This window comes from Sporolactobacillus shoreicorticis (genome assembly GCF_024125445.1).
Lineage (GTDB): Bacteria > Bacillota > Bacilli > Bacillales > Sporolactobacillaceae > Sporolactobacillus > Sporolactobacillus shoreicorticis.
In genome coordinates this window covers 173,014-230,684 of the sequence record NZ_JAMXWM010000003.1, presented here as the reverse complement: position 1 = coordinate 230,684, position 57,671 = coordinate 173,014, and the positions used below count along the sequence as shown (strand labels likewise).

Here is a 57,671-nt window from a genome sequence, read left to right as displayed (position 1 = left end):
CAGGCTCCGGCCATTGTGACATTTTTTGTGTGAATTATTTCAATATTTCATTACCTGAGCTATTTATATTTTATATTAAATATAATGACTTGATAAAAGGAGGAACTACATTGAAACTGAAGAAACCAATTACTGCATTTCTTTTATTATCCTTAGTTTCTATGGTATCAGTTAATGTCGTTGAGGCGGAAAAAAACAATAATGAACCTTATAAGTTAAAAATGACTCAAGAACAAGGAAAACAATTCAATCTAAGTCCAGAAGAGGTGAAAAAGTTTAATAAAGATGGATATGTAATTCGACTATCTAAAAAAGCAAAAGAAAATGGAGTAACGGCAGAAGTTCAGTACATTACCCATCCTGAAAATCAGTGATACTTAACCTGAAAATTAGTTCATTCTATGAATAGAGCGAAAGTGCCGTCTAAACTCAAATTTAGATCGTTTTAGTTGCCTACTATATAAAAGTACTCATTCAATTAAGAGTCGGTCATGATGGACGTCTGCTTGAGTTGAAAAGAACTTTGGAAACCTGTTTTATAGGGCTGGATGTTTTTATTCGCGCTCTTTTCCGCAAGTCTTCCCAATCGTTCCAAGGACAAAAAACAGGATTGGAACAAAGAATTTGAAATGAATTGATGTATTATTTATATCAATCCCCCCTTTTTTTAATTATGAAAATATTTACAAATATCTTTTTTTAGTTTATTATACTTGTACGTACTCTACTTCAGAAAGAACTTCTTAAAACTATTATTCGTCTGTTTTGATTACCTCCTTAGAGAACCATTTTACGTAAATTCCAAAAAATATGACAACTTAATAACGTTTATAAGATGTTTATAACTGAAAAGAGTTACAAAAAATACGGGGGGAAATCATTTTGAAAATTTTAAAAAACATAGTTATTGTATTGGTTTTACTCAGCATTATTGGGTATAATATTCCACAGGTTCACGCCGAGTCTGAGAAACAGCCTGAGAAACCTTTTGCTATTACTAAAAGTGCTTCTGGAGTAACAGCTAGCGTTGAACGAATTAATAAAGGATTGATCCAACCTTTTGCTGGAAATGGAGAGTGGAATTACGTTACCACTGCTAAGGTAACCTATGATGCCTTTACGGGTTGGAAGAAGCAATTCGCTCCGGGCTACGTAAACAGTAATGGGGGAGACTTTTTAATTACCGTTCCTCAACATAGTATTAATTATTACAACATTCCAGGTCTTATTCCGACATTAAATGTAAAGCTCTATGAATATGATGCTAATAATGCAGATGAATTCGTTGCTAGCTGGTCAACTAATTCACAGGCTAGTGGAGGACTTAACCTTATTGCACGACATCTAAATTCATTTGTTGATGGTTCTAATAAAAAAGCAGAGTTTTACGTATATGTTTCAACAAATTACAACCTAGTTGGTACCTCAATAGGCAATTTAGCTTTTTACGATTAATTCCTGTATTTTTCCTACTTAACAAGATTAAACCACCCTTATTTAAAGGGTGGTTTAATCTTGTTAAAAAAGACGAATCTCTCTTTTTTAACACATTGTTTTTTTTCGGTGGCAGTCCATCATCGGACCCAAAATTTCTAATGAAATCAATATTATCCACTTTCCAAGTTCCATTGTCCATAGTAATAACATCTGTTTTTATACCATTTTCAAATTATTGGACTTACCATCATAGGTTGTAGTTATGGTAAATTCGTTCATAAATTCCGCTCAATTTTTATTTGCCTGTGACGTATAAACAGTCAGTTTAAATAACTCACTGGATACTTCCGAGTTTTTCTTTGAAACGTTGCTACTACTTGGATAAGTCGCTTAATAACCACGGGTAGTCATCAGCGATTTAATGTTTTTGTAACGATCACCGTACTTTTATAGACCTTGAATTGTCAAACTAAATGCAACATCTGGCCATAAAAAGCCTCAAAAGGAGTCTTCCAGCCCAAACATTTACGAGGTCTGCGATTGAGTTCATCGACGACATGCATGACTTCTGTATCAGTAAACTGCTTTAAATCTTGACCTTTAAGAAAATATTCTCGCAACAGTCCATTTGTGTTTTCATTGCTTCCACGCTGCCACAGCGCACGCGGGTCAGGGAAGTAAAAGGGAATTCTACTTTCTAAGTAACTTCCGCATGTCAGGCAAACTCCTTACCTCGATCAAGTGTAATCGTGAGCCGTTGATAAGTAGGCAATTGGGCTAAGTGTTCCACCAATTCTGCTTCGACGTATTTTGCCGATTTCTTAACCGTTTTGGCAGCCATTAAAAATCGTGTCTTTCGATCAACGATTGTGACGAGACAGTCAGATCCTGTTTTTTCTGCGACCGTGTCTGCTTCACAGTGACCGATTGCCCCGGCGTTCATTCGCCTCGGATGAGCGCTCGTAAATAGAATGACTGATTTGAATTTTACCCCGTCGTTCTACTTAGTCTTGACGATGACGTGCAAGGCCCCGTTGATCTCGCTGATAGCCATCTTCATCCAAAAGATGTTGCCCAATTCCATGATAAATGGTCGCATAGCTGATCTACCACCGGCTATGATCCACTTTTAAACGCGCATCAATTTGTTCAGGCGACCACTGGTGATTCAGAATCAAACCCTGAACCAATTCGCGAACTGCCGGACGGGCTAATAATCGCTGACGGTGAACACTGTTTTCGACGCTTGTGATACGCTGCTTCAGCCCTTGCAGGCGAGTACTCTCCGGTCCCATTGATTGCGCTTAATTCTCGACTGACAGCAGCTGGAGTTCTTCCCATTTGGACTACAGTAGCTCGAATAGATTTGCCTAAACCTTGATTTTGAGTATGATTTCACGTTCATATTAAGATGATGGTAGTGGCTCATTTGGCTTCTCCTGTCTTCAATAGTTTCTCGCAAATCCTATTGTACAGGGAGAACTCAGCTATGGGTCCTTTTATTTATTAGGCGTTGCACTTGTAAATTTAAGACATAAATAAGAAACAGACAAAACTCTGATTATTTTTGAAGCAATCAAGATCTCTAATGTTTGCCAGATGAACGAATAAACGGCTGTATAAGTCTGCTGCACAATCCATACGAATAGGTAGAGTAATTATTTAGTTTCTGCGGCTAACCCTGACATTGACATTACTGACCTGACCTGCATAGGGTATTGAAAAGGCTGACTGAGCCGTTTCTTTTGTAGCTTCAACTTCAGGATTCCTGCATCATTTTTCATCATTTAGGTCATCACCTTCTTTTTTAATCAACTCCTTTTATTTATTGGACTTTTATCTGCTCGTTCAAAGGATTTACTAGACTTTTACCTGATGAAATCCGTCCAAAAACAGTCATTTGGACAAAAATGTGCATAATGCCCCTGTCAACTATCCATACAAAGCAAGTGCGGATTAATAGGATATAGTATCAAAACAAAAGGAGTGATTGAAGTGAGTTACGATTTTTTTGATAATCGAGATAGAGGATCGAGATATTCGGATCCATGCAGCGACTATGATCCATGCGCAAGAAAACGGGGATGTCGGTCGAGCAAATGCGGCAAAAAAGACAAAAAAAGAAATTTACTGCTGTCTGACTTTAATTTCAGCCAAGATCCTCCGGTTCCGGTAACGCCTACGGTACCATTCTCTTTGGCCAATGTTATTGCGGATACATCCATCTGTGCAGATGGGTGTGATGACCTCGTTGCCTTAGCTGCGACGGTTGAGTGGACGGTAACGGTTGCTGATGATCTGGCTGCACTTACGATTATACAGCCCACCATTCAGATCTGGCGGAGAGGATCAAATGGTGGAAGGGTATTGATCACTGAAAAAACAGATAGCATTGTACTGCCTATCGGTACCCCGGCGGGAACCTATACGGTTACGACAAGTCTGATTGCTATTGATCCGGATCCACAATGTGGTGAAAATGAATATGATTTGACGTTCACCGCACCAACACCTCTTCCGGCGCTTATCACATCGGTTACGGCTACTGAGCATACATTTACAGCTGCAGTAATCGATTATGACGACTGAGCGATCTTGGAGGTAAGTTTAGTAAGATCATGATTTCCATGTGATCTTAATATAAAAAACGAGATGAGTGTGTTTTCATCTCGTTTTTTTGCTTTATAAAAACAGGTAAACTTCAGTGAAAAATAGCTGAACGAAAATTGTGTGGATCACTTCCGCTATCGGTCCATACAATCAAGACTAAAAAATAATAGACTATAAGAGAACTAGGAAACAGATAGGAAGTGACAGATGTGCGAAATGATTCAAACAATAAGGGGGCAGGCCTGAACTCGGACAACGATGGTGATAAAAAAAGAAGGCAGCACAGCAATACGGAATCGGCTCCGTTCTGTGAAGATCATGTAATCAGTGAACTGAAGGTAAGCGGACCGATCGGTGAAGCAGGTATTTGGCTTGATGCGGCAGTTGAGTGGCGACCTGCCGGTATACTGCCATTTAACAGAATAAGCTTGTCCACTTCAATCTCCATGCGTGTACCGGCGCTTATACAGATTTGGCGAAGAGACAAGACGGGACATACGTTCATTACTGAGAAAGCAGAGACCAGCCCGGCTATTGTGGTGTTGACCGGAGACCATGGTGGTTTCATTTTCTTTAATCGTGTGACGACCACAATTTTTGCCGTAGATCACACGTTTTCCGATGGAGGCAGCGATTACGTCATGACTTTTACCGCAGATCCAAAATTGCCGGAAGGAATCAGCCTCAATCAGTCAAAAGTGACCGGTTGTCATTTATTAGCAACCCTGTTCGAAGATGAGTAATTATTTTGTGAGAGTTGACAGCGTTGAATGAACTTATATGACTCAGCGCAAAAAAAGAACACGAGTCGGATAAATAACTCCGATTCGTGTTCTCGTCTTGCCCGGTGTTACTGCTGAGTCGTTGGTGTCGATGTTGATGTTGTTGTCGAATTGAAAAGATCCTTGAAGGACTTGTCTTTCACTTTGACGTCAGCATCCTTAATCAAGTTCTTGATTACCGTATCCTGAGACTTTTCCTTACTTGCCAGATAAGCTTCTTTAACGGAGGCTTTCAGATCATTGTACGAATCTTTTTTACCTTCAAGCTTAATAATATGATAGCCGCCGTCGGTGCTCGAGTAAACAAGTGGACTAATTTGACCGGTTTTTAATTTCATCGCTGCGTTGCTGAATTCGGGAACCATAGTCGATTGTTTGAACCAGCCAAGCTCGCCGCCCTTATCTTTAGAACCTGTGTCCGTTGAATATTGCTTGGCCAATTTAGCAAAATCGGCTCCGTCTTTTAATTTCTTTTGAATGGATTGTGCGGTCTTCTTTGACTTAACAAGAATGTGACTCGCCTTCAATTCAGTCAACTGCACTTTGTTCTTGTTGTAATAATCCTTAAGCGCTTTGTCTGTGACCTTGATACCGTCTTGCTGCGCTTTCGTCATCATCAGAGAGTCTTTAATCTGCCGTCTGAACTTAGTTTCGTTCAAATTGTTCTGCGTCAGCGCCTGCTTAAATTGATCTTCGGATGAGAAAGTTTTGCGAACTTGGTTATACTTCGCGTCAACTGCCTTCTTAGACACATTATATTTCTTTTCCAACAGCTTTTCGTAAACCATATTTTGAAGAACGGCTTCTCCATTGGTTTTTTTCAATTCATTATAAAAGTCTTCTTTTGTAATATTACCGCTTTTCGTTGTAACAACTGCGGCGTTATCTCCGCCGTTCCCGCAAGCCGTAAGACTTGCAAGAACAATAACGGCGGCCAGAATCGTCATTAATTTCTTCACTACGTCCACTCCTATTTTATATTGTCCACATTACAACAGTATTTCGTAGTTGCGCGCGGTTATCCGTCGCAAACAGTGCGTTTTTATCAGGCATCTGCACCGACTGTCTACGACACTGTTCATTCTAACTGAAACGTGCCCTTATTGTCGAGTTATTGACGATTTATGCATTATGTATTCCCGACTTGCAGTTTTTTTAGAAATCACAGGTTTGCTTTTGACATGTTTCGCATAAGCTACAAATTGCGTTATAATAAATAAACTATGGGCATGTCTCACTATGTAAAAAATCTCGGCGTGCTTGCATCTGTATAGAGCGGAGTGTAAAGGAGAGGGCAAAGAAACGTGAAAGCCGCAACTTATCCCAAGAAAAAGAAAAATTTATGGAAACTTGCTTTATTATCAATACTTGTGATTGAATTAGCCACAGTAGTTGTTGTGTTTGCCATGCTGACCAACGGTTTCTCTGCGGCGGATCATCCGATACCGCGAACCGATCGCACGAAAGGAAAAGCGATTTTTTCCGTGCAAGCGAACAAGCAGCAGTTGGAAAATATGATTAATGATCAAATTGATTCTAATGGAAACAACAGGCTCACCTATCATATCGATATTGACGATCACCTTGTTTTGAACGGTAAGTATAAACTCTTATTTACTGCAATTCCGTTTTCTTTGACCTTCACGCCCTCGGTATCTAATGGCGATATTGTGCTGAAAGAAACCGATGTCAAACTGGGCAGTATTCCTTTGCCAGACAAACAGGTACTCAGTTTTTTGAAAAGCGGATCAAAATTTCCTAAATGGGTGGCTATTCAGCCGAACAAGCGGCAAATTTACATTAATTTGACTGATGTTCAAGTGCAAAAGGGGCTTTACCTGCGTGCACAAACGATTAATTTAGCTAAAAATGATGTCACGTTCAGTGTCCATCAGATGAAATAAGAAAAGTTTTCTCTAATTATTGGTAACGTTTGCATTTATAGCTGTACCGAGTGTTAAAATAGATTTGGTAAATAAAAGTTGTTCATGCAAATTAAAGACGGGGGGCACTCATTTGAAAACTTTTGCTCAAAAACTCGAAAAATATGCGGAACTGGCCGTAAAGGTAGGCGCGAATGTTCAGAAAGGACAGGAAGTGCTGATCAAGGCGCCGATTGATGCGGGCGAACTTGTACGCATTGTAACGGAAAAAGCGTATGAGGCCGGTGCGAAACGCGTGTTCTTTAACTGGACGGATGATAAGCTCGATCATCTGCGTCTTAAGCACGCGTCTGATGCAGTAATCGGCGACTATCCGGTTTGGAAAGCCAATAAACTTGAGGATTTGGTCAAGAGGGGAGCCGCTTGTATTGATATCCGGACAACCGGAATTGGAATGATGGATGGTATTGATCCGAAAAAGGCGGCACTTGACCAAGAGACGATGTGGCGCGCATTGAACACTTATTATGATTATCGCATGTCCGACCGTGTGAGCTGGACCATTTTAATCTATCCGACCGTTGATTGGGCGAAGAAATTGTTTCCCGGAAAAATCAGAGAGCTTGCGCTTGCTGATTTATGGGACGTTATATTTAAAATGACACGAGTGGATTGTGACGATCCGGTACAAGCATGGGAAGACCACAAGAAAACACTTGCCGATAAGGTTTCGTTTCTTAATAAGAAAAAATATAAAAGGCTGCACTATAAAGCTCCGGGCACAGATCTAGAGATTGAATTTGATCCGGCATACCATTGGGACGGCGGATCCGCGGTGAACAGCTCAGGAACGACATTTGTTCCAAATATTCCCACTGAAGAAGTCTATACTTTGCCTGTAAAAAATGGAGTCAACGGAACGGTCATGGCGACTCGTCCACTCGTTTACGGCGGTAAATTAATTGAAAAGTTATCGGTTACTTTTGAGAACGGACGCATTACACACGTGAATGCCAAGGAAGGCGAAGAACTGGTCAATCATTTAATTGAAACGGATGAAGGATCGCACTTTTTAGGAGAAGTCGCGCTTGTACCCAATGATTCGCCGATTTCGAAATCAGGTCTCGTGTTCTTTACGACGCTTTATGACGAAAACGCGTCCTGTCATTTGGCAATTGGTAAAGCATATCCGACATGCCTCGACGGCGGTACGGAGATGTCGGTGGAGGAATTGAAAAAACATGGAGTGAACGATAGTCTGATTCATGTTGATTTTATGGTAGGCTCCGATCAATTAGATATTGACGGTGAGAATGCGGAAGGTGAATGGGAGCCTGTTTTCCGCAACGGTGTCTGGGCTTTTGATTAACAAAAGAAAAAATGGCTGGTTGCTGTTGATCTATTCATTGCAGATCATTAGAAAACTTGACTTTGCCAAGCCTTAGTTGCTTTATACTTATTTGTATAAAAAGACTGATGCACAATGCACCAGTCTTTTTAGTGTTAATTCGGCTGAATAATTTGTTGTTAAAGTGATGGCGGTGTCTCTTCTTCACCCGGCTTTTTCTCCGGTGAATGCTCCGTCAGTTTGTTTGTCAGCTTTTCTTTTGCCGCTTCCAGTTGAACGACATTGTTCTTGATTTTCGTCAGATAGGGCTGGACATCTTCTTTCCACTCTTGCAGCAGATTGCCGATATCCGAGACTGCCGATTTGAGAACCGGTACGCTGTCATCTTTAAGTGCAATGACACGATCCTTAACCAAGCTTAAATTATTTGCCGCATCCTTTAATGGCTGCTGAATGGAAACCGCTTTTTCCTTAATGTCGCTTCGAATTTCCTCACCTTTCTTAGGGGTTGTCAAGAGAACGATCGTGCCGCCAACTACCCCACCGACAATGGCTCCGATTGTGTACGAGAAAAATTTTCCCATTTCATTCACCTCTTCAATTAAAGTATACGTTCGTGATTACTTCTATTATACCCTAGCCGACGCTGCTTATCACTTAAAAACAAAACGCAAATTGCAGTAAAAAAGCTCTGCCTCTAAAAAGAAGCAGAGCTTTATGCTTAGTAATCAATGAAGTGTCGGTTTCGGTGCGGTCCGGAAGAACCCGCTTCGTTCACCAATCTTGACGATAATTGGATAAAGGATAGCGAAAAGTACCAAGTTAGCAAGTGCAGTTGGGAGCACCATGGTGACAAACAAGAAACCGAATGATGACGAATTCATACCTGCAACAAGAATAGCCACAGTCAAGAACATCGTCCCGCTGAGCACAGTACCCAGACCTGCTAAAACAACTCCGAAGACATACTTAATTCTTGGCTGCAGGTGCCTGACGATTAAGTAGAAAACAAAGAAAACAACGGTAGACGTAATCAACTTGTCTACAACATTCGGAATAAATCCTCCCGGAAGTGTCGTTGTTAATCCTGCCAAAATCCCGTCGGCAAGCCCGATAATTAGAAAGCTCTTTGGTGTAGCGAAAAGGAGTAGGGATATAAAAAGCATCACAAGTCCAAAATCGGATTTCATAGGGAATCCCGGAACTAACGCATGCAATATAGTACCAATGGCAAGTAATAGAGCAACAATAATCAAATTCTTAAGTTTCACGCTGATCTCTCCTCAACTGAGCTGATGTTTCCTTCAACAGTGCCCCAACGGCCTGCTGCAAGGTGTATTCAATACTATACACGTGTTATATGAAAAATTCAATTCAAATTCAGAAATTTTTACATAAATTAATGAATCTCTTTTGCAATCGCCTGAGCGATCTCGGCGCGAGCTTCATCTGAGTATTCATCCATGTGCGACTGGAAACGGAATGAGAATGTGTCGTCTTTCCCATAGCGAGGGATCAGGTGCAGATGGTAATGAAACACGCTCTGACCGGCGAGTTCGCTGTTATTATTCAACAAATTCATACCGACCGGATGGAAGGCTTTTTGAATTGCTTTTGCGATGACCGGCACTTTACTGAATAATTTCTCAGCAATTTCAGGTTCCAAATGAAAAATATCTTTCCGATGTACCTTAGGAATGATCAGCGTATGTCCCTTAGTTACTTGTCCCAAATCGAGAAATGCAAAGATGTTGTCATCCTCGTATACTTTTGCGCTTGGAATTTCTCCATTAATGATCTTGCAGAAAATGCAGTTCGATGCCTCGCACATAAAAATCATCCTCGTCTATGTTTTTTTCTTATTTTAGCACATTTTTTACCGGTTTCATAAAGGGATTGGGCAGGATCATGATGAATATAAAATTCAGATCTGGCGTCTGATCCTTGAAGTACGTTACAATATAATTAAAAGACGTCGGCGCATGATCGGCCGACCGTTACAGACCAGAGACGGGGGACCTTATGATTTACTTATTCAGTTTACTTGCATTAACCTTAAACCCATTTGTGTGGAAGAAAAAAATGAGGAGCAAACTCTTTTTAGCGATTCAGGCGGCTCGAGTCATTGCGGGCCTGATCATCTTGTTTATTCTGTCATACTTTGGACTGGTCGATCATACATGGCAGGCATTCCTGAGCTATGGATCGCTTTTCTGGGGACTGTTTCTTGTTTTTGATCTTGTTTATTCAAAAGAGCATCTGATCTCGATAAATGTATGTGCCGGAATACTGATGCTTTTGTTTTTCTGCTTTCTTCAGTTTATTTACCCATTTGCAGTGACAAAGGCGAAATATGATTTTGCCGCGGCCAAAACGACGGTGGTCGACCGCACGGCGCAAGCGATGAATGAGCAGCATATTCCTGTCGTTCCGGAAAGATATGCACGTTATAAAAGTGAAAAAGTACTGGGCGAGCTTGCGCATGTCTCCTATTATGAACTGGGTCATACCTCACTGCAAAAAATCGACGGACATCTCTATTGGGTGACACCAATTGAGTACAGCGGCTTTTTTAAATGGATGAAAAGCCATCGCGTTCCCGGGTATATTCGAATGAGCGCCGAAGACGAAAATGCGAATGCTTCTTTGATAAAAAAAGAGATGAAGTATGTGCCGTCTGCCTATTTTTCGGAGAACTTGAAGCGGCTCGTGCGCAGCAAGCATGCAAAGCCGATTTTATTCCGCCCGAGTTTCGAACCGGACGAAACAGGCAACCCTTATTATGTAGTTGCCTACGGCTATTATCAGAAGCTGCGGCAAATCCCTGATATTAAGGGCGTATTTGTTGTTGATCCGAAAACAGGGAATGTGCGTCAGTACACAATGGATAAACTGCCTGCATTCATTGACCAAGCCATTCCTTCAAATGTTGCAGAACAGTGGAATGATTGGTACGGAGAGAACGTGCACGGGTTTTGGAATAAACTGTTTGCTCAGGAGGACGTCAAGCGGCCGACCGAATGGTCGCATTCCGACGAGGTGAACGGCGTTTTTGATCACGCACTTCGGTTGAACTGGTTCACCGATTTTACGAGGCCGAAGTCAGGAAGCGGTGCGATGGTCGGCTATTCCATGCTGAACACACGAACCGGAAAAATCACTTATTATTCAAACGCAAACGGCCTGCTTAACGGAAAATCCGCGATGAATGTCGCCGAAAAAACATTTAAACAGAATAAATATGAGGCAGGTATTCCCAACCTCTACACGATTTACGGACAGGAAACATGGGTGGTGCCATTGATGGACAGCAACAATGTATTGCGCGAAATGATGCTGATTCATGCGAAAAATGAGAATGTCTACAGTGCGGAGACTGATAAGCGCAGCTTGTTCGATAACTATAAATACGCGGTTGCGACCAAACTGGGCGGCGACAGCGCCTCTCCGACAAACAAGGCCCTGTTAAAAAAACAGAGCGGCGATGTGACTCAGGTCTACAAGTATCAGGATAACGATTCGCGTCAGACCGTGGTCCAATTCATGGTTGACGGCAGCGACAAAATTTTCACTGTGACCTCAGCTCAAAATCCGTACAGTGTCTTTTTAAAGACTGGCGACAAAGTGGCTGTCGATTATATTGATACGGATGAAATTGTTTCGGCAGTAAAAACGTTCACTCTCCAAGGAAAAAAATGAAAGAGGCTAGAACTATGAATCCGGTATTGACTGTAAAGCAATTAAGTGGCGGCTATTCTCGGCAGCGTCCGGTACTTCATGACGTATCGTTTGAGATGAACGCGGGTGAACTGGTCGGTCTGGTCGGTTTGAACGGCGCCGGCAAAAGTACGACCATTAAACATATTCTTGGACTTCTACAACCCTTTTCCGGTGAGATACGTGTTGACGGAAAAACACTTCGAGAGGACAAGAGTTCCTACAGAAAAAGCATTGCCTATGTTCCGGAAATGCCGGAACTCTATGAACAGCTGACATTAGAGGAACACTTGCAGACGACGGCGATGGCGTATCATTTAGATAGAAAGACTTATGAAGAACGAAGTGAGCGGCTGCTTCGTCTCTTTAATATGGAAAAGAAGAAACATTGGTTTCCCATACATTTTTCAAAAGGGATGCGCCAGAAAGTGATGATCATGTGTGCTTTTCTTGTTCGGCCTGATCTCTACATTGTAGATGAGCCTTTTGTCGGTCTGGATCCGATTGGCATTCAATCGCTGCTCGACCTTATGAGCGATATGAAACGCTCCGGCGCGTCCATTTTGATGTCCACACATATATTGACGACTGCAGAACAATATTGTGACCGGTTCATCATTTTGCATGAAGGACGAATCGCCGTGCAAGGTACCCTGGATAAGATTCGTCAGCAATTTGGAGACCAGAAGGCAAGTCTTCATGAAATCTATCTGGCCGTAGCGAGGGGCGAGACGCAATGGATGAAATGAACAGGCTCTGGAAAAAGCGCTGCCGGGACAATTTTCAGATGCAGCTTCGTTATTGGAATCTGATTGGACGAAATAGTGGGTTGATGTTTTTCATTTATGCCATGATTCTGATCGGCGGCTTCTACTATAAAAAGTGGCTGGATCTGCTGCCTGACCATTTCCCGGGAACGCTTTTAGTTAGTATTCTGTTGACTTTTGTTTGTGCCCATGCCCCGATTCGGACATTTATCAGGCGTGCGGATCTGGTCTTTTTATTGCCTGCAGAATCAGAACTTGACGATTATTTTCGCAGGAGCAGATGGTACAGTTTTATGATCCAGAGCGTCACTTTACTGGGTGTGTGGATCATCAGCATGCCACTCTACAGTCATGAATCAGGTTATGGTGGCAGTTCGTTCTTACTTGGGGCAGTTGTCCTGCTTGCTGCGAAAGCATGGGCTATTGATTGCAGCTGGCAGGAGCAGTTTATTGAGGATACGATGCCGCTCCGTTTCCTGCGAACGGTTCTTACCTTTTGTCTGTTCTATTTTGTACTCAGCCGTCAACCCCTTTATGTTATTGGGGCATGCGTTGCCATTATGCTGCTTACACTATTTTTTTTGTTTCGCCGCCAGGCATCAGGAGGGCTGCTGCACTGGAACAGTATATGCGACAGCGATAACCGTCAGGCCATGACTTTTCTTCGCTTTGCTAATCTGTTTACAGATGTTCCTCGATTGAGAAGACGTACCCGTCCGCGGCGCATACTCAGCGGATTATTCCCGGTTCAGCATTTTGAAGAAAAAGAGGTGTTCAAGCAGCTGTTTATTAAAACGTTCCTGCGTTCTGACGAATATTTAGGAATGTACGTGCGGTTGACGGTCATTGGCGCACTGCTTGGTTTTTTTCTCAACGTCGGATGGTTTTCCGTTTTCATTGTGGTGTCCGTCCTCTATTTGACCGGGTTACAGCTCCTGCCGATTTGGAGCCATCCTTTTCCGCAGGCACTTGCTGGGCTGTATCCGATTAGTAAACGCTTGAAAAACGATCCGTTCGTTCAAATGATTGCACGGTTTCTCGTTGGACAAGCCGCAGTACTGAGCATTGCAGCAGGGGCCGGTGCGCGCTCGTTCATTGATTTTCTTCTTTTCCTTTGTACAGGCTTTGCTGTCAGTCTGATTTTCGCTTATGTTTTTACAAAACGTCGTATTCGACAGCCGGCAGAATAAAGTGAAAAACCGGGGCGGGGATCATCCTCCGCTCCGGTTTTTTGGATCTTATTTTCAGGCAAAAACGGGATCAGTCAAGATCTTTGTCAATTTTTCCAAGTGATTCTGTTCGTCAGCGATCATATCCTCCAATTTAACAACCAGTTCGATCATACCGAGTTCTTGAGCCTGACTGCGGCGCTCACGATAGTTGTCCAGTGTGTCTGCTTCAGCCTGACGTGCTCCTTCGAGCATCGCTTTGGCATCGCTCACCGTGGCAACCGGGGCAGGAACGGTTGTCGGTTCACCGCCGAGGTTCGCAATTTTTTCAGAAAGATATGCGGCATGACCTAATTCATCAGGAATCTCTTCCTCAAAAAAAGGTTTGAGAATTTGGTAGTTCAGACCAGATACCGTTGTCGCATAATAATTGTACTGAATCACTGCAGAATATTCGCCTGCAAGGTCTTTGTTCAGACCATCAATTAATGCCTGGACTTTTTTGTCCATCTCATTCACCCTCTCATCAAACATATTTTCAAATGACCCTCACAATTTTAATAATAAACCTATTCAGTGGAAAACGTTGGACATAATCCTTATTGTCATGATCCGTTCACATTTTTATACCGATCGTTCCGACTTGGGACGGAGAAAAAAACCGTTCACAGTCTATGGAAATGAAGCGCACTACTCTGTATAGTTAAACTATAAACTTTGTACAGGCGCCGCTCGGACGCGGCTTATGATAGCGAAGAAAGGATGAGGCAAAATGTCTTTTGGAAAACTGCTGGCTGCGCTGGCTGTCGTTTTGCTTGGCGTCTATTGGCTGCTTGACAGTCTTAATCTTATTTCCCAGGGAATGATGCCGATTTTCAGCACTTACTTTCCGTTTTTGGCAATTCTATTTGGAGTGCTGCTGCTTGTCATTCCACTCTTTGACCGAAAAAAGCCGCATGTCTTCTGGGGATTTTTATTTTTGATCTACGGTGGCTTGCTCTATGCCGGTCAGTCGGACCTCATTGTTTTCGAATGGACGGATTTCTGGAAACTATGGCCCTATTTAATCATTTATTTTGGATTAGGCATGCTGTTCGGAAAAAACTTTACGGTTTCCGTAACCGATGAGCGCAAAAGGCATTGGCGAAAGCACCACAATCATCGTATTGATTTTGCATGGGATAATGAAGACGATAAGGATGAATCGTCAAAAAACGAGCATGATTCTTATAAATTTGTAAATGATTCGACCTTTAAGCATGATAATTGGATGGTTAAGCCGATGAACGAACGTGTACGAATCGGCGATTATACCTTTGATTTCACCAAGGCATTTATTCCTGAAGAAACGATTCCGATTACCTTGAGCGGATGGGTAGGGAATATTCGAATAACTTTACCAGATGATCTCGCATACAGAATTCATCTGCGGGCGAAGGTGGGGGATGCGAAAATCGGAAAAAACAAACAGAGCGGTGTGCTGCGCAATGTCAGTTATCAGACCCCGAACTATGATGAAGCAACGCGAAAAATAGACTTTAACTTTGACTTTCAGGTCATTGATTTAAGTATTGCGCAGGTGTGATTGATGCATAATTATCGAATTCGCACAGCAAGATTCCAATTCATTGTCAGTTTCTTTTCATCACTCCTGCTTTTCGCAGCAATGCAGATCTTTTTCTGGTTTGTTCCATCAGATCATGCCCTGCTTATCAGTGCGTTGAGCTTTTTCTGCAGCTTCCTGATTCAATTTGTTTTAGAAACGAATGCTTTAACAAAGGATTATCGGCTGCTTCTTGACCATTTGGACAGCATTGACCTGTTTGTCAAGACGCTGTCTTCGGGAAAGCTGTCGGCGAGGATGAACGTTGAGAGCGGCGGAGCGATCAGCCATGTGGAACAATCTTTAAATGAGCTTGCCGATAAAATTGACACGCAGGTAAAGTCCCTGCAGCGGCTGGTTGATGAAAATGTACAAATGAATGTAAAAGTTAAAAACGAGGCGGTAACTGCAGAACGGCAACGTTTGGCGAGAGATTTACATGATGCGGTCAGTCAGCAGCTGTTTGCCCTGTCAATGCTCGCTTCGGCGGCTGAAAAAACGATTCACAGCAATCCGGATCTTGCGGCAGAAAATATTGCCGACGTCTCAGACATTGCCCGTAAGGCCCAAGGAGAAATGAGAGCCCTGCTGCTGCATCTTCGACCGGTGCGTTTAAATAATGAATCGCTGGATAGAGGATTAGAACGATTGATCCGAGAATTGGACGGCAAAACGATGATTCATTTTGAGGCGTCGATTGATCCGGTGCCTGGATTAACTAAAGGTGTGGAAAATCATTTATTTCGGCTCAGTCAGGAGGCACTTTCCAATGCGCTTCGTCATTCAGAGGCGACAAGGGTCGTTCTGTCTCTTCATGAAAAAGATCAGCTCGTCACACTCACCGTTTTCGACAACGGACAGGGCTTTGATCCAAAGCAAGAGAAGGTGGCTTCCTACGGGTTGAAGACGATGAAAGAGCGTGCCGAGGAGATCGGCGGTCATTTTATGTTGGCAACACATGAAGGAGAAGGCACATCAATCCATATCCGTGTGCCTATTCATAGGGAGGAAAAGGGCATATGACAGATAATATTAAGGTAATGATCGTCGATGATCATGACATGGTCAGGAAAGGATTAAAGGCTTATCTTTCAACGGAAGAAGATATTGGACTTGTCGGAGAAGCATCGAGCGGCGATGAAGCCGTCAAGTCATTTGAAGCATTGCAGCCGGAAGTGATTTTGATGGATTTGATTATGGAGAATGGCAATGGAATTGATGCAACAAAGCAGATTCTTGCCAAAGATCCATCAAAGAAAATCATTATTCTGACGAGTTTTTACGACGACGAACAGGTTTTTCCGGCGATCGAAGCAGGTGCAATGAGCTACTTACTGAAAACAGCATCATCTGATGAAATCATTCAGGCGATTCATAAAGCACATCGTGGGAAAACAGTCATTGACGGGAAAGTGGCACAGAAACTCGTGGCGGGTCTGCATAGGAATCCGCAACCGTTTGATCAGTTGACTGCACGAGAAAAGGAAGTTCTGCGGTTGATTGCGGACGGAAGAAATAACGCAGAAATCGCCGAAACACTGTTTATCGGTATCAAAACAGTGAAAACACATGTCAGCAGCATTTTCAGTAAACTGGATGTCTCGGATCGCACGCAGGCAGCTGTCTATGCCTACCAGAATCACTTATTTACAAAATAACAGGCGGATCATCCGCGTTGACAGATTTACAGTCCCATAATATAATAATTGTAACAAATGAATCAGCCTCGTAAAAGGGGAGTAGCCAACAGAGTAAAGTCGTCATTACGGGAGTGATCCCCGGCTTTTCTGGCAGCCGTTGGGCTGTTGGCGAGACCTTTGCCTCGGACGGATGAAAAAGGGCAAAGGTTTTTTTCTGCATAGGCAGCCTTTCTGATCATCGTCGGAGTGGCTGCTTTTTATTGTGCAAACAGATAATAAGAATTGAGGAGGATGAATGAATGGATTTTTTTTCGCTGGAATTCTTGACCTCGTTGCTGCTTATTGTGGGCATTGACTTGATTTTGGCAGGAGATAATGCCATTGTCATTGCGCTGGCGGCTGCACGACTTCAGGATCATCAACGAAAACGCGCAATTCTTTATGGAACGCTTGGTGCGGTCGTTATTCGGGCGCTTGCCACACTTGCTGTTGTTTGGCTGCTTAAGGTGCCGGGGCTGCATCTTGTCGGCGGTGTACTGCTTGTCTGGATTGCCTACAGCCTGCTTAAAGATCACAAGCAAGATAAGAAAATCGTGGCGAAAACAAGTCTTGGCGCGGCCATCCGCACGATCATTATGGCCGACGCGCTCATGGGTCTGGATAATGTGCTTGCCATCGGCGGCGCAGCTTCAGGGAACTATGTACTTGTTATTATCGGTCTCTTGATCAGTGTTCCACTGGTTATGGGCGGCAGTGCTCTGTTCTTGAAACTGGTTGACCATTATGCGTGGATTACCTATGCCGGATCGGGAGTTCTCGCTTTTACCGCGGGGAAGATGATCTTTGCCGATCATTTTGTGTATGATGCCATTGCCGGCTTCTCTTGGATCAAATGGCCGGCGCTTCTCTTCATTATCTTAGGCGTACTCTACTTGGGATGGAAAAGCCAGCATGGCGGCCGGCAAATGAAAAAAGCAGTCACCGCTGAAAAATCTGTTTAATAAAACCTTCAGCCTTGGCGAAATCGGCCAAGGTTTTTTGCTTTTTGTATTTAAATTATAATGAAATTCAAGGTATTGTTCATAGGAGGATGTTCGTTCATGGAATTATTCACAGCGGCATTTTGGTCGTCGTTAATTATTATTGTCGGTATTGATTTGTTTTTAGCAGGAGATAATGCAGTTGTTATTGCCTTGGCTGCCCGCCGGCTTCCTAATCATCAGCGGGGTCGCGCCATTCTTTATGGAACGGCCGGTGCAGTTGTATTGCGCGCACTTTGTACGATTTTGGTTGTTTATCTACTCATGGTTCCGGGGCTGCACTTTATCGGCGGGCTGCTGCTCATTTGGATCGCATATCGTTTGCTTAGCCCGGCTGATTCTTCGAAATCAAAGAAAGCAGTCAAAGCAAGTACGAGCCTATGGGGGGCTGTTCAGACCATTGTCGTGGCTGACGCACTGATGGGACTCGACAATGTACTTGCGGTCGCAGGAGCAGCGCAAAATGATCCGCTGCTTGTCATTTTCGGACTTTTGATTAGTATCCCGCTTTTAATGGGCGGCAGTGCCATCATTTTAAAACTAATGGATCGTTTTTCATGGCTTATTTATGTAGGTTCCGGAATTCTGGCGATGACGGCGGCCAGAATGCTGTTTGCCGAGCCATTCGTTCTTAAGTGGCTTGGTGATGCTGTGGTATGGGCCGAATGGCCGGTCGTTGCAGCGACTATTGTTTGTGTGCTTTATCTTGGCTGGCGCAGCCAAAGAAGAAAGGGCATTCAAGGGCATAATCAGAATCAGGCGGTTTGACAGATTTTAAATTAGTTGATCAGCGGAACATCCTGATCGAAATACTGGAAATAGTGAATGATAAACTGATAGAAATCGGTGACGATGGATGAATGATAGCGTTCTTTATTCCATACAAGACTGATCGAGCGCTTACAGTGCGGATGGCTTATTCGAAGCGGAACGATGGAGCGGTCTCTTACCGTTCTTAATGTCAGCGAAGAGAAAAAGGCAACACCGAGACCCTCTGAAACCAGTCCGCGAATGGACAAGGAATCATCTACTTCAAAGGCAATATCCGGCTGAAACCCTGCCATCCGGCAGTAGCTGTCAGTTGTTTCGCGAAAGGCGCCGTTTGCTTTCAGAACAAACGGTTCATGAGCGATATCATGCAGATCAATACTTTTTTTAGCTGCCAGCCGATGCGTTTTCGGAACGACGAGATAAATTTCATCATGCATGAGCAAGCGTGCATGAAGCGGTCTTTCTTGTTCCAATTGATAAGGAGTGATACACAGATCGATCTCACCGTTCTCAAGCTGATGCTGAATGGTTGCTCTTGAAATCTGTTTGACACGAAAGCGAACAAAGGGATGCTCTTTGCGAAAACTGCTGAGCAGATCGGGGATGATCGGTGTCCGCATGACCGCCATTGAAATGCTGTCTTCGTTCAGCTTGGCTAAGTCGATGACCTCCTGTTTGCCTTCTTGAAGTACTGAGAATGCGAGCTCAGCTTTCTCCAGAAAGATTTTCCCATAACGATTAAGCTTAATTCTGCGTCCTTTGCGGTCAAACAGAGAGACGCCGATTTCATCCTCAAGACGTTTAATGGTTTGACTGAGCGAAGGCTGAGCGATGGAAAGTTCCTGCGCAGCCTTCGTCATGTGCTCGATTCGGGCAACGGTTTGAAAGTATTTTAATTGAAGCAGTTCCATGACGCCGACCTCCTAAATTGGCAATGATGAGTGTTATTTCATCCTTCATTGATAGTTTTAAAGCTATACATTTATAATAATATATATATTAGTATTAATGAGCAATACGGATTATTATAGTAACTGTTAATCAGGTGCCAACTGAAAGGCACTTTTTCTATCGGAAATAATAAAAAAGTAAGGTGTGTTCGTTGTCTTTACCTCTATGGAAAAAAAATTTGTATGTTGTTTGGTTCGGTTCTTTTGCGACAGCAGCAGGAATGAGTCAAATTATTCCGTTTTTACCGCTTTATATTGAGAAATTGGGTGTCACAGATACGTCTGAAATAGAGAGCTGGGCAGGGCTTATTTTTGGCGCAACATTTTTTGTGTCCGCTCTCGTCTCTCCACTATGGGGACGCTTGGCTGATAAATATGGGCGGAAGCCGATGTTGCTCCGCGCGAGTCTGGGCATGTGTCTTGTTGTTTTTCTTATGTCTTTCGCACAGAACGTTTATCAGCTTTTTGGTCTGCGTCTTATCATGGGACTGGTTTCCGGTTATATTCCGGCATCGATTATTCTCGTTGCAACGCAGACGCCAAAGACACATTCAGGTTGGGCACTGGGCATGCTGTCCACGGGAGGAATCAGCGGTTCACTTGTCGGACCGCTTGTCGGGGGTCTGCTTTCGGAATATATGGGCATGCGTCTTGTCTTTATTGACACGAGTGTTCTGCTGTTCAGCGCTTTTCTCGCGTCCTACTTTCTGGTAAAAGAGAAAGTGGTTGTCTCTGAGAAAAAGGCGCCTTCGATCAAGAAAGTGTGGGCGATGACGCCGCATGTCGGCCTGTTTCTTGCCATGTTTGTCACGACTTTCATGGTACAGCTTGCGAATATGTCGATTCAGCCGATTATCACTGTCTATGTGAGAATTCTTTCACCGGGTTCGGCGCATCTTGCACTGATGTCGGGTATCGTCGTAGCGGCCGCGGGGCTGGCGAGCGTCATTTCAGCGCCTTTTCTCGGAAAACTGTCTGATCGGATCGGTCCACGTCGCGTGCTGCTGTATGCGCTGCTTTTTACAGGGGTGATCTTTATACCGCAGGCATTCGTGACGAACACTTGGCAGCTGACGGTTCTGCGTTTCCTTCTTGGTCTTGCTACCGCTGGCATTTTACCTTCGATTAACACTATTGTGAAGAAAATGGCCCCGTCACAAATTACCGGACAGCTGTTCGGCTATAATCAGTCCGCACAGTTTCTCGGAACGCTTGGCGGCTCACTGCTTGGCGGACATATGGCAGCAGCGTTCGGAATTAAATATGTCTTCTTTTCCACGAGTCTGCTCTTGTTCATCAATGCCGGCTGGGTTGTTGCCTCGGAATTACTGGTGAAAAGAAGGGAAAGAAAAATCGAAGCTGCCCGCCCGCAGGTGCTTCGATAATTGATGAAAAATCAAATAAACGAGGAGTGATAGCATCTGCAATCAGTGGATGCTTCTTTTTTTGAATCGACCGCCTTTGACATCGTGAATATCACTGATAGCGAGGAATGCGCTTTTGTCAATTGAATCAACAATATTCTTTACCTTAGCTTCTTCAAGACGGCTGATGACGGTAAAAATGACATTTTTATCATTTCCTGTATATGCACCTTCACCGTTCAGATAAGTGACACCGCGACCGAGCCGGTCATTAAGGGCGTCACCAATTTCTTCGTGCTGATCGCTGATGATCCATACGGCTTTGGAGGACTCGAGACCTTCGCTCGTTATATCGATCATTTTGAATGCGACGAAGTAAGCGATTAAAGAGTACATTGCATAGTTCCAGCCGAATACGAATCCTGCGGACCCCAGAATAAAAATATTGATGAACAGAACAACTTCACCGACTGAAAAAGGCGTTTTTTGGTTAAAAAGCACGGCCAAAATTTCCGTTCCGTCTGAGGAACCTCCGTTTCGAATGACAAGCCCGACACCGATCCCCATGATGATTCCGCCAAAAACTGCTGCAAGAAGCAAATCATCGGTAAAACGAGGTACCGGTGTAAATAAAGTTGTGAGAAAAGCCAGAAGTGTGACACCACAGGCGGAAGTAATGGTGAACGTCTTTCCCATCTGTTTGTAGCCGATGATGAAGAAGGGAATGTTTATGATGACGAGAAACACACCGATCGGCCAGCCTGATAGATGCGCCAACATGATTGAAACCCCGACAACGCCGCCGTCGATAATTTTATTTGGCACGAGAAATGCTTCAAGTGCGATTGCTTCGAACGTGACACCGATTGCAATAAGCAAAGCGCGAATAACATATTGATAAAATTTTAGTCCCTTATGTTTATGCTGCTGCTTAGGTGAAATTCCGACTTGCTCTGCTGTTCCCAATGGCGTACCATCCCTTCGATTTACACATGTATTAAATTTTAATATGTAGCACCGACATTCATAATTGATGCCGGGCAGTAGTTATCTTTAAAGTAATTAATATAATAATTATAAGCGACATTCAGAAGGAATCAAAAGATTTGGTATTTGCAGAAAAAATAACCAGCTTTTCAATGAATCAAAACAATATAGGGTCTGGTTATCAACAAACTTACTCAGTCATGTTATTCGCCTTTTCTTGCTTTTTTCGGAACGTTCTGTTGCAAGCGAAATAACGTGTTCATTACTCTGAAAATAAGTTTTGATTCCTTAGTCAGAATTGGACCGATAATGGCAAGAATTAAGACATACAAAGCTGAGAACGGCTGCAGAATTGGCATGAGTGAACCGGCGATCCCAAGATTCGCCATAATAATGGAAAATTCACCTCGGGAGACAATTGTTAAACCAATATTTGTCGATGATTTATACGAAAGTCCGGCAAGTTTCCCTGCAACAAGTCCGGCAACAAAATTTCCAATAACGGTAATCAGAACAGCGCCAAGTGTCATCCATACTGCTCCGCCAAGCTTTGTCGGATCGATGCTGAGTCCGAAGCTGAAGAAAAAGATGGCACCGAAAAAATTACGGAACGGTATGACGAGATGCTCCATCCGCTGGGCCTGATCGGTTTCCGAGTAAACAAGCCCGAGCAGAAGTGCTCCGATTGCTTCTGCCACATGAATGGTTTCTGAAAATCCGGCAATGAAAAACAGTGAAGCAAAAATGACAATGATGAATATTTCGTCAGATGCAATTTTGAGCAGCTTATTGAGCAGCGGTGCTGCCTTTCGTGCAATGATGAAAAACAGAAGCATGTAGCCAAGTGACAGCAAAATAGAGAGCAGGGTGCCTATCAGGGATTGCGACTTGCCAAGTACAAGTCCGGAGACGGCCGACAAATAAACAGCAAGGAAAATATCCTCGAACATAATGATTCCGAGAATTAATTCTGTTTCTGAATTTCCTGTTCTGCGTAAATCAACCAAGACTTTCGCAACAATTGCACTCGATGATACAGTGATGATTCCGGCAATAATCAGGGTTTCTTTTAAAGGAAAACCAAGCAGTACCGGATAAAGAAGGCCAAGAGTCAGGTTGATTCCAATATAGACAGACCCTCCGACGATTATCGATTTTCCGGAACGGATTAGCTTGCTTGTCGAAAATTCCAAGCCGAGGTAGAAAAGCAGAAACAGGATGCCGATTCGTCCAAGAAATTCAATAAGCTCCGCACTATGGATAAACTTTAAATTGATGATCCAAAAATGCGGTGCATGCGGACCGACGATCATACCGGCAAGAATGAGGAATGGAATAATGGAAAAGTTGAGCCTGTTTGCGATCAATGCCGCTATCGCGACAAGAACAAGAGCGGTACCGACTTCAAAGACTAAATGATCCATTTATTCCTCCTTCCCTCGAGTGAACAGTTCCTTGTACGCGCGTTTTAAATCAACACGTTCGCCCGATACAACAATGGTGTCACCGGCACGAAACTCTGAATCCACACCCGGATTTAATTGTTTGGTCTGATCTTTTCGGATGATTCCGATCACGTTAATTTTGTAATTTTGTCTCATGCCGACACCGCCAATTGTTTTTCCAACGATCGGGGCGTCAGCAACGACTTTAAACCATTCGATGATTAAGTCGTTTAAAGCCACTTCGACATTTTCCATTGCCTTCGGTTTGTATGCCATACCGCCAATAATTGAGGCAAACTGGCGCGCCTCAGAGTCTGTAAGGCTGACCGATGAAATACATTCATCCGGTTCAGTCGAATCATAATGGTAGACATCCCTTCGTCCGTCATCATGGATGACGACAACGACACGCTCGTCTTGATCCGTTGTCAGGACGAATTTCTTTCCAATTCCCGGGAGATCTGTTTCTTTAATGTTCATTTATTCGCTCCTCTCACAGTATAGTTGGTTCCCATCTGTTCTTCTTCAGTGTGTCCAAATAGCTGATAAAAAAGAAATCATTTAAGGCAAAAAACATCCCATTCAGCAAACCATAATTTAATTGTATCGAAAGGAATACCTGGTGGTCAATCTTCAGCCTTTTTCAAAAACTGCTAAAAAAGGGAAAAATAATCGAAAACTCTCTTTTCATGAACAATATATTATATTTATTGTTAAATCGGATTTATGAAAACGCTGAAATGTTCAAAACATACTTTTGCACTGATTATAAAATCGGGTTATGATTATTTTGCAGAGAGTAATCGCACACGAACTGTTTGCTCAAGGAAGATCGTAAGCATTTCATGTCGATTGATTGTCAGCTGAGCGATCATAAATGAATTAACGCCATCTTTGTTTATGAAACAAATGATCCGTTAAGGGGACAAGATCTGGTCTTAGTCTACACATGAATCGCACGGACAGTCTCCGCACAGAACAGGCTTGTTTTCCGGGAATGACAGGGTTTGAGCACAGTCCGAATGTGCGGTTTTTCGATGCGGCATAAGTTTAACTGATTCATGAATTGGTGTTTTTCACGCCCCCCTATCCTCCTCGTAATCCGCAAAAAGGCAGCAAATGCTGCTTTTTGCATGCTGGAAAAAGGAGCACATCGATGTGGATGGGGGCGCGGAATCAATTGGTGTGGAACTGCGATTAAGGAGACGGTCATTGTGTCACTTGATGGTCAAAAAATAGTACCAGCGGCAAATACTATGAAAAATTTTGAACGATTACTGAATCTCCCATTTCATCAAATCATTATTTTGGACAGCCATCTTTCATTAATCAGTACAATGGTGCGGATGGGGAAACAGGCGAACAAGCATCTGTTTATTCATGCAGATTTAATTCAAGGGCTGAAGAATGACTCGGCAGCGGCTGAATTTGTTTGTCAGCAGATTCGTCCCTACGGCATTATTTCAACCCGAAGTACGATGCTCGAAATGGGGAAAAAACGCGGATTGATTACTGTTCAGCGCATGTTTTTACTTGATTCACGCTCCATGGAGACCGGTTATCGTCTGTTCGAACACGTCAAACCTGATATGGTAGAGCTGTTGCCGGGTATCATTCCCGACTTGATTCGTGAAGTCATTGAAAAAATTCGCGTACCTGTCATCGCCGGCGGACTGATCCGCACCGTTCAAGAGGCAAAGAATGCATTAAAATCGGGAGCCGCAGCAGTTTCAACTTCAAAAACAGAACTGTGGAATACATTGGAAATAAACAAAGTTCAGTGATAAATGACCGTTTCAGTAAAAAGAATGTGAACAAAATATATATTTTTTATGACAATTCATTGACAACGCTTACATTAATCGTTACGATAAAACTGTCAAGTTAATGCAAAGCCACGGATATGAGATTGGATCATCCACGCGAGGAGCACGGGCACTGTTTGTCCGTAATTGCTTGTCGTGGATTTTTATTGTCTGATAGTGGTGTCAAAGGTATAAATCTTAACTTGAATTTCAGCTCAAAGGTGGTCGTTGGCATGTCGGGTTTTCTTGGCGAATTAATCGGCACAATGATCTTAATTATTCTCGGGGACGGTGTCTGTGCCGGTGTCAATCTGACAAAGTCTTATGCAAAAAGTTCTGGGTGGATCGTCATCACATTTGGTTGGGGTCTGGCAGTTGCCATTGGTGCCTATTCAGTCGGACAATTCAGCGGTGCCCATTTGAATCCTGCACTGACTCTTGGTCTTGCGGCGATTGGTGAATTTCCATGGCGAGAAGTGCCTATGTATCTCAGCGCTCAGATGATCGGAGGATTTCTCGGAGCATGCGTTGTCTATCTGCATTATTTACCGCATTGGGGCGGGACAAAGGACCCTGCAATCAAGCTTGGCGTTTTTTGCACAGGTCCGGCAATCAGACATAACTGGGCCAACCTGCTTAGCGAAATCATCGGTACGTTTATTCTAGTTGTCGGCATTCTCTCAATTGGTGCAAATCAACTGGCTCATGGGTTGAATCCTTTAATCGTCGGATTTCTGATTGTGGTTATCGGCATGGCACTTGGAGGAACGACCGGTTATGCCATTAATCCTGCCAGAGACCTCGCTCCGCGACTTGCTCACGCACTTCTTCCGATTAAGGGGAAGGGCGGATCTAACTGGGGATATGCATGGATTCCGATTGTCGGACCGGTGATCGGCGGCGTTTTCGGAGCTCTATTCTATCAAGCCCTGTTTCTTGGACATCAGACTCTTGCCTTTTGGATCGGTTCAGCCACCGTTTTTACCGTAATCGCTGCTTCACTCATTACCGAAAAGAGGCGGCATCCGATCCAATCAAATGAAAAAATCAATATGCCGTTGGAAAATAACTACTAGATTTATACAATGATTCAACTTGCAGGAGAATCCACATGAAAGAATCGGCCGACTGAGCTCCGAACAATCGACTATTTGAGAAACGAACCAAAGGATTAACAGTTGAGGGGGACTGTATTGATGGGGAAATATATTTTGGCACTTGATGAGGGAACGACAAGTGTCCGTTCAATGATTTTCGACGAGCAGGCAAACGTAGTACAAATGGCACAGAAAGAGTTTACCCAATTTTTTCCGCAGCCCGGCTGGGTTGAGCAGGATGCAAATGAGATTTGGGGATCAATTTTGTCAGTGATTGCCGACTCGCTGCTGACCGGTGAAATCGATGCAAAGGATATTGCCGGAATCGGAATCACAAATCAACGCGAGACAACAGTTGTCTGGGATCGGCGCACTGGCCATCCGATTTATCATGCGATTGTCTGGCAGTCGAGACAAACCGCAGATGTATGCCAAGCGCTTAAAGAGGCCGGATTTGAAGATCTATTTCATAATAAAACAGGACTTGTCCTTGATCCTTATTTTGCCGGAACGAAGGTCAAATGGATCTTGGATCATGTGGATGGGGCACGCGAAAAGGCAGAAAAAGGTGATCTATTGTTTGGAACGATTGACACCTGGCTGGTTTGGAAGCTATCGGGGGGAAAGGCCCACGTGACGGATTACTCGAATGCTTCGCGGACACTTATGTATAATATTTATGATCTGAAATGGGACGAAGAACTGCTCAATATTTTAGGCGTGCCTAAAGCGATGCTGCCGGAAGTCAAATCATCATCAGAGGTCTATGCAAAAACAATTGACTATCATTTCTTTGGTCAGGAAGTGCCAATCGCAGGAATTGCAGGCGACCAGCAGTCGGCACTATTTGGCCAGGCGTGCTATGAAACGGGTATGGTTAAGAATACTTATGGAACCGGCTGTTTCATGCTGATGAACACCGGTGAGCAGGCGGTGCGTTCGAAAAGTGGTTTGCTGACAACCATTGCGTGGGGCATAAACGGTAAAATTACTTATGCACTCGAAGGAAGTGTTTTTGTTGCCGGTTCGGCCATTCAGTGGCTGCGTGACGGGTTGCGTATGTTCCGTTATTCACAGGAGAGTGAAGAATATGCGCGCCGAGTAGAATCAACGGATGGAATGTACTTTGTTCCGGCATTTGTCGGACTTGGCACCCCCTACTGGGACTCTGATGTGCGCGGAGCAGCATTTGGCATTACGCGCGGCACGACCAAGGAACACTTTATTCGTGCAACACTTGAATCGCTGGCTTATCGCACAAAGGATGTCCTGGATGCGATGGAAGAAGATTCCGGGATCAAGTTGAAGAAGCTGCGTGTTGATGGCGGCGCGTCAATGAATAATTTTTTAATGCAGTTCCAAAGCGATATCCTTGGTGTGGAAGTAGAACGGCCGACGAGCAGCGAAACGACGGCACTCGGTGCGGCGTATCTTGCCGGACTCGCCGTTGGAATCTGGAAAAATGAAGCAGAACTTTCAGATGGATGGCAAGTAGGCAAAAAATTTGATGCCGTGATGCAAGAAAGCAGTCGTTACAAGCTTTACAGCGGCTGGAAAAAAGCAGTAAATGCCGCGCGAGCATTTAAATAATCGCGTATTACCAGATAATAAAAGTTAATAAAAGGTTATGAAAAGGGCAGAAGACCACAGTATACGCCGAGGCATCAAAAACCGGAGGTGTATTTGTGGTCTTTTTCAATAAGTAGTTCTCGTTCACCTTTTTAATACTATTTAAGAAAGCATATAAATTTTAAGGAAAATAGCATAAGCGCGACGGCGACTTCGCCTCCTTGCCGGCGGAACGTCGAAGCCAGATTTTCTAATGAAAAAAATGTGTAAATGGGGGAATAAAAATGACTTTATCATCATTTAACAGAAATGAAATTTTGGATCGAATGGCTGGAGAAATTCTGGATCTGTTTATTATCGGTGGTGGAATTACTGGAGCAGGCATCGCCCTTGATGCAACTGTTCGCGGTTTAAAAGTCGGGTTAGCTGATATGCGGGACTTTGCCGGCGGAACATCCAGCAGATCAACAAAGCTCGTCCATGGCGGGCTGCGCTATTTAAAACAGTTTGAGGTGAAGATTGTCGCCGAAGTGGGAAAAGAACGGGCAATCGTGTATGAGAATGCCCCCCATGTGACCTCACCGGAAAAAATGATGCTGCCGATTTATAAAAACGGTACATTCGGACACTTCTCCACATCGCTTGGCTTAAAAGTTTACGATTTCCTAGCCGGAGTGAAGCGTGAGGAACGACGAGTCATGCTCAGTCGTGATGAAACATTGAAAAAAGAACCGTTGCTGAAGCAAGAGGGCTTAAAAGGAAGCGGTTATTATGTGGAATACCGCACTGATGACGCTCGATTGACGCTCGAGACGTTGAAAGAAGCATCAGACCGCGGTGCACTTGCTGTCAACTACGCTAAAATTGAAAGTTTGATCTATGATCGTGACAAGAGATTGACTGGTGTACGGGTCGTTGATCGTTTGACGAAAAAAGAATATCGTATTTTTGCGAAGAAAATCGTCAATGCAGCGGGGCCATGGGTGGATACGATTCGCGAGCAGGATCATTCTAAGAAGGGCAAACACTTGCACTTGACAAAAGGTGTTCATATTGTGATTGACGGCAAGCGTTTTCCAATGAAACAATCCGTTTATTTCGACACCACCAATGGCGACAAACGGATGATTTTCGTCATTCCTCGGGAAGGAAAAGTTTATGCAGGGACGACGGATACCACCTATTCACGCTGGCCGATTGATCCGAAACCAACGGTTGAGGATCGCGATTATATTCTCGCTGCGATTAACGGTATGTTTCCATCTGTACAGCTTACTGCAGACGATGTAGAATCCAGTTGGGCAGGTGTTCGCCCTTTAATTCAAGAAGAGGGAAAATTGCCTTCGGAAATCTCGAGAAAGGACGAAATCTTCATTTCCGATTCAGGATTGATTTCGATAGCGGGAGGCAAATTGACAGGCTACCGTAAGATGGCTGAGCGCGTGGTCGATGAAGTAACGAACCAGCTTCATCGTGAAACCGGCATGATCTATTCGCAGTGCCAAACAGTCCGAGTTCCATTATCAGGAGGGCATTTCGGCGGTTCTGTCCATTACAGGGATTTTGTGCGGAAACAAATGCAGTATGGAATGGCTCTTGGCCTGACCGAAAGAGAGGCTGAGAATCTTACGGAAAAATACGGTACAAATGTTGCGATTATCTTTGACTCTATTCGGACAAATCGAGATGCAGCCCGGCAATATGGGGTGACTCCCGCGCTTTTGGCAACGGTCCAATATGCGCTTCACGATGAAATGATCCTGTCACCGGTGGATTATTTCACAAGGCGTTCCGGCATGACCTTATTTTCCATAAAGGCAGCCCGACAATTAGCGCAGCCGGTCATGCAGTTTATGGCAGATCAGCTTAACTGGTCGAACGAACAAAAAAATAGGTACGCACATGAGCTTGAAGAATCGTTCAATGACGCAACGCCGCGCGATGTAGCTGTCGACGGTTCTGGAACAAAGATCGTTTAATGGATGCACTGGGTCATCTTAATTTATTCAAACACCAACGAACCAGCTGAATAATCTTTTTTAACAAATCAAAAAATAACTGGAAGACGCTTCAAATTTATTATTATACGTTTGAAGTGTCTTTTTACATAAATAAACCCAGTAACGTAATTATGAACCTGTTTCGTGAACATCCAAGCATGAAGTCTGATCGTCAGATTAAATTTCTTGATTAAATACCCCCTTAGGGTATAATGAATACTGAGGAGGGAATTTTAATGGAAGAATCTAAGAATCAGTGTACATGCGCGGATAACTCCTTGGAACATGCCAATCATTCTGAAGAACGGGCACCGCTTGTACCAAGAACCTCCGACGAAAAACGCAAGATCGTCAATCGGTTGAAACGGGTGGAGGGGCAGGTACGCGGCATCGAAAGGATGGTAGAGGATGATCGTTATTGTGTCGACATTCTGATCCAGCTTTCCGCAGTACAGGCAGCTTTGCAAAAAATCGGTTTTTCAATACTTGAGCGTCACACGAAAACATGTGTTGCCAAGGCTATTGAAGAAGGACATGGCGAAGAACAAATCAATGAATTGTTAAAAGTGGTGAAGCAGTTTAAATAGATGATGCTGTAAAAAAGGAGAGACAGCGATGAAGAAAGCAGCACATATAGGGATTACCGGCATGACATGCGCCGCCTGTGCCAATCGGATCGAACGTGGTCTTAATCGGATGGACGGTGTTGCGGCAAATGTGAATTTAGCGATGGAGAAAGCGAAGGTTGCGTACGATGATCAACGGATCAAACCGGTCGAAATCGCTGAGAAAATCGAAAAGCTTGGTTATGGGGTAGCAAGCGAGCGCGTTGATCTGGCGATTTCGGGTATGACGTGTGCGGCTTGCGCAGCGCGAATTGAGAAAGGATTGAAACGTCTGCCGGGTATTATTTCCGCTACGGTAAATCTGGCAACAGAATCCGCTGCTGTTTACTATCAGCCGGGCTTTATTGAACCTGAGGCGATGTTTGAGAAGATACACAAGCTTGGTTACAGTGCGGTGCTGAAACAAGCCCTTGAAAGTGATGGGAAAGCTAAAGAAATACGTAGGAAAAGAAATCGATTGATCTTGTCTGCGGTTTTGTCCCTACCGCTGCTTTTGACAATGGTGACCCATCTTCCGTTTTATCACGGGCCGTTTCCGATGCTGCTTATGAATCCATGGATTCAGTTCGTGCCTGCGAGTATCGTCCAGTTTTATATCGGTTGGCCGTTCTACAGCGGAGGCGTGCGTGCATTATTGAATCGAAGTGCGAATATGGATGTACTTGTTGCACTTGGAACGAGCGCCGCCTATTTTTACAGTGTGGTTCAGACGGTTCGCTATCAATTTGCAGGGCTGCATCACCCGCAACTCTATTTTGAGACGAGCGCCATTCTGATAACATTGGTACTGCTTGGCAAATACATGGAGACGCTTGCGAAAAGACAGACAACGACTGCACTTACGGAGTTAATGGATCTGCAAGCTAAGGATGCCGCAAAGATCGTGGACGGCGCGGAAGAACGTGTGCCGATTGAGCAGGTCGAAAGCGGGGATTTACTTCGCGTTCGACCAGGTGAAAAGATTCCGGTTGACGGAGTCCTTGTTGACGGAGAGTCCGCCGTTGACGAATCAATGATTACCGGTGAATCGTTGCCAATCATGAAACGTTCCGGTGATCAATTAATCGGTGCGACGGTGAATACAACCGGATCATTTATCATGAAAGCTGAAAAAGTCGGTAAAGACACGGCACTTGCAGGCATCGTGCGTATTGTTGAAGAGGCGCAAGGTTCAAAAGCGCCGATTCAGCGATTAGCTGACCATATTTCCGGCATTTTCGTACCGATCGTTTTGGTGATTGCCCTATTTGTTTTCGTTATATGGATCACCGCTGTGCAGCCCGGTCAATGGGATACGGCACTTGCAGCGGCGATCAGTGTACTTGTGATTGCCTGCCCGTGTGCGTTGGGACTTGCGACGCCGACTTCTATTATGGTCGGTACCGGAAAGGCTGCAGAACAGGGGATACTTTTTAAGGGCGGCGAATATTTGGAAACGACGCAAAATCTACAGTCCATAATTTTTGATAAGACGGGAACGATTACAAAGGGAAAGCCTGAGGTAACCGATGTCGTTCGTTTTGGTGATCTAAAAAAAGAAGACGTACTCATGCTCGCCGCAGCGGCCGAAAAATCCAGCGAGCATCCTCTGGCCCGAGCCATTGTCACCGCTTATCAAAGTGACGAGTGGCCGTCCGTGACTCATTTTGAGACACATACCGGGTCCGGAGTCACTGCTTTGGTAGCTGAGAAAAAGGTTGTGATTGGGACACGCCGTTTGATGAATCAAAATAAAATTGAGTTTCATCATGCCTTGGATGATACGCTTCGATTAGAAGCGAACGGTAAAACCGTTATGTTTGTTGCGGTTGACGGAAAGCTTCAAGCATTGATCGCTGTCGCAGATACAATTAAAGAATCATCAGTCTCTGCCATTGAGGAATTGAAGGCACGCGGAATCAGCGTTTATATGGTTACCGGCGATAATCAGCGAACGGCTGAAGCAATTGCCAAAAAGGTTGGTATTGATCATGTCTTTGCTGAAGTACTTCCTGAGGATAAGGCGAAGAAGGTGCGTGAACTGCAAAATCAGGGACTGCGTGTGGCAATGGTCGGTGACGGAATCAATGACGCACCTGCGCTTGCCGTAGCCGACATCGGCATGGCGATCGGGAGCGGTACAGATGTTGCCATTGAGGCAGCAGATATTACTTTGGTCGGCGGTGAATTGACTCATGTCGCAAAAGCGCTGGATCTGAGCAAGAAGACGATGCGTAATATCAGGCAGAACTTATTCTGGGCGCTTTTTTATAATACGATCGGCATCCCGGTTGCTGCACTCGGCCTGCTTGCACCTTGGGTTGCCGGAGCAGCGATGGCATTCAGTTCCGTATCGGTTGTGTCGAACAGCCTGCGCTTGAAACGGATGAAAGTCTGATTTGATACTTACTTTTTAAGGAGGTGAATAAAAAATGGAGGAACGTGTATTGGAGGTCAAGGGTATGAGCTGCGGACACTGCAAAATGGCAGTAACCGGCGCTTTGAAACAGCTTGATGGTGTTTCTACGGTAGACGTCGATTTAACAAGCGGAAAAGTAGATGTCACTTATGACGAGGCGAAAGTCGGATTCACGCAAATGAAGGATGCCGTTGAAGATCAGGGCTACGATGTTGTAAAATAATGTAACTTGTTTTAATCATGAGATTATGAACCACAAAGGCTTTCAGCCGCAGAGCAAACCACCCGTTCACACGGGTGGTTTTGATTGGAGATGCTCGTGCAATTCTCCAGCGTAATAAAAAACAAACCATTCGTGTTAAAATGCTCCGTAAAGGTGTCTTCGATCAGCTTTTTCCGCGTCAGGATCGAATGGAGAAAGTGACTGGACTGATCGGTTTTATCAGCGCAGCGGCCTTTCGAAGGTTGCTCGCAAAGTCGGATTCATGAATCTGTTTCCAGAGAGTATGGCTACGATGGAAAAGGTTTTGCCGGAGGTACCGAAACGAAGCGAAATGAAACAGCGCCCGCGTCAATTTGAACATGAAGAAGAGAAGAAGGCAACGGTTGCCCTGTTTGCCGGATGTCTTATGGATACCATGTTTTTTGATACCAACAACGCGACGATAAAATTGCTCCGAAAAGCGGGATGTGACGTTGTGATTCCTGAAAATCAATTATGCTGCGGTGCACTTCATGGACATAACGGTGAGCTTGAAAAATCGAAAGAGATGGCAAGACGAAATATCGAAGCCTTTGAAGCTGTGGAAGCAGATTATATTATTACCAATGCTGGGGGGGGCAGCGCGTTTCTGATTGAATATGACCATTTACTTAAAAATGAACCGGATTGGGTGGAACGTGCAAAACATTTTGTCGCTAAATTAAAGGATATTTCTGCTATTCTGGTTGACCTTGACTTTCAGAGAACATATCGATTGCGTCTTCCGAAACAGATCGTTACGTATCAAGATTCCTGTCATCTGCGTAATGTCATGAAAACCTTCGATGAACCAAGAGTTCTTCTTAACGCGATTGAGGGCGCACATTTTGTAGAAATGGAAGGGGCTGATACATGCTGCGGATCGGCGGGAGATTATGGCCATGCAAATTCTCGATCACAAAATGGCGAAAGCCGCAGATACGCATGCCCAGACGATTGTAACTGCCAATCCCGGCTGTCTTCTTGAAATGAAGCTCGGACTCGAGCGTGCAAATAAAACGGGTAAAGTGCGTGCCATGCACATTGCTGATGTTCTGGTTGAAGCATTTGTTGATTAATATTTATAGTCAAGAATTAAGCAGCCGAATGTTCTTTTCGGCTGCTTGCTGCTTACTTATTCTTACGGGCGCGTTCCTCCAATTTGGAAACGGATGATTGATGGTCATTCTTAGCGCGCCCGGCTGGAGAGACACTTGACGCAGCCGCTCCTTTATTAGATCGGTACTCTTTCTTCCTTGCTTCAGACATGACCGCATACCTCCCTAAATCTAGTATGCGATTTCAGAAGCTTCGTTATGCAGGATCATAACCATTTGCTCATGTTAATGTCGGTCGCTTGATAGCCGAGTTTTTGATACACATGATAGGCACGCGTGTTATGCGCAAACACATGAAGACTGATTTTTATGAGCCCAAGTGTACGGCAGTAAACGAAAAGCGTCTGCATGGCGAGCTGCCCTAATCCGTGACCGCGGTACGGTTCAAAGATTTCAAAGTCATAGATAAAGGCTTCCCTGCGTTCCGGTGAAAGCTGTAGCCAAAAGATGCCCACTTTTCTTCCTGTCTCGTCCACGAGAGACAGGAAACGGTGATTAGCAGTCCGGTACCCTTGCGGAAGCAGACGGCTGATCTCAGCACGTGCGTTCATTAATGCACGCTCAGCAGGCCAAGCGCCGGACTGCTGCTTTTCTTTGGCGTACTCTTTTGTCGAATTGTCAAGGTACGGAGCAAAATCCTCCTCCAACATGTCGGTGATCAGAATGCTCATGAATGTTGAACCTCCTATAATCTAGAGTATGGAAAGGTGCTGCGTACATCGCGCACGAGAGAAAGAAAATGCTCAGGATCTCTGTTTATGAACTGCATGAGGCGATGGGCGGTCCTCCATGACTTCTCATACATTTTCGGAGTGATGATGCCGCTTTCGAGCGCTTCATGCAACTCATCTTCATCGACTAAATAAAGTCTGTGATTCGGGAAAAGGATCAAGTCGAGATACAGATCATCGAACCAAGGTACTCCCTGTTCATCACGTCCGACCTGATGAATGACATCGAAATAACACTGAACAAGCCGCTGCTTCGCGTTGAACATCGCCGTCAGAACGAAATTCGGCGAATGTGCAGGAAAGAGTTGCAGCCAAGAATAATTTTGATCAACGATCTTCGTGCGAACACCGCCGTAAACAACGGATAGCGGTGCTTTAATTTCATTAAATTGAATCAGAACGGCCTCTCCATGAAAATCGGGCCACATAAATTGTTTTTTTCGTGTGTGGCTGGAAATGATTCGACGCCAGCCGCGACGATCCGCATATTTTCGTTTCATTTTTGTCAGTTTCACATGTTCACCTTCTGTCCTACCTTTGTCTATTGTAACGTAAATCACTAAATAATGCGGAATCTTTCGATTGATATTCCTCTATACAAACTATGTATTTTTCATATCTTTGAAAACTTATCCCAAGGATTTTCCGTGCGTTAGCTCGTGGCCATCATCATTATTTTTTACGTTTGCGTTTCATTGATACCCTCTGAAAAAAGAAACACAGGACGATTTTTCTGAACTATGCCAGAAAAACCGTCCTGCTCTATAAGCTGCTCAAAGCTTAATGATTAATTGTAAGATTGGGCGTAACGGTCAATCAATGACCGGCAGCATTTTTGTTTCTTTTTTCATATCCGAATGACAAAGCGGACATTTAGGTGTCTCATCAAAGGAAAATGCATCGCGCATCCACCCAGAGCATGAGTCGTTCGTACATGTCCAAATTGCTGTTTCTGCTTCAGGAACCGGTTCTTGCGGGCCTCGATTAAATCCCATTAATAAAAATCCCCTTTCCTGTTAATCTCTTTATTATATGCTTTTTTCAGAAATTTATCAATCAGGATGAAGAATCATGCATTTCGGAGCTCCCAGTTTCATTGATGTCAATTGACACGTGTGCACGGAACTGTGCATTTGGATAATGGTCTTCCCATGACGAATCGTTAAAATGGCGCGTGTAACTGCGCGCTATATCACCAAGTCCGATGGGATCGACACCTTTTTTTTGAAAGGCTGCGACCATATTTTCCATCCTGTTTTCCAAGTGATTTTGCAATTTCTTTTTCATCTTTGTATAATAATTTTTTGTTTTTATTTCAGGATTTCCCTGCCGAACATTTCCGCTCATTTTAACTTGTGCAGTGATTTTCGGTTCAGCCCCGTTACCGTTCTTGACCTTATAGGAAATAGTTGACTGAATGTCCTCCAGTACAAAATGCTGACCCGGTTTATATTCATAATCATAGTAGCCAAGATTAACGGTCTCAAGTAACGATTTAAAAATGAAATTGGCGTTGTCGCCCATCACAGTTCCTGCATAACGATTGTTTTCAATCAACGCGTATCCGGTAAGCACAATATGTTTTCCTTGTTTTTTGATAATCGGCATATAGGCATTCATATGTGCGCCATAATATTTGTACATGAAAATTTTCATGTTACTCAGCGGAAAATTTTTCTCCTGATTATGGAAGATGAGATCATAAATATAGCGTGAAATTGGAATTTGCGTCTGATAGGTTCCTTCCAGCAATTCTTTCGTGCTGCCGTCAACCATAATCAAATACAGATCGCGTCCGACATCGGGGTCCTGATTTCGAAATTCAATCAATTTCCTGATCCCGTGTTGGAGATAAGCTTTGTTAAGCAGCATAACTCTTAACTTGCCGACGCGAATCGCTTTTTGACCTTTCACCTGAAGTTTTTCGACCAGTGATTTACCGTCATAGGTAATTGCTGATGCAGAAGACATCATTGCAGCTGTGGCAGGAAGGCCGCCGCCTCCTGAGCCGCTCACGCCGCCCGTAACATAATTTGGTACTGTAATCGTACCAAGCACTTTATTATCTCCCAGATAATCAAGACCTTCTGCTTCTGCCATCAGAATGTCGTCAATGATACTTGGCTGTACGCAGCCACTGAGTGCAAGAAAAAGGATGCAGCTGATAAGGCTGATTAACCGCTTCATACGTGTTTCCTCCTCCTCTTCTTCTTGAGTATCCACTGCCAGAAGAAAAGAAACGGGATATAAATGTAAAGAAATCCAAAACCGACATAGGATAAGTAATGGAGAATCAGATTAATTTGCAATCGGTTGTGGATGATGGTGCAAAATAAGATATTCAGCAGAAAAACAAAAATGAGTGCATACTTTTGCTTGATATAACCGGTAATTTCTCTAATTCCGCGAGAAACAACCCATGTCCCGAGTGCGAAGCTGGGAATCAGTGCCCAAATCCAAAGGATCATCCCTAAATATTCAAAACGGTCAAACAATGGAAAATGAATACTTTTCCAAAATGAGATGATCGGCCAAACCTGAGTCATCAGTTCCCCATGGCTAAAGTAAACCGTCCCAAGAATACAGAGGGTCACGTACACAGAGGTTGTCAGTGTAAGACCAAACATTGCCCACTGTTTGGCTTCTTTTGGCCTTTTCAGGAACGGATAGTAGAAGAGAATTGTTTCGAAACCAAGATAGCATGGGATCATCTTGAAAAAGCTTTGTAAATAATCATAAGGCATATGCTCAAGCATCGGCAGCAAATTAGAAAGATGTGAATCTCCGATCAGGTAAAAATCAACGAGATTCAGTGGAAGTATGTAAATAAAGCTGAGGTAGAAAATACCCGTGATTGCACGAAATCCACCCATGACGAGATACCAGATGATCACACTGAAGATGAACGAGAATGCAAGCGGTGAAAGCTTTGGAAAGATCCAGACATTGATAATTTCAATATACGCTCTTAGAAAAACTAATCCAACCATGAATTGATAAGCGATAGCGACAACATTGAGTGCATTGCCAACTATGGTTCCGAAAAAACGTTTGTGCATTGAAAAAAGTTCTTGTGTCCCATAAGGCTTTTCATTCTCAAGCAGTCTGAAAATGACCCCCATGATGATTAGTGTGCTTGCACCTGTAAGAAGCACGGGAAACCAAGCGTCCTGCGCCGAATTCAATGCAGCGATGCGCTGAAACGAAAGAAGACCGACGCCAATTTGCATCATACCAATGATAAACATGGTGTTTTTAGGTGATACTTGTTGGGTTTCATTAATTTTCGGTGATGTCAATCCACAGATCTCCTTCAAATCTACAAAGTAGGTTATTCATCAATATCGTTCTGCTGAATACCCGCCCTTTTTTTTGAGCGCTTGTAATCAAAACGTGATGGATCGCCAGGTCGCAAAAACATGGGCCTTTCTGTTTGATGTGAATAGGGAAAGCGGATGAATGAATCTTTTAAATCGATCAGGCGCAGCGGATAGATAGGCTCGATAAACGGCCGTCCAAGCGACGTGAGACGAAGAAGATGACAGACGAAAAAAGTGAAACATACGGTGATTCCAAGTAATCCCCAAATATTCGCCGCGACAATGAATGGGAATCTCAAAAAACGGATAGTGGTTCCCATTTTATAATTTGGCGTTGTAAATGCAGCGAGTGCAGACATGGCGACAAGAATAAGTAAGACATTGCTTGTTAGACCTGCCTGAACCGAGGCAGTTCCAATAACAATACCGCCAACGATACCCATTGTCTGACCGACCTTGGTCGGGAGACGAGCACCAGCCTCGCGTAAAAGTTCAATCATAATTTCAAGAATGAGCGCTTCAACCATCGGTGAAAAAGGAACGACGCTTCGTGATGTGATCAGCGCACCAAGCAAATCCGTTGGAACGAGCTGGTAGTGAAATGAAAGAACAGCGACATATGTGGCTGAGGAAAGAACAGAAAAAGCCACGGCAAACAAGCGTAATAATCGATAGGCAGTAGCAAAATGCCAGACGACAAAATAGTCATCAAAAGCATTAAAAAATTCGACTAACGTTGTCGGTATAATTAACGCGTTGGGTGATCCGTCAACGAGAACAGCGATTTTCCCTTCATAGAGTCCGGCCGTTGTGCGGTCCGGCCGTTCTGTATCAATAAATACTGGGAATGGCGACCGAGCATTATCGGAAATCAATTGCGACAAAGCTGATGTATCAATAAGATGATCTATCTCAAGATCTTTAATGCGCTGTCTTGCCGTATTAATATTTTCCTCATTCGCAATCCCATCAATATAAGTGAGGCAAACACGTGTATTAGAAATCTTGCCAACGCGCAGCTCTTCAACAGTAAACTGTGGGATTGGAATTCGTTTACGAATGAGACTGATATTCGTATCGATTGCTTCTACAAAAGCTTCTTTGGCACCGATGATACTTGTCTCAACCTCAGACTTCTCAATCTGCCTGCCCTCCCGAAGTACCGATGGAATAAGAAGCGCATTGTTGCTGTTTTCACGGATCTGGATCAAAATAAAGCCAACCATTAGCTTTGTCTGGATTTCTTTCAGATCACTTGTGCGAATCATCTTTTCTATGGGGACATTTTTACGGATATCGTCTAGGCTGCGAATCTTGTCACTATATAAAAAAGGCAGAACATCACGATGAATGGACTCATCATTAATCAGTGAGCTGAAAAACGAGATCCAGCAGGAAAATGAACCGCCTACGTGCTTATAATGGACGAAATCAGGATTTCTCTTCAGTTGATTTAAAAGATGACGCACGTTTTTAGGATGATCGGTTTTTCTCGTGTCTGTATTTATTTTTTCTTTTTCTTTTTCTTTTTTAAACCAAAGCATTGGCGCTTCCTCGTTTCATACTACTTTACTTAAGCCTTGCCTTTTCGTTGCGGCGATTGCATTCTCTCAGGCTCATGCTTCTTCTGTTCAAGAAATAGGACAAGTAATGGAATGGTAAATGTCCACGAAGACAAAATATAAAGAAAAACGTATGATGTTGTGTTCCATCGCAATAGGACAGAAATTAAAAAGAGAAGCAGCAGGGGTAAATAGCTGCAAAACAGCAGGTAACTAATCAAACTCATCCTCCTGAACGACCATTTTGTTTTACGAGTTATTCTGTCCGGAAGAGGAGCCATTCATGCGTCTTCAGTTCTTAAATGTTCCTGTTAAAGGTGTGCAGGTACATTTTCTTTTTTAAATAAGCTGTGTTAAAGTATGGATTGGAGTACTGTATCTTGATGATTATTGGAAGGAAATTGATATGAAATCGGCATGGAAAGTTCTTAAGGAACAGGTAAACAGCCTTTACTTGATCAGGCGCTTGTCCCTCTATGAGTTGAAAAGTGAGAATAATAATAATTACTTAGGCATGGCTTGGGTAATCATTAATCCGTTGATTCAGATTTTGATTTATTGGCTGGTTTTTGGTGAGATATTGGGAAGGAGCAAAGACATTCCGGTTGATAACGGAGTTCAAGCCCCATACATTGTCTGGCTAATCTCGGGAATTATTGTTTGGTTTTTTGTTCAGCCGGCCATTATCCAAGGATCAAAATCGATTTATTCGCGGATTCGCTTCATCGCCAAAATGAATTTTCCGATGAGCGCGATTCCCAGCTATGTCATTCTTGAAAAGTTTTATCAGCATTTAATGATCACGGGAATTGTTATTGTGATTCTGCAATTTACAGAGTATAAGATCAGTATCTATATGGTTCAGTTGCCCTATTTTATGTTTGCTGCACTGGCCTTTCTGTTTTCCGTATCATTAATCACGTCCACATTTTCTACGATTATTCGTGATGTGCACCAAGTTTTAATTTCGCTTATGCGAATGATGTTTTATCTGACACCCTTTCTATGGGAACCTGCCCGTCTTGTCCATGCAGGCCTCCTTGGTTACATTCAAAACATCCTGTTGCTGAATCCGATGTATTATCTTGTTCAAGGCTACCGATCTACATTGCTTGGCGCTTCATGGTACGGGATTGATCACATCGGCTACACGGCTTACTTTTGGGGCTTTGTTCTCGCAGCTTTACTGTTCGGTTCGGTTGTGCATCTGAAATTCAGAGATCATTTTGTAGATTATTTGTAAGGGGATCTCCATTCATGGAAAAATCGGTTATTGTAAAAGATGTAACAAAAAAATATAAAATGTACGCGAGAAGCTCAGAAAAAATATTAGATCTCATTTCCCCAAAAGGGTATGGCAAGTCTTTTTATGCGTTGCAAGGAATCAGCTTCGAAGCGAATAAAGGTGATGTGATCGGAATCATCGGCGTGAACGGTTCAGGAAAGTCGACGCTGTCTAATATTATTGCCGGAATTATTCCGCCTACCTCAGGCACGGTTGAAATTAAAGGGGAGGCAGCACTGATCGCGATTCAGTCCGGCTTGAAGAAAGAGCTGACCGGACGTGAGAATATTGAATTAAAATGTCTGATGCTTGGTTTTGACAAAAAGCAGATTATAGAATTGACACCGCAGATTATTGAATTTGCCGATATTGGCGATTTCATCGATCAGCCGGTGAAGACCTATTCGAGCGGAATGCGTTCGCGCCTCGGCTTTGCGATTTCCATCCATATCGACCCTGATATTCTTGTTATTGACGAAGCGCTATCTGTCGGTGACCAGACATTCGCGGACAAATGTCTGGATAAAATGAATGAATTCAAAGAAAAAGGTAAAACTATTTTCTTCATCAGTCATTCGATCAGCCAGATGAAGAAATTTTGTGAAAAGGCGCTCTGGATCCAATATGGACATGTGGAACGGTACGGACCAATGTCGGAAGTGATGCCAGAGTATGAGAATTTTATTAAAAAGTATAAAAAGATGACGAAGAAAGAGAAGAAAGCTTTTCAGGAAAGTGTGCAAAAGAGCCGAATGATGAATGCGTGAAAGGGATCTTAATCGAAGAAAAAGATTGCCTCTTTGCCGGTACCATGACAAAGAGGCAGCCTTCTCTTCATTCTTACACGTAAAAAATCCGCAAATTAATGCGGATATAAATAAAAAGTGAATTGGGGTTAGGGTTATTTGTACTATTGCCATATTTTTCTGCAATGAAACCTTTTTTGAAAAAATTTGCGATATAAGCTTGCTGAATTTTTTATTTATATGTGTATTGTAAGCGCTTTTATTGTATAATAGTGTTTAAAAATATAAGCCATGGGCATGATAATCGATACAAAAACTGATCGATTAAATCTTTCGTCTGAGCGTGGGATGTATTCGTATAGAAAGGAGGAAGGAAGCATGATTGAACAATCAAAATGTAACCGCTTGCTTAATCGTGATTCCGTTCATTCATGAATCACATTAATTTGTTGAGAAGGGCTGTTGAAAATCGAAAACGATACTTGATTCGCGAATTAAGAAGAAATTTCGTAGCGAAAGAGTCCGATCATTTAAATGAATGGACACTGTCCGAGTTGGAAAACGAGTGGAAAAATTATCGGAAAAGATGCGAAGAAGAAATCGGCTGAAAATAGAAATCCTGTAGTGACTATGAACCATCTTTTGTTAAAATAGGTTTAAAGATTGCAGAACGCAGGTGCGGAGGTAATGGCCAAATGAATCACGATCTCAGTTTTCCGGATTTTTATGGAAATAAAGTAACCCTTGCCCTTTTATCTTCACCTTTTTCAGCAGATCCAAGACATGTTTGGGTTCTATGCCGATTTCACTGCCAATGGCTGCTCACGATGCATTCAAGACGTGGACTTGAATTTCCCGGAGGTAAAGTAGAGCTTGGAGAACGGCCGGAGGAGGCGGCGAGAAGAGAGATTTTCGAAGAAACCGGTGCGCATGCAGCTCAGCTGTACTATATTGGGCAGTATCAAGTGGACGGTCGCGCTAAACGAATCATCAAGAATATTTACTTTGCGGAAATTGATCAAATAACCCTGAAAGAAAATTATTTAGAGACAGACGGACCGAGACTGATCAGCAACCTGCCGCATTTGATTAAGAATCAGGAACAGTATAGTTTTTTAATGAAAGATCAAGTGCTTGAGCTGTCGATGAAAGCGATCCGTCAAGGACGTTGGATGCCTGTGTCCGAATCCGAAGTACACATCTAAGACTAAGGCATATAAAAAGCTCCCTCCGAATTCGGAAGGGGCTGCTGCTTTTATTGAGTAATCGGTCCTGCGCTGCGGATGTTTTCAGGTACATGCCGAAATTGTTTGAAGTTCGTTTGAAACTTCTGAGCAAGCAGTTTCGCGCCCTGTTGATACGCAGATGGATTGCTCCATGTCTTCCATGGTATCAGTATTTGGTCAGGTACGCCGGGGCAGAATTGCGGAATTTGCAATCCGAATATCGGATCAGTAAACATGTTTTCTTTGTCAAGAAGTTCATTCAAGGCTGCATGAACCATTTGCCGTGTATAAGTAAGTTTTATTCGTTTGCCGACCCCATATGGGCCGCCAGTCCATCCGGTGTTGACCAGATAAACGCTTGCATTATGCTGTTTAATCAATGAGCCTAAAAATTCGGCATAGGTTATTGCCGGAAGCGGCATAAACGGCGCTCCGAAGCATGTGGAAAAAGTGGATTCAGGGGTTACAATTCCGCGCTCGGTGCCTGCAAGCTTACTTGTGTATCCCGAGAGAAATTGGTACATCGCCTGATCCGGTGACAGTACGCTGATTGGTGGGAGGACTCCGGACGCATCGGCTGTCAGAAAAATAATCGCTTTTGGATGTCCCCCGATGCTTGGAAGCAGTGCGTTTGCAACATTTTGCAGTGAATAGGCGGCACGCGTATTTTCTGTCAGCGCGTTACTGAAATAATCGGGTATGCGATCAACTTGAGAAATAATAACATTTTCAAGCACCGTACCGAATTGAATGCTGTCAAAAATTTGCGGCTCGTTTTCATGAGACAGGCGGCTCGTTTTTGCATAACACCCTCCCTCAAAATTAAACACACCGTCATTTGACCATCCGTGTTCGTCATCTCCGATCAACTGTCGGTCAGGCACATTGGAGAGCGTCGTCTTTCCGGTGCCGGATAAACCGAAAAAAAGAGCCGTATCGCCATTTCTGTCTTGATTTGCGGAGCAATGCATCGGCATCACTCCTTTTTGTGGCAGTAAGTAATTCATTACAGTAAATACCGATTTTTTGATTTCTCCCGCATATTCGGTACCGCCGATTAACACAATGCGGTACTTCATAGAAATAATAATAAATGCTTCAGAACGCGTACCATCAGTCAGAGGATCTGCTTTAAAGCATGGCGCAGACAGAACGGTAAAAGCTGCTTGATGATGTTCAAGTTCCAAATCAGATGGTTCGATAAATAATTGGCGGCAGAAGAGATTTTGCCACGCATGCTCATTAACAACTTGAATCGCAAGACGATGTTTTCGATCGGCTCCGGCAAAACCACGAAATATATATTTTTCTTGCCGATCACTTAAATAAGCAAACAGCTTTCGGTAAAGATTCAGGAAAACGGTTTCATTTGTATGCTGATTTTTGTCCCAGTCAACAGTATTACTTGTAACATCATCTTTCACAATAAATTTGTCTTTCGGAGAGCGTCCTGTATATTTCCCGGTCGTTACGGCAAGCGCGCCATTATTAACTAAAAGACCTTCATTCTTCTTCAAAGCGTGTTCAATGAGTTCAGGAACAGACAAATTAATAAATGGGGTTCCGGTACTGAGCAATTCAGAGATTGGGGTTTCTAAAAATGCATGCTTCATAAGAACATCCCTTTCTTTGTGAAGATATTCACTCATTCTTTATTATATAACACATTTTAATGATTGTAACCTACTAATAGTGTAATGATGATTCAGATATTCCGCAATCGTAAAGAGATCATGAATTAAAAAAGTTATGATGATCAATTTATTGATTCTCATGCGTTTAGTGGCTGATTGAATGGCTCGTCGAGAACCTAATATTTGATTGACAATTTTAATTCCCTGCGTTAAGATGGGGATTATACACGGCTGCTCTTATTCCGAGTAGGCAGAGGGACAGGCCCGATGAAGCCCGGCAACCGGCCGAATAACGGTACGGTGCTAACCTGCAGAGAAAAGAGAGATCTCCATTTTCTCTGATAATAAGAGGCGCGCGATAAGAATCGGCCTATCCATTAGTGGAGCGGGCTTTTTTCATGCCTTGAAAACAAAAGCAGAGGGATCGGGTACCGTTGACACCATTTTGTATATAATGTTTGAAAGGCAGGGTGAAGGAAAATGACAAAGAAGTATTCAAGAAGATTATTCACTTCTGAATCGGTAACTGAGGGGCATCCGGATAAAATCTGTGATCAGATTTCAGATGCGATTCTTGATGAACTGCTGAAGGGGGATCCAAATGCCAGGGTCGCATGTGAGACAGTTGTTAATACCGGACTTGTCCTTGTGACCGGTGAAATATCTACGTCCACTTATGTGGATATCCCGAAAGTTGTTCGCAAGACAATTAAAGAGATCGGCTATGACAACGCGAAATACGGGTTTGACGCATCGAACTGTGCAATTATGACTTCGATTGAGGAACAGTCGGCCGATATCGCGCAAGGCGTCGACAAAGCGCTTGAGGCACGCGAGGGAATGATGTCGGAGGATGAAATTGAAGCGATCGGTGCCGGGGATCAAGGCTTAATGTTTGGATTCGCTGTCAATGAAACACCTGAATTGATGCCTCTTCCTGTATCACTTGCACATAAATTAGCGAAGAGATTGGCTGATGTTCGGAAAGACAACACAATTGGCTATCTTCGCCCGGACGGAAAGACTCAAGTAACGGTTGAATATGACGAAGGTGGACATCCGGCACGTATCGATACAATTGTTATTTCGGCGCAGCATGATCCGGAAGCGACTGAAGCACAGATCAAAAAGGATATTCATGAGTTTGTCATTAATCCAACCGTTCCGGAGCAGCTTATTGACGAGAAAACGAAATTCTTCATTAATCCGACCGGACGCTTTGTCATCGGCGGCCCTCAAGGAGATGCCGGCCTGACCGGACGAAAAATTATCGTTGACACATATGGCGGATATGCACGGCATGGAGGCGGCGCTTTCTCAGGAAAGGATGCCACAAAGGTCGACCGCTCAGCTTCCTATGCGGCAAGATACGTAGCAAAGAACATTGTTGCGGCCGGTCTTGCAGAAAAGTGCGAAGTGCAGCTTGCCTATGCGATCGGTGTTGCTGAGCCGGTATCCATTTCGGTAGCCACGTTCGGCACTGGCCAGGCAACTGAAGAACAGCTTGTTCAGTTAATTCGGCGCAACTTTGATCTCCGCCCGGCAGGTATTATTAAAATGCTTGATTTGCGAAGGCCGATTTATCGCCAGACGGCGGCGTACGGACATTTTGGACGTACGGATGTTGAACTTCCTTGGGAAAAGACGGACAAAGCGGATTTGCTGAAAAGGCAGATTATTTCGGATTTTCAGACGCATTGAACATGTATACTCAGAAACGCTTTTTACGCCTTATGGGTGTAAAAAGCGTTTTTCTTTACAAGATAAGAAAGTTTAGCCTTTTGGCTTGGTCATAAGATTCAGTTGGGCGATCAGGTAAGTGCCTAATCTGAGAAATAACCGGAAAAATTCCGCTTAATTCGAAAATGAATGAAAAAATCGATTAAATAGACGGAGAAATTCCGCTTATCGAATCGAAAAACGTGAAAATGGAGGGCTTTTCTTTGAATAAGCGGAAAAATTACCCTTATTTCCCGTGAAACAAGCGCTATGATACATATAATCGGAAAATCTCCGCTTATTTTACTTCGTTACTTAATAAAGGACCAAAGCGATTTATCAAATAGACATGTCTGTTGAAGGTTGATGATTCAAAACCGCATTTGGAGTAAAGGGAACTTTCGCTAAATACGCATACGTCCTGATGCAACGCGAAAGTCATCACACCCTGTGAAAGTACGTCCTGCACGCAACGCATCCTGCGGGAGTAAGGATCAGGCGCTTTTTGCCCGATTTTTCTAATTAGATCGCATAAGCAGAATGATCGTTTGCTATAATAGATGGTAAGTAAGGAGATTGCCCGAACGTTATTAAGTACAAGAGCGTCTCTATAGGGAGGCAAAATGATGACCGTACCGTCCAGACCGATTAAATTAATGGCACAAATCTATAGAAAAGTGCTTCCCGAAGTACATGGTGATCTTGCAAAATGGAAGAAGCGCGCGGAGGAAATCCCTGATACTGAATTGCGCAAGCAGGCACTCGCAAGTATTAAAACGAAAACCTTTCACTGTGAAGGAGGATCCATTTACGGCCTTTTAGCTGAGGGGCACATGAAGGAGATAATTTCGTTCATTGTCGCTTATCAAACGATCAGTGATTATTTGGACAACTTATGTGACCGAAGCACGTCGCTTGATCCGGCTGATTTTCGCTGTTTGCATCAATCGATGCTGAACGCATTGACTCCCGGCGCCGGACCGGAGGATTACTACAAACATCGCAGTTCAAGCAATGATGGAGGGTATCTTCAAGACCTTGTGTCTGAATGCCAGACGGTACTCAGCCAACTTTCGGCATTGGAACGCATTCAGCCTGCGCTTCATGAGTTAGCCGGGTTTTATTGCGATCTTCAGGTGCATAAGCATGTGACGAAAGATCAGCGCGTCCCGCGGCTTATTGAATGGTTTCAAAAAAATAAAGCCCATCTCCCTGAGATGAGCTGGTATGAATTTGCCGCATGCTCTGGATCGACACTGGGTATCTTTTGCATCGTCTCTTATGCGGCTTCGCGCGGCAGCGAAATGGGACAACTTGTGGGTCGGATCAAAGACAGCTATTTCCCTTGGGTTCAGGGACTTCATATTTTAATGGATTATTTTGTCGATCAGGAAGAAGACCGGATTGAAGGCGACTTGAATTTCTGTTCCTATTATTGCAGCAATGAGGAAATGATCAGCCGCTTCAAACATTTTATTGAAGAAGCAGACGCGGCGATTGAAAATATGCCGAATAAAAATTTTCATAAAATGATTAATCGCGGGCTGCTCGGTATTTATCTTGCTGATCGAAAAGTCGCACGCCAACGCAATGTTCGAGTGCTTGCGCGAAAGCTGATCTGCAAGTCTGGAGCAAGCGCTTTGTTCTTCTTTATCAATGGCTGGATCTACCGGAGAATCCGGCAGAGTATTTAGTTTTTCGCAGAATAACCGGCAACCGGACGGACGAATTTGCCTTGCCAGCTGTCGCGCCTTGTCAGTTCATCGTCAATCGCGTCAAGCACTTCCCATTTGTTTAAGCTCCACATCGGACCGATCATTAAATCAGCGGGTCCGTCTCCCGTCAATCGGTGGATGATCATGTCAGGCGGGAGCATTTCCAACTGATCACAGACAAGGTTGACGTATGTTTTAAAATCAAGGAATTGCAGCAATCCTTTTTCATATTGCTTGACCATGGCTGTTTTTTTTAACAGATGGAGCAGATGAATCTTTATGCCTTGTATGTCGAGCTTCGCAACTGCTTTTGCTGTTTCAAGCATCATTTCCGTTGTTTCACGCGGCAGCCCATCAATAATATGAACACAGATGGGAATGTTATGCTTGCGCAGCTTTTCAACACCTTGAGTAAAGCAGTCGTAATCATGAGCACGATTAATCAGACGCCCGGTTTCGTCATGAACGGTTTGAAGGCCAAGTTCAAGCCAAAGAAATGTGCGCTCATTTAATTCGGCAAGATAGTCAATGACATCGTCCGGCAGACAGTCCGGGCGTGTAGCGATCGAAAGTCCGACAACGCCTTCTTGTTCCAAAATCACCTCATAGCTTTCACGGAGGACATCAACAGGCGCGTATGTGTTTGTAAACGCTTGAAAATAGCCGATGTATTTGTCGGCGTGCGGCCATTTTTTTTTCATCTGTTCTCTGATTGCAGTAAACTGAGTTGTCAAATCATCACGCCGGCTGCCCGCGAAGTCGCCGGATCCTTTCTGACTGCAAAAGGTGCATCCGCCCCAGGCCACTTTGCCGTCTCGGTTGGGACAGTCAAAGCCTCCGTCGAGCGGAACTTTAAAAACCTTGCTTCCAAATCTGCGCCTTAAGTAAGTATTCCAAGTATAATATCGTTTATCCGGACCATAATGTGCCGGCCATTTTTGTTCAGTCAAGTTGCAGGCTCCTTTCGCTAACCTATCGCACATTCTAGCAAACATTCAGGGAAATATAAAGCAAGCGAACAGTCGGTTTAAAAAAACGATAACTGTGTATACCTACCATTACTGTGCACAATTTATATGAAACGGATTTGAGCCGATATGCGTGGTTGCATTAAAATTCATCGAATAGCACCTGAAACGGAAAAAGGTTCAACGAATACAACGCACAAGAAGAGATAGAATAATGATTTGTTGCTTTTTCAGCATAAATCGCCTTTTTGTTCAAACCTGAGTTGACATCTCCTGCTAATATCAATAAAATGGAAACACAACCTTATTAATGAAACGACAATGATGGAGAAAAGTAGCTTGTGATCCGCTTTCAGAGAACCGACGTTTGGTGCAAGCCGGTACGGAGAAAAGTGAACTCGCTCCTTGAGTTGCGAACGCAGCCCTTAAATGGGCACTTCGCCGCAAACCTGCGTTATGGGGTCAACAAGCGAGCGAACGGCAGGCAGTAGCCGTTGCTAATTTGGGTGGTACCGCGGGAATTTGACTTAAGCATCAACCTCAACCTCTCGTCCCTAACAACGAGTTAAGGGCGGGAGGTTTTTATATTTTTTGGCTCGTTAACCCGTTTTATAGAAAACCTTAGTTCTTCTCATACTGGCATCGCTCGTCTTTAACCATGTGTTTATTTTTTATCTGTAAAAGGAGGAACTTGCCATGGCAATGGCTTTTGATCATCAAAAAATTGAAGCGAAGTGGCAAAAATATTGGGATGATCATCAAACCTTTAATACTGATGATGATTCCGATAAGCCGAAATACTATGTACTTGATATGTTCCCGTATCCATCAGGAAAAGGACTGCATGTCGGTCATCCCGAAGGCTATACGGCGACTGATATTATGGCACGTATGAAGCGGATGCAGGGCTTTGAGGTGCTGCATCCGATGGGCTGGGATGCATTCGGGCTCCCTGCGGAACAATATGCTCTTGACACCGGTCATGATCCGGCGGACTTTACCGAGCAGAACATTGCAACATTCAAGAGACAGATTAAATCGCTTGGTTTCTCGTATGACTGGAATCGTGAAATCAATACAACGGATCCAGGCTACTACAAATGGACACAATGGATTTTTCTTCAGCTCTACAAAAAGGGGCTGGCATATATCGCAGAAGTACCTGTAAACTGGTGCCCGGCTCTTGGAACGGTGCTTGCTAATGAGGAGGTCATCGACGGCAAGAGCGAGCGCGGCGGGTTTCCTGTTGTGCGTAAACCGATGAGACAGTGGATGCTGAAAATTACGGCTTACGCCGATCGGCTGCTGGACGATCTGGACGATCTCGACTGGCCGAAAAGTATTAAAGATATGCAGCGGCACTGGATCGGGCGTTCGGAAGGTGCCGAGGTTCAATTTAAGATCGACGGACATAAAGATGAGTATGTCACGATTTTCACGACACGTCCGGATACGCTGTTCGGTGCAACCTATATGGTGCTCGCCCCTGAACACAAACTTGTCGACAAAATTGTCACAGCGGAATATCAGGCAGAGGTCGATCAATATCGTTCGAAAGTCGCCGCCAAAAGCGATCTTGAACGTACCGATCTCAATAAAACGAAAACCGGTGCTTTCACCGGTGCTTACGCAGTCAATCCGGTTAACGGTGAGAAAGTACCCGTTTGGATTGCGGATTACGTCCTGATTACTTATGGATCAGGGGCGATTATGGCGGTTCCTGGGCATGATGACCGCGACTATGAATTCGCGACAAAATTTCACCTGCCAATTATTGAAGTTGTTGCAGGCGGCGATCTGTCGAAAGAAGCATATACCGGTGACGGCAAGCATGTAAATTCCGGCTTCCTTGACGGACTTGGCAAAAAAGAAGCCATCACAAAAATGATTGACTGGCTGGAAGATCACAAGGTCGGGAAACGGAAGGTGACTTATCGGCTGCGTGACTGGCTGTTCAGCCGCCAACGCTATTGGGGCGAGCCGATTCCGATCATCCATATGGGAGACGGATCGCTTAAAGCGGTTCCTGAAAAAGAGCTCCCTCTGCGTCTGCCGAAGACGGAAAACATCAAACCCTCCGGCACCGGTGAATCGCCGCTGGCAAATGATACGGACTGGATTAATATCGTTGATCCGGAAACCGGTATGAAGGGTCGCCGTGAAACCAATACGATGCCTCAATGGGCAGGCAGCAGCTGGTACTTTCTTCGTTATGTTGACCCGCGTAATAGAGAAAAGCTTGCTGATCCGAATAAATTAAAGCGCTGGATGTCTGTGGATCTGTACGTTGGCGGGGCCGAACATGCCGTGCTTCACCTGCTGTATGCACGTTTCTGGCATAAAGCGCTTTATGATCTTGGCGTTGTACCGACCAAAGAGCCGTTCCAGAAACTGGTCAACCAAGGCATGATTCTCGGAACAAATCATGAGAAAATGAGCAAGTCAAAAGGCAATGTGATTAATCCGGATGATATCGTCGCTTCTCACGGTGCAGACACACTTCGGCTGTATGAAATGTTTATGGGGCCAATCGATGCAGCCAAGCCTTGGTCGGAAAAAGGAATCGACGGATCCCGCCGGTTCCTTGACCGGGTATGGCGGCTGTTTGTTACTGCGGAAGGCAGTATTTCCGAGGCAGTGGCGGAGAAAGCAGCTCCAAACGAAGATTTCGAGAAAGGCTATCATCTGACTGTGAAAAAGGTAACCGAAGACTTTGCCGCGATGCATTTTAATACCGGTATTGCCCAGATGATGACCTTCATCAATGAGGCATATAAGCAGGATCAAATTCCGACTTATATGGCTGAAGGATTTATTCAGCTGCTTTCACCGGTTGCACCGCATATCAGTGAAGAAATCTGGTCACTGCTCGGTCATGACCAATCTGTTGAAAAATCCGCATGGCCGGCCTATGATGCGCAGAAGCTTGTTGAAGATCAGATCGAAATTATTGTTCAGGTGAACGGCAAAATTCGTGCACGTTTTCAAGTTGAAAAAGGAGCATCCAGAGATGAACTCCAGAACAAGGCGATGAACAATACAAACGTTAAGGCGCAGCTTGAGGGTAAAACGGTTAAGAAAATCGTTGCAGTTCCTGATAAACTCGTTAATATTGTTGCCAAGTAAACCTTAGCACCAGCATAAAAACCGCTCTTAATGCGAAAGCATAAGAGCGGTTTTTTACTACTGCTGTCGGTTCGTTTATCGAACCAACAGCAAAGACAAAATGTGACAAATCATGCAAGAGATCGCCAAGAAATCTCGTATGAACGGCAGAATGTGGTAAAATACTAAGAGTTGTGGGCAGTTCGCCCAATTGAAGATTTAGGAGCGTTGACAGATGTCCGCATCAACCATGGTTCGTGGAGCTGTGATTCTCACAGTTGCTTCGTTTGTATCAAGATTACTGGGTATTCTATTTGTTATTCCGTACAATGCGATGACCGGAACGGAAGGTTCTTTCCTTTACCAGTACGCTTATACCCCTTATGGAATCATGCTGAGTGTTTCGACCATGGGACTGCCGCTCGCGGTTTCAAAATTTGTATCCAAATATAATTCGCTTGGCGATTACGAATCCGGAAAGCGTCTTTTTAAGTCAGGAATCGTTCTGATGTCCGTGACAGGAATTGTCGGCTTCCTCATTCTTTTTTTGGGGGCGCCGTATATCGTAGCATCTTATGGCATACCTGACAAATCAGACATAGCGAATGTAATCATGGTCACCCGAGTAGTGAGTATTGCCATTCTTGTGGTACCGGTAATGAGTCTGATGCGCGGTTACTTTCAGGGGTTCCAGTCTATGGGGCCTACTGCTGTTTCACAGGTTGTTGAACAAATTGTTCGCGTTGCTTTCATCTTAATCGGTGCTTTCCTGGTTATGAATGTTTTAAAAGGAACGGCAGTTACCGCAGCCGCGTTGGCCACCTTTGCAGCATTTGTCGGAGCGGTTGGCGGTTTGTACGTCATGCTGCATTACTGGGTACGGAGACGAAAATATTTAGATAATATGCAGCAGCAGAGAGTGCATCGTTACCGAATCTCCTATCTGTCCATGTATAAGGAGCTTGTTACGTATGCTGTCCCCTTTGTGGCGGTCGGTATCTCAATGCAGCTCTATCAGCTCATTGATCAGGCTATGGCCTATCACTATCTGGAATATTCCGGGAAAGTAACCAAAAAGATCATTACCGACCTGACAATGAATGACCAAAAAATGGTGATGATTCCGGTTACGCTTGCAACATCACTTGCGGTCAGTGCAGTTCCGGCAATTATTAAATCCTACTCCACAGGGAAAATTACAGACGTGAATCATAAAATCACTCAGGCCTTTGAACTTGTTTTGTTTCTTACGGTTCCGGCATCCATTGGACTTTCCATTCTAGGATATATGGTGCATGGTTTGCTTTTTGAGATTAAGCCGGAAGATTTGCTCATTGGCGGACGAGTGCTGCAATGGTATGCACCGACAGCTATCTTTTTCGCACTTTTCCAAGTGACGGCGTCGATTCTGCAGGGAATTAATCATCAACGTGTTACACTGATCAGTCTTCTGGCAGGCGTGATTGTCAAAATTTTATTGAACCCGGTATTTATGAAATTTTTTGGGATGGTGGGCCCGGTCATTGCGACGAATGTCGGCTACACACTTTGTATTTTAATTAATTTGATTGCAATAAAGAAGGCGACCGATTATCATTATTCACAGATTGCGCGGCAAACAGTTCATATTGTCGGCTATACAATCATCATGTGTTTGGTTATTCAACTTGTTTTCCTGCTCTTTGGCGGGAACGTGCCGAACGGACGCGGTGTTGCGTTCATTGTAGTCATTCTAAGCGTCTTATTGGGTGCTGCTGTCTATCTGATCCTTGCACGATGGACCGGGCTGCTCAGACGAATCACCGGAGGACTCAGAGGACGAAGAGATAATCGCTTGTAAAAAAGGAAATTCGGAGCTAGCTCCGAATTTCCTTTTATTATTGTTATCTCGGCGGAAATCCTGGCATGCCGATTGGCGGGACTGGAAACCCGAGCCGGCGTTCAATGGAACGTACTCTTCGATCAAGATTTTGGAGCTCCCGTTGAAAGAGATCCTGCTGCCGTTCAATCTGCCTAAGGCGGCGCTCGAGCTGCTGAGGATTGAAAAAGGGCGGCTGCATCTGCCTTTTGTCTTCAGAAGGAGCGTTCCAGATAAAACTGTTTTCTGCATAGGGGTTTCCCAATTGTTGGGCAGATTGAGGAAATTTCTGATTCATGTCAGTCTGATTAGGAAGTGTTGGTGGCGTGTTCTGAAAGTCTGCTTGATTCGGACGGTCAATCCGTCCTCTGGGAGCTGATGAAGGTTGAAAAGCGCTGGCGTCTTGCGGAAACGCATTGCTGTTTGAAAACATAGATAGGTTCCTCCTTGATAAATTAAATCGAGCTATTCACCTATAGTCTATGTTTAAGGATGCACTTTGCCATGCGTTTCGCTTTTTGAACAACCGGCAAATAAAAAAGAGCTGTTCTACGCAGCTCACGAAACTTTAACTCGTTTCTTTGTCACGGCCCATTGTCCCTTTCGGGGACTTTGAACCAAATCATTATAGGTTAAAATATTCAAGTCTCTTTGCATTGTTCTCTGTGTCATGTCAAATTCTTCAACCAGCTCTTTCGTCGTAACCACACCTTGTTTGCGAATGAACAAATATACGGATCTAACGCGATTTAGCATTCGATCAGTTGAAGGACTCAAATCATCACTCCCTAGATTATTTATCAATAAAAGAAAGATCTCTTATTGAGCGAAATATTCAAGCAAGAGTCCGTACACAGAGTTTCGAAAATGCCGAAACATCTCAAATAAAATACGTTGGCCATTTGGTCGTCCGCATTACGAAAAAAGCAGGCTGAATCATGAACCAAATGGATTTTTCAAGTTGAGAAGTCACATAATTTTCTGTTAACAGTTTAAATATAACTCATTAAATGAAAAAGTCAAATGCTTTTTTTATTATTTTGCTGATGCTTAAATTCAGATGATGTTTCTTTGCCTGTTTATCACCGGTTTGCTGAACGTTGAAGTCAAAATGTTTGATTATTTAGAGTTGAAAAGAACAACAAAGGGAAATAAAAAACCTCCGAGTTTCATACAAACGGAGGTTAAGGATTTAATGAATTATCGTGGGAAAATGTCTCCGGATAAATAACGCTCACCAGTATCGTTAATGACGCAAACCACCACATCATTTGGTTTATAACGCCTTGCAACCTGAAGCGCAACATAAACAGATGCACCTGAAGAAGGACCGCACAGAATGCCTTCTTCACTTGCTAATCTGCGTGTCATTTCATAAGCATCTTCATCACTGACGTCAATAACTTCATCAATAAGTGACATGTCCATTGTGTTGGGGATAAATCCGGGGCTGGTACCGACGATTTTATGGCGCCCCGGTTTTCCGCCGGTGTACACCGGCGATCCGGCAGGTTCGCAGATGTGTATGGTCAAATCGGGAAATGCGTCTTTTAGAGCTCTCCCGGCTCCGGAGACGGTGCCGCCTGTTCCGGCAGTTCCGACAAAGGCTCGCAATGGGCGATTGAGCGTCTGGATATCTTTTATAATTTCCACACCCGTTGTTTTTTGATGGGCCTCCGGATTTGCCTGATTTTCAAATTGCATCGGCATATAACTGTTCGGCATTATATCGGCCAGCTGACGAGCTTTCTTTATTGCGCCGGGCATTTTGTCTTTACCCGGAGTCAGTACTACTTCCGCTCCAAAGGCTTTTAATAAATTGATTCGCTCTTGCGTCATTGTATCGGGCATTACGATAATTGCCTGATAACCGCGTGCAACGGCGACCATCGCAAGACCGATCCCCATATTTCCCGAAGTCGGTTCAATAATGGTTGCCCCTTTCGTAATGATACCTTGACGTTCGGCATCGAGAATCATATACAATGCTGCGCGGTCTTTTACGCTTTTTGTGGGATTAAAGTATTCTAATTTTGCATAAATGTCTGCGCCGTTCGGATCGGGCAGCCGATTCAGTCGAACCATAGGCGTTTCGCCGACCAGTTCGTCAATGGATGGGACAATTTTTGTCATAATGACCTCTCTTTTCTTTAATCAATCTCTGTAAAAATCATTTTTTTAAAGTATCGTGATGTTACAGCGAACAAAAAGGTGCATGTCCAATTAATTGTGATTGCTTCATCAGCAAAGCTGCAACCAATACGCACGCACTATTCCAATTGAATTAGTTTTATTATACAGGATTTACAGAGGCTGAGTCGACCGCTGTTGCATGATTTTCCAATTTCCAATTATAGAGATAAATTTTATAATGAAAACGCAGATTAATGAATGGTGGTTCTCAAATAAGTTCTGGTTAATGAATCGTTTATCTTTTCATAGGAGCGGTCTTTGATTAACGTGTGGGAGATGCTTAATCACTATTTTCTCGCGATCACGTTTGCTGAAACATTAAGAATGATGCCTTGTTAGCCGTTCTATTGATAAACGGAAAATGAATTTGTCAGATCTTCATTGTACCATTTTTTTTGGTGTACTTATAAAGAAAAAGAGCGGCAGTAATTCAGGCTGCTCCTTAAACTTCGTGTCGGCACCATTCGTTTGACTTTCGGGAATTGATGGCTTTGGTAGGTCGGCCGTGCGTTCTTTTGCTTCACGCCTCCCGAATCAAGAACTGCATTAGTTAAGAAATAATTTTGGACAAGGGTATCCGTGATTGGTTGCCAAATGGAACAGTGGTTGTTCTATCTACAATTTCTTTAGCAAGGCGTTGGACTGGTGAATGGATCCATGAATCTGCCGCGAACGATCAGGAAAATCATGGGAGGATTGCGTGATGATCCTTTTTAAAGTTCAGCCTGAGCGGCCGCCTCATTATCTACCGGTCTCTGAATTTCCTTTACCAGGTGAATAAAAGCTTCGCCTAAACGGAGTTTTGAATTAAAATAAAGTGAGAACGAAGTGAATCTTAACGAAGCGAAGCTTTGAACAACGCTGGCAGCACTTAGGTTTTCTCATAGGAAGTGTTTCTATACAGCATTATTTGTACGAGAGAAGGGGAGCAGGTATGGCTCAACTCATTAAAATTAATCAATGCATTTCTCGCTACCAAATGAATTTCCGCAGTTACGCCAATCGTTATCATTGGCTGAAAAAAAGGCGCTATGCGGAATGGAAAGAGGACTGGGAACGTGTTCACAGTATTCAAAAATCAGATGATGATGCCGATAAATATAAAAACCAAATGAAAGATGAATTTGAGGATTGGTTTTTTGACAAGCAATTGGAATGGTCGACACGAACCGCATTTGAATGGTCGTCCTGCCCGGACACCATTTATTCGGAGCATTGGTTAAGACGTTTCATTAAAGAAAT

General features: G+C 43.8%; 56 protein-coding genes, 1 pseudogene, 1 riboswitch and 1 other annotated feature (1 of these 59 running past the window's edge). Of the genes and pseudogenes, 33 read left to right on the top strand and 24 right to left on the bottom strand.

Features of this window, described 5'->3' with window-relative positions:
* Nucleotides 1-110 precede the first annotated feature (110 nt).
* Together NIE88_RS04030 and NIE88_RS04025 are read left to right on the top strand one after the other, a co-directional pair.
* Nucleotides 111-374 (top strand): hypothetical protein, encoded by a 264-nt coding sequence (locus NIE88_RS04030; protein ID WP_253059126.1) that lies wholly within the window; start codon nt 111-113, stop codon nt 372-374.
* 508 nt (nt 375-882) lie between these two features.
* The gene (locus NIE88_RS04025) at nt 883-1,455 is read left to right on the top strand and encodes a YndA family protein (protein WP_253059124.1); all 573 of its coding nucleotides are present in this window, start codon (nt 883-885) and stop codon (nt 1,453-1,455) included.
* Nucleotides 1,456-2,152: 697 nt separating this feature from the next.
* Here the strand turns inward: NIE88_RS04025 and NIE88_RS04020 are convergent.
* Both NIE88_RS04020 and NIE88_RS04015 read right to left on the bottom strand, forming a co-directional pair.
* On the bottom strand, nt 2,153-2,380 hold the full coding sequence (locus NIE88_RS04020) for a hypothetical protein (protein ID WP_253059122.1): 228 nt from the start codon (nt 2,378-2,380) through the stop codon (nt 2,153-2,155).
* Between the two features lie 163 nt (nt 2,381-2,543).
* Nucleotides 2,544-2,732: a hypothetical protein gene (locus tag NIE88_RS04015; RefSeq protein WP_253059120.1), complete on the bottom strand. Its 189-nt coding sequence runs from the start codon at nt 2,730-2,732 to the stop codon at nt 2,544-2,546.
* 700 nt (nt 2,733-3,432) lie between these two features.
* Between NIE88_RS04015 and NIE88_RS04010 the strand changes: the two genes are divergently transcribed.
* Together NIE88_RS04010 and NIE88_RS04005 are read left to right on the top strand one after the other, a co-directional pair.
* The gene (locus NIE88_RS04010; protein ID WP_253059118.1) at nt 3,433-4,026 is read left to right on the top strand and encodes a hypothetical protein; all 594 of its coding nucleotides are present in this window, start codon (nt 3,433-3,435) and stop codon (nt 4,024-4,026) included.
* 230 nt (nt 4,027-4,256) lie between these two features.
* Nucleotides 4,257-4,790 carry a hypothetical protein gene (locus tag NIE88_RS04005; RefSeq protein WP_253059116.1) on the top strand — a complete coding sequence of 178 codons (534 nt, stop codon included), beginning with the start codon at nt 4,257-4,259 and terminating at the stop codon, nt 4,788-4,790.
* Nucleotides 4,791-4,897: 107 nt separating this feature from the next.
* Here the strand turns inward: NIE88_RS04005 and NIE88_RS04000 are convergent, their stop codons facing one another.
* Entirely contained in the window at nt 4,898-5,788 is an 891-nt protein-coding gene (locus NIE88_RS04000; protein ID WP_253059114.1) for a peptidylprolyl isomerase, read from the bottom strand.
* 345 nt (nt 5,789-6,133) lie between these two features.
* Between NIE88_RS04000 and NIE88_RS03995 the strand changes: the two genes are divergently transcribed.
* Nucleotides 6,134-6,733 (top strand): YpmS family protein, encoded by a 600-nt coding sequence (locus tag NIE88_RS03995; protein WP_253059103.1) that lies wholly within the window; start codon nt 6,134-6,136, stop codon nt 6,731-6,733.
* Nucleotides 6,734-6,845: 112 nt separating this feature from the next.
* A complete protein-coding gene (locus NIE88_RS03990) occupies nt 6,846-8,081 on the top strand; it encodes an aminopeptidase (protein ID WP_253059101.1) in 1,236 nt (411 codons plus the stop codon).
* Nucleotides 8,082-8,239: 158 nt separating this feature from the next.
* Here NIE88_RS03990 and NIE88_RS03985 read toward each other — a convergent pair whose 3' ends face one another.
* The 3 genes from NIE88_RS03985 to NIE88_RS03975 form a co-directional block, all read right to left on the bottom strand.
* Entirely contained in the window at nt 8,240-8,644 is a 405-nt protein-coding gene (locus NIE88_RS03985; protein WP_253059093.1) for a YtxH domain-containing protein, read from the bottom strand.
* Nucleotides 8,645-8,788: 144 nt separating this feature from the next.
* Entirely contained in the window at nt 8,789-9,331 is a 543-nt protein-coding gene (locus tag NIE88_RS03980) for a tryptophan transporter (RefSeq protein ID WP_253059091.1), read from the bottom strand.
* 128 nt (nt 9,332-9,459) lie between these two features.
* Nucleotides 9,460-9,891: an HIT family protein gene (locus NIE88_RS03975; protein ID WP_253059089.1), complete on the bottom strand. Its 432-nt coding sequence runs from the start codon at nt 9,889-9,891 to the stop codon at nt 9,460-9,462.
* Nucleotides 9,892-10,142: 251 nt separating this feature from the next.
* Between NIE88_RS03975 and NIE88_RS03970 the strand changes: the two genes are divergently transcribed.
* The 3 genes from NIE88_RS03970 to NIE88_RS03960 are packed head-to-tail and all read left to right on the top strand — an operon-like array spanning nt 10,143 to nt 13,734.
* Nucleotides 10,143-11,759: a hypothetical protein gene (locus NIE88_RS03970; RefSeq protein WP_253059087.1), complete on the top strand. Its 1,617-nt coding sequence runs from the start codon at nt 10,143-10,145 to the stop codon at nt 11,757-11,759.
* A 14-nt stretch (nt 11,760-11,773) separates the two neighbouring features.
* Nucleotides 11,774-12,526 carry an ABC transporter ATP-binding protein gene (locus NIE88_RS03965; protein WP_253059085.1) on the top strand — a complete coding sequence of 251 codons (753 nt, stop codon included), beginning with the start codon at nt 11,774-11,776 and terminating at the stop codon, nt 12,524-12,526.
* Nucleotides 12,514-13,734 (top strand): ABC transporter permease, encoded by a 1,221-nt coding sequence (locus NIE88_RS03960; protein WP_253059083.1) that lies wholly within the window; start codon nt 12,514-12,516, stop codon nt 13,732-13,734. Before NIE88_RS03965 ends, NIE88_RS03960 begins: the two co-directional genes overlap by 13 nt.
* Before the next feature lie 54 nt (nt 13,735-13,788).
* Here the strand turns inward: NIE88_RS03960 and NIE88_RS03955 are convergent, their stop codons facing one another.
* The gene (locus NIE88_RS03955) at nt 13,789-14,223 is read right to left on the bottom strand and encodes a ferritin-like domain-containing protein (protein WP_253059081.1); all 435 of its coding nucleotides are present in this window, start codon (nt 14,221-14,223) and stop codon (nt 13,789-13,791) included.
* A gap of 262 nt (nt 14,224-14,485) precedes the next feature.
* On the opposite strand from NIE88_RS03955, the gene liaF reads away from it, so the two are divergent.
* The 5 genes from liaF to NIE88_RS03930 all read left to right on the top strand — a co-directional run bounded on the left by liaF (nt 14,486) and on the right by NIE88_RS03930 (nt 18,764).
* Nucleotides 14,486-15,298: a cell wall-active antibiotics response protein LiaF gene (gene liaF / locus NIE88_RS03950; protein WP_253059079.1), complete on the top strand. Its 813-nt coding sequence runs from the start codon at nt 14,486-14,488 to the stop codon at nt 15,296-15,298.
* A 3-nt stretch (nt 15,299-15,301) separates the two neighbouring features.
* Nucleotides 15,302-16,339 carry a sensor histidine kinase gene (locus NIE88_RS03945; protein WP_253059069.1) on the top strand — a complete coding sequence of 346 codons (1,038 nt, stop codon included), beginning with the start codon at nt 15,302-15,304 and terminating at the stop codon, nt 16,337-16,339.
* A complete protein-coding gene (locus NIE88_RS03940; protein WP_253059067.1) occupies nt 16,336-16,974 on the top strand; it encodes a response regulator in 639 nt (212 codons plus the stop codon). The genes NIE88_RS03945 and NIE88_RS03940 overlap by 4 nt, the downstream gene beginning before the upstream one ends.
* A gap of 281 nt (nt 16,975-17,255) precedes the next feature.
* Nucleotides 17,256-17,957, top strand: a complete 702-nt coding sequence (locus NIE88_RS03935) for a TerC family protein (protein WP_253059065.1) — start codon at nt 17,256-17,258, stop codon at nt 17,955-17,957.
* 99 nt (nt 17,958-18,056) lie between these two features.
* Nucleotides 18,057-18,764: a TerC family protein gene (locus tag NIE88_RS03930; RefSeq protein WP_253059063.1), complete on the top strand. Its 708-nt coding sequence runs from the start codon at nt 18,057-18,059 to the stop codon at nt 18,762-18,764.
* An 11-nt stretch (nt 18,765-18,775) separates the two neighbouring features.
* Here the strand turns inward: NIE88_RS03930 and NIE88_RS03925 are convergent, their stop codons facing one another.
* A complete protein-coding gene (locus tag NIE88_RS03925) occupies nt 18,776-19,678 on the bottom strand; it encodes a LysR family transcriptional regulator (RefSeq protein WP_253059061.1) in 903 nt (300 codons plus the stop codon).
* Between the two features lie 191 nt (nt 19,679-19,869).
* Between NIE88_RS03925 and NIE88_RS03920 the strand changes: the two genes are divergently transcribed.
* Nucleotides 19,870-21,102 (top strand): multidrug efflux MFS transporter, encoded by a 1,233-nt coding sequence (locus NIE88_RS03920; protein WP_253059059.1) that lies wholly within the window; start codon nt 19,870-19,872, stop codon nt 21,100-21,102.
* 42 nt (nt 21,103-21,144) lie between these two features.
* Here NIE88_RS03920 and NIE88_RS03915 read toward each other — a convergent pair whose 3' ends face one another.
* The 3 genes from NIE88_RS03915 to NIE88_RS03905 all read right to left on the bottom strand — a co-directional run bounded on the left by NIE88_RS03915 (nt 21,145) and on the right by NIE88_RS03905 (nt 23,993).
* Nucleotides 21,145-22,047, bottom strand: a complete 903-nt coding sequence (locus NIE88_RS03915; RefSeq protein WP_290446292.1) for a YitT family protein — start codon at nt 22,045-22,047, stop codon at nt 21,145-21,147.
* A gap of 224 nt (nt 22,048-22,271) precedes the next feature.
* Nucleotides 22,272-23,492 carry a cation:proton antiporter gene (locus tag NIE88_RS03910; protein ID WP_253059057.1) on the bottom strand — a complete coding sequence of 407 codons (1,221 nt, stop codon included), beginning with the start codon at nt 23,490-23,492 and terminating at the stop codon, nt 22,272-22,274.
* Entirely contained in the window at nt 23,493-23,993 is a 501-nt protein-coding gene (locus NIE88_RS03905; RefSeq protein ID WP_253059055.1) for a cation:proton antiporter regulatory subunit, read from the bottom strand.
* Nucleotides 23,994-24,646: 653 nt separating this feature from the next.
* Here NIE88_RS03905 and NIE88_RS03900 point away from each other — a divergent pair.
* From NIE88_RS03900 to NIE88_RS03865, 9 genes and pseudogenes are all read left to right on the top strand, one after another.
* Nucleotides 24,647-25,297 carry a glycerol-3-phosphate responsive antiterminator gene (locus NIE88_RS03900; protein ID WP_253059053.1) on the top strand — a complete coding sequence of 217 codons (651 nt, stop codon included), beginning with the start codon at nt 24,647-24,649 and terminating at the stop codon, nt 25,295-25,297.
* 254 nt (nt 25,298-25,551) lie between these two features.
* Entirely contained in the window at nt 25,552-26,394 is an 843-nt protein-coding gene (locus NIE88_RS03895) for an MIP/aquaporin family protein (protein WP_253059051.1), read from the top strand.
* A gap of 120 nt (nt 26,395-26,514) precedes the next feature.
* Complete coding sequence (glpK, locus tag NIE88_RS03890) at nt 26,515-28,005, top strand: glycerol kinase GlpK (protein ID WP_253059049.1); 1,491 nt, start codon at nt 26,515-26,517, stop codon at nt 28,003-28,005.
* Nucleotides 28,006-28,268: 263 nt separating this feature from the next.
* Nucleotides 28,269-29,963, top strand: a complete 1,695-nt coding sequence (locus NIE88_RS03885; RefSeq protein WP_253059042.1) for a glycerol-3-phosphate dehydrogenase/oxidase — start codon at nt 28,269-28,271, stop codon at nt 29,961-29,963.
* A 257-nt stretch (nt 29,964-30,220) separates the two neighbouring features.
* On the top strand, nt 30,221-30,571 hold the full coding sequence (locus NIE88_RS03880) for a metal-sensitive transcriptional regulator (protein WP_373689400.1): 351 nt from the start codon (nt 30,221-30,223) through the stop codon (nt 30,569-30,571).
* Nucleotides 30,572-30,599: 28 nt separating this feature from the next.
* Complete coding sequence (locus NIE88_RS03875) at nt 30,600-32,987, top strand: heavy metal translocating P-type ATPase (RefSeq protein ID WP_253059040.1); 2,388 nt, start codon at nt 30,600-30,602, stop codon at nt 32,985-32,987.
* A 34-nt stretch (nt 32,988-33,021) separates the two neighbouring features.
* Nucleotides 33,022-33,231: a copper chaperone CopZ gene (gene copZ, locus NIE88_RS03870; RefSeq protein WP_253059038.1), complete on the top strand. Its 210-nt coding sequence runs from the start codon at nt 33,022-33,024 to the stop codon at nt 33,229-33,231.
* Nucleotides 33,232-33,311: 80 nt separating this feature from the next.
* Nucleotides 33,312-33,497 carry a hypothetical protein gene (locus NIE88_RS22740; RefSeq protein WP_373689399.1) on the top strand — a complete coding sequence of 62 codons (186 nt, stop codon included), beginning with the start codon at nt 33,312-33,314 and terminating at the stop codon, nt 33,495-33,497.
* Nucleotides 33,488-34,184: pseudogene (locus NIE88_RS03865) on the top strand ((Fe-S)-binding protein); the annotation flags it as partial. The gene NIE88_RS22740 and the pseudogene NIE88_RS03865, both read left to right, overlap by 10 nt.
* A gap of 196 nt (nt 34,185-34,380) precedes the next feature.
* Here NIE88_RS03865 and NIE88_RS03860 read toward each other — a convergent pair.
* The 8 genes from NIE88_RS03860 to NIE88_RS03825 form a co-directional block, all read right to left on the bottom strand.
* Nucleotides 34,381-34,518, bottom strand: a complete 138-nt coding sequence (locus NIE88_RS03860) for a hypothetical protein (RefSeq protein WP_253059036.1) — start codon at nt 34,516-34,518, stop codon at nt 34,381-34,383.
* A gap of 55 nt (nt 34,519-34,573) precedes the next feature.
* Complete coding sequence (locus tag NIE88_RS03855; protein WP_253059034.1) at nt 34,574-35,038, bottom strand: GNAT family N-acetyltransferase; 465 nt, start codon at nt 35,036-35,038, stop codon at nt 34,574-34,576.
* 14 nt (nt 35,039-35,052) lie between these two features.
* Nucleotides 35,053-35,613, bottom strand: a complete 561-nt coding sequence (locus NIE88_RS03850) for a ribonuclease FAU-1 family protein (protein ID WP_253059032.1) — start codon at nt 35,611-35,613, stop codon at nt 35,053-35,055.
* A 297-nt stretch (nt 35,614-35,910) separates the two neighbouring features.
* Nucleotides 35,911-36,093, bottom strand: a complete 183-nt coding sequence (locus NIE88_RS03845; RefSeq protein ID WP_253059030.1) for a cold-shock protein — start codon at nt 36,091-36,093, stop codon at nt 35,911-35,913.
* A gap of 61 nt (nt 36,094-36,154) precedes the next feature.
* A complete protein-coding gene (locus NIE88_RS03840) occupies nt 36,155-37,285 on the bottom strand; it encodes a Ger(x)C family spore germination protein (protein WP_253059028.1) in 1,131 nt (376 codons plus the stop codon).
* Complete coding sequence (locus NIE88_RS03835) at nt 37,282-38,397, bottom strand: GerAB/ArcD/ProY family transporter (RefSeq protein WP_253059026.1); 1,116 nt, start codon at nt 38,395-38,397, stop codon at nt 37,282-37,284. Before NIE88_RS03835 ends, NIE88_RS03840 begins: the two co-directional genes overlap by 4 nt.
* Before the next feature lie 32 nt (nt 38,398-38,429).
* Nucleotides 38,430-39,962, bottom strand: a complete 1,533-nt coding sequence (locus NIE88_RS03830; RefSeq protein ID WP_253059024.1) for a spore germination protein — start codon at nt 39,960-39,962, stop codon at nt 38,430-38,432.
* 29 nt (nt 39,963-39,991) lie between these two features.
* Nucleotides 39,992-40,201: a hypothetical protein gene (locus tag NIE88_RS03825; protein WP_253059022.1), complete on the bottom strand. Its 210-nt coding sequence runs from the start codon at nt 40,199-40,201 to the stop codon at nt 39,992-39,994.
* Between the two features lie 185 nt (nt 40,202-40,386).
* On the opposite strand from NIE88_RS03825, the gene NIE88_RS03820 reads away from it, so the two are divergent.
* The 4 genes from NIE88_RS03820 to ytkD all read left to right on the top strand — a co-directional run bounded on the left by NIE88_RS03820 (nt 40,387) and on the right by ytkD (nt 43,216).
* Nucleotides 40,387-41,223 (top strand): ABC transporter permease, encoded by an 837-nt coding sequence (locus NIE88_RS03820; protein ID WP_253059020.1) that lies wholly within the window; start codon nt 40,387-40,389, stop codon nt 41,221-41,223.
* 14 nt (nt 41,224-41,237) lie between these two features.
* Nucleotides 41,238-42,032 (top strand): teichoic acids export ABC transporter ATP-binding subunit TagH, encoded by a 795-nt coding sequence (gene tagH, locus NIE88_RS03815; RefSeq protein ID WP_253059018.1) that lies wholly within the window; start codon nt 41,238-41,240, stop codon nt 42,030-42,032.
* Between the two features lie 410 nt (nt 42,033-42,442).
* Nucleotides 42,443-42,619, top strand: coding sequence for a Fur-regulated basic protein FbpA (locus NIE88_RS03810; protein WP_253059014.1), 177 nt, complete (start codon nt 42,443-42,445; stop codon nt 42,617-42,619).
* An 87-nt stretch (nt 42,620-42,706) separates the two neighbouring features.
* Complete coding sequence (gene ytkD / locus NIE88_RS03805) at nt 42,707-43,216, top strand: RNA deprotection pyrophosphohydrolase (RefSeq protein ID WP_253059011.1); 510 nt, start codon at nt 42,707-42,709, stop codon at nt 43,214-43,216.
* Nucleotides 43,217-43,266: 50 nt separating this feature from the next.
* On the opposite strand, the gene pckA is transcribed toward ytkD, so the two are convergent.
* On the bottom strand, nt 43,267-44,850 hold the full coding sequence (gene pckA / locus NIE88_RS03800; RefSeq protein WP_253059009.1) for a phosphoenolpyruvate carboxykinase (ATP): 1,584 nt from the start codon (nt 44,848-44,850) through the stop codon (nt 43,267-43,269).
* A gap of 255 nt (nt 44,851-45,105) precedes the next feature.
* Nucleotides 45,106-45,222: riboswitch (SAM riboswitch) on the top strand.
* Between the two features lie 129 nt (nt 45,223-45,351).
* Here pckA and metK point away from each other — a divergent pair.
* Nucleotides 45,352-46,572 carry a methionine adenosyltransferase gene (gene metK, locus NIE88_RS03795; RefSeq protein ID WP_253059007.1) on the top strand — a complete coding sequence of 407 codons (1,221 nt, stop codon included), beginning with the start codon at nt 45,352-45,354 and terminating at the stop codon, nt 46,570-46,572.
* Between the two features lie 644 nt (nt 46,573-47,216).
* Nucleotides 47,217-48,284 (top strand): tetraprenyl-beta-curcumene synthase, encoded by a 1,068-nt coding sequence (gene tbcS, locus NIE88_RS03790; RefSeq protein WP_253058996.1) that lies wholly within the window; start codon nt 47,217-47,219, stop codon nt 48,282-48,284.
* Here tbcS and mnmL read toward each other — a convergent pair.
* A complete protein-coding gene (gene mnmL, locus NIE88_RS03785; RefSeq protein WP_253058994.1) occupies nt 48,281-49,255 on the bottom strand; it encodes a tRNA modification radical SAM protein MnmL/YtqA in 975 nt (324 codons plus the stop codon). The genes tbcS and mnmL overlap by 4 nt on opposite strands.
* 330 nt (nt 49,256-49,585) lie before the next feature.
* Nucleotides 49,586-49,832: a binding site (T-box leader), on the top strand.
* Nucleotides 49,833-49,975: 143 nt separating this feature from the next.
* Between mnmL and leuS the strand changes: the two genes are divergently transcribed.
* Together leuS and NIE88_RS03775 are read left to right on the top strand one after the other, a co-directional pair.
* The gene (gene leuS, locus NIE88_RS03780; RefSeq protein WP_253059233.1) at nt 49,976-52,399 is read left to right on the top strand and encodes a leucine--tRNA ligase; all 2,424 of its coding nucleotides are present in this window, start codon (nt 49,976-49,978) and stop codon (nt 52,397-52,399) included.
* A gap of 214 nt (nt 52,400-52,613) precedes the next feature.
* Complete coding sequence (locus NIE88_RS03775) at nt 52,614-54,218, top strand: putative polysaccharide biosynthesis protein (protein WP_253058992.1); 1,605 nt, start codon at nt 52,614-52,616, stop codon at nt 54,216-54,218.
* Between the two features lie 43 nt (nt 54,219-54,261).
* On the opposite strand, the gene NIE88_RS03770 is transcribed toward NIE88_RS03775, so the two are convergent.
* From NIE88_RS03770 to cysK, 3 genes are all read right to left on the bottom strand, one after another.
* The gene (locus NIE88_RS03770; protein ID WP_253058990.1) at nt 54,262-54,669 is read right to left on the bottom strand and encodes a hypothetical protein; all 408 of its coding nucleotides are present in this window, start codon (nt 54,667-54,669) and stop codon (nt 54,262-54,264) included.
* A gap of 125 nt (nt 54,670-54,794) precedes the next feature.
* Complete coding sequence (locus NIE88_RS03765) at nt 54,795-55,013, bottom strand: DeoR family transcriptional regulator (protein ID WP_253058988.1); 219 nt, start codon at nt 55,011-55,013, stop codon at nt 54,795-54,797.
* A gap of 423 nt (nt 55,014-55,436) precedes the next feature.
* A complete protein-coding gene (gene cysK / locus NIE88_RS03760; RefSeq protein WP_253058986.1) occupies nt 55,437-56,369 on the bottom strand; it encodes a cysteine synthase A in 933 nt (310 codons plus the stop codon).
* Between the two features lie 994 nt (nt 56,370-57,363).
* Here cysK and NIE88_RS03755 point away from each other — a divergent pair.
* Nucleotides 57,364-57,671, top strand: the 5' end (the start) of a protein-coding gene (locus tag NIE88_RS03755) for a hypothetical protein (RefSeq protein WP_253058984.1). It continues 478 nt past the right edge of the window; only the first 308 of its 786 coding nucleotides appear in the window; it begins with the start codon at nt 57,364-57,366; its stop codon lies off the right edge, out of view.

What these genes read in the sequence shown, in the direction of transcription:
- NIE88_RS04020 (WP_253059122.1), bottom strand. Translation starts at nt 2,380, where the DNA reads ATGAACGCCGGGGCAATCGGTCACTGTGAAGCAGACACGGTCGCAGAA.
- copZ (WP_253059038.1), top strand. Translation starts at nt 33,022, where the DNA reads ATGGAGGAACGTGTATTGGAGGTCAAGGGTATGAGCTGCGGACACTGC.
- NIE88_RS03945 (WP_253059069.1), top strand. Translation starts at nt 15,302, where the DNA reads ATGCATAATTATCGAATTCGCACAGCAAGATTCCAATTCATTGTCAGT.
- NIE88_RS03960 (WP_253059083.1), top strand. Translation starts at nt 12,514, where the DNA reads ATGGATGAAATGAACAGGCTCTGGAAAAAGCGCTGCCGGGACAATTTT.
- glpK (WP_253059049.1), top strand. Translation starts at nt 26,515, where the DNA reads ATGGGGAAATATATTTTGGCACTTGATGAGGGAACGACAAGTGTCCGT.
- tbcS (WP_253058996.1), top strand. Translation starts at nt 47,217, where the DNA reads ATGACCGTACCGTCCAGACCGATTAAATTAATGGCACAAATCTATAGA.
- metK (WP_253059007.1), top strand. Translation starts at nt 45,352, where the DNA reads ATGACAAAGAAGTATTCAAGAAGATTATTCACTTCTGAATCGGTAACT.
- cysK (WP_253058986.1), bottom strand. Translation starts at nt 56,369, where the DNA reads ATGACAAAAATTGTCCCATCCATTGACGAACTGGTCGGCGAAACGCCT.
- NIE88_RS03840 (WP_253059028.1), bottom strand. Translation starts at nt 37,285, where the DNA reads ATGAAGCGGTTAATCAGCCTTATCAGCTGCATCCTTTTTCTTGCACTC.
- NIE88_RS03880 (WP_373689400.1), top strand. Translation starts at nt 30,221, where the DNA reads ATGGAAGAATCTAAGAATCAGTGTACATGCGCGGATAACTCCTTGGAA.
- NIE88_RS03935 (WP_253059065.1), top strand. Translation starts at nt 17,256, where the DNA reads ATGGATTTTTTTTCGCTGGAATTCTTGACCTCGTTGCTGCTTATTGTG.
- NIE88_RS03925 (WP_253059061.1), bottom strand. Translation starts at nt 19,678, where the DNA reads ATGGAACTGCTTCAATTAAAATACTTTCAAACCGTTGCCCGAATCGAG.
- ytkD (WP_253059011.1), top strand. Translation starts at nt 42,707, where the DNA reads ATGAATCACGATCTCAGTTTTCCGGATTTTTATGGAAATAAAGTAACC.
- NIE88_RS03775 (WP_253058992.1), top strand. Translation starts at nt 52,614, where the DNA reads ATGTCCGCATCAACCATGGTTCGTGGAGCTGTGATTCTCACAGTTGCT.
- NIE88_RS03975 (WP_253059089.1), bottom strand. Translation starts at nt 9,891, where the DNA reads ATGTGCGAGGCATCGAACTGCATTTTCTGCAAGATCATTAATGGAGAA.
- NIE88_RS03830 (WP_253059024.1), bottom strand. Translation starts at nt 39,962, where the DNA reads ATGCTTTGGTTTAAAAAAGAAAAAGAAAAAGAAAAAATAAATACAGAC.
- NIE88_RS03985 (WP_253059093.1), bottom strand. Translation starts at nt 8,644, where the DNA reads ATGGGAAAATTTTTCTCGTACACAATCGGAGCCATTGTCGGTGGGGTA.
- NIE88_RS03940 (WP_253059067.1), top strand. Translation starts at nt 16,336, where the DNA reads ATGACAGATAATATTAAGGTAATGATCGTCGATGATCATGACATGGTC.
- NIE88_RS03910 (WP_253059057.1), bottom strand. Translation starts at nt 23,492, where the DNA reads ATGGATCATTTAGTCTTTGAAGTCGGTACCGCTCTTGTTCTTGTCGCG.
- NIE88_RS03810 (WP_253059014.1), top strand. Translation starts at nt 42,443, where the DNA reads ATGAATCACATTAATTTGTTGAGAAGGGCTGTTGAAAATCGAAAACGA.
- liaF (WP_253059079.1), top strand. Translation starts at nt 14,486, where the DNA reads ATGTCTTTTGGAAAACTGCTGGCTGCGCTGGCTGTCGTTTTGCTTGGC.
- NIE88_RS03875 (WP_253059040.1), top strand. Translation starts at nt 30,600, where the DNA reads ATGAAGAAAGCAGCACATATAGGGATTACCGGCATGACATGCGCCGCC.
- NIE88_RS03970 (WP_253059087.1), top strand. Translation starts at nt 10,143, where the DNA reads ATGAGGAGCAAACTCTTTTTAGCGATTCAGGCGGCTCGAGTCATTGCG.
- pckA (WP_253059009.1), bottom strand. Translation starts at nt 44,850, where the DNA reads ATGAAGCATGCATTTTTAGAAACCCCAATCTCTGAATTGCTCAGTACC.
- NIE88_RS03860 (WP_253059036.1), bottom strand. Translation starts at nt 34,518, where the DNA reads ATGTCTGAAGCAAGGAAGAAAGAGTACCGATCTAATAAAGGAGCGGCT.
- NIE88_RS03855 (WP_253059034.1), bottom strand. Translation starts at nt 35,038, where the DNA reads ATGAGCATTCTGATCACCGACATGTTGGAGGAGGATTTTGCTCCGTAC.
- NIE88_RS03820 (WP_253059020.1), top strand. Translation starts at nt 40,387, where the DNA reads ATGAAATCGGCATGGAAAGTTCTTAAGGAACAGGTAAACAGCCTTTAC.
- NIE88_RS03845 (WP_253059030.1), bottom strand. Translation starts at nt 36,093, where the DNA reads ATGGGATTTAATCGAGGCCCGCAAGAACCGGTTCCTGAAGCAGAAACA.
- NIE88_RS03900 (WP_253059053.1), top strand. Translation starts at nt 24,647, where the DNA reads ATGCTGGAAAAAGGAGCACATCGATGTGGATGGGGGCGCGGAATCAAT.
- NIE88_RS03955 (WP_253059081.1), bottom strand. Translation starts at nt 14,223, where the DNA reads ATGGACAAAAAAGTCCAGGCATTAATTGATGGTCTGAACAAAGACCTT.
- NIE88_RS03885 (WP_253059042.1), top strand. Translation starts at nt 28,269, where the DNA reads ATGACTTTATCATCATTTAACAGAAATGAAATTTTGGATCGAATGGCT.
- NIE88_RS03895 (WP_253059051.1), top strand. Translation starts at nt 25,552, where the DNA reads ATGTCGGGTTTTCTTGGCGAATTAATCGGCACAATGATCTTAATTATT.
- NIE88_RS03905 (WP_253059055.1), bottom strand. Translation starts at nt 23,993, where the DNA reads ATGAACATTAAAGAAACAGATCTCCCGGGAATTGGAAAGAAATTCGTC.
- NIE88_RS03930 (WP_253059063.1), top strand. Translation starts at nt 18,057, where the DNA reads ATGGAATTATTCACAGCGGCATTTTGGTCGTCGTTAATTATTATTGTC.
- NIE88_RS03965 (WP_253059085.1), top strand. Translation starts at nt 11,774, where the DNA reads ATGAATCCGGTATTGACTGTAAAGCAATTAAGTGGCGGCTATTCTCGG.
- NIE88_RS03770 (WP_253058990.1), bottom strand. Translation starts at nt 54,669, where the DNA reads ATGTTTTCAAACAGCAATGCGTTTCCGCAAGACGCCAGCGCTTTTCAA.
- tagH (WP_253059018.1), top strand. Translation starts at nt 41,238, where the DNA reads ATGGAAAAATCGGTTATTGTAAAAGATGTAACAAAAAAATATAAAATG.
- NIE88_RS04015 (WP_253059120.1), bottom strand. Translation starts at nt 2,732, where the DNA reads ATGGGACCGGAGAGTACTCGCCTGCAAGGGCTGAAGCAGCGTATCACA.
- leuS (WP_253059233.1), top strand. Translation starts at nt 49,976, where the DNA reads ATGGCTTTTGATCATCAAAAAATTGAAGCGAAGTGGCAAAAATATTGG.